The following is a 57671-nucleotide window of genomic DNA, read 5'->3' as shown; positions in this document are numbered from 1 at the left end:
CGGCAATGCGCTGCACCGTCACCGGGCCGGCCCAGCCCGGCTGGGTGTGCGATTCGGTGTCCAGATTGGCGGTGGCCTCGTAAGCCAGCAGCGTGCCCAGTTCGGTGACCAGTTCGCGGAAGCCCTTGGTGCTCAACGCGGCATCGCGCAGCAGGCCGATCTTGTGCTGGACGAGGGGGTGGCGGACTTCGACGATTTTCATGGGCAGCGGCAGGCGGGAGAGGGGCACAGTGTGCCGCAGCCGCGCGGTGTGTCGCCACACTTCGGGTGTGATCGCTGATGCATATGTCATGTCAGTGAAACGTCGTAGACATAGTGTGCCCACCCATTCTTAACCGATTGGGGAAGCACCCGTGTTGAACAAGACTCCGCTCTGCCTGGCGATCACGCTGACGTTGGCTGCGGCCACGTGGAGTCCGCTGGCGCACGCGGCCCAGGGTGCGGCCACGGGCGGCGCTGCCAGCGCTGCGGCAATCGACCTGGAGCGGCTGGAGGTGCGCCCGCAGCTGGAAGCGCAGGAGCGCGCGGTTGATCTCAAACGCGCCTCCGATGCCATCCAGGACGCCGTCGCCTCCGATGCGATGGGACGTTACCCGGACAAGAATGTTGCAGAATCCTTGCAGCGCCTGCCCGGCGTCAGCGTGACGCGCGACCAGGGCGAAGGCCGCTTTGTGGTCATCCGCGGCCTGGATTCGTCGCTCAACAGCGTCACCATCGACGGCATGACCATGGGCACGCCGGAAGACGGCACGCGTTCGGCACCGCTGGACGTGATTCCTTCCGATTCCACCGAGCGCCTGAAGGTGGTCAAGTCGCCGACCCCGGACATGCCGGGCGATTCCATCGGCGGCGCGATCCAGGTGGAATCCACCTCCGCCTTCGATCGTGACGGACGCACCTTGCGCGGCTCCATCGAAGCCAGCCACCAGTCGCTGTCGGGCAAGACCAGCCCGAAGGGCGCCTTCAACTACAGCGACATCTTCAATGGCACCTTCGGGGTGGCCGTGGGCGTGAACTATCAGGACCGCGAGTTCGAATCGGACAATACCGAAGTGGCCTACGACACCTTTGACGGTGGCGCGGACGACGATCTGTTCGCCGGTGAAGTGCAACGCCGCAAATACTTCATCGAACGCACCCGCATGGGCGCGAACCTCAATCTGGACTGGCGCCCGGACGCGGATAATCGCTACTACCTGCGCACGCTCTACAGCCGTTTCGACGATGCCGAAACGCGTCAGCGCACCATCTTCGAGTTGAGCGATGGCGAGGTCAGTGCCAATGGCGACGGCACCTATCGCGTGGACGACCTGCCGGCCGACAGCATTTCCAAGCGCGTGCGCTACCGCACCAAGAAGGAAGACACCATGGCGTTGAGCGTGGGTGGCGAAAACCGCCTGAGCGCCGCCACCGTGGATTACAAGCTGGGCTACACCAAGACCCGCGAGCGCGTGAACGATGAAAAGGAAGCGCGCTTCAATTACGACGGCGACGATCTGGCGGCCACGGTGGATCAGCGCAGTGGCATTCCGAAGCTGGGCTTCTCCGACAACGGCTGGCAGAGCAACGATGATTTCGTGTTCGATCGCTTCGTGATTGCGCCCACGCAGGTGGACGACAGCGAGCGCAGCGCACAGATCAATGTGCGCTTTGACGGCGAGCATTCCAGCCTGAAGATGGGCGTGCTCGGCCGCTGGCGCGAGCGCGGGGTGAACGTGGACGAAAACGAGCTGCGTCGTGGGCCGGCCATCGACCTGAGCGACTGGACCACTGCCGCGCCCGAGCACCGTGGCGGCACCTTGGGCCAGAGCATCGGCTCGGACGGCATGCGCCGCTACTGGAACACCTCCGGCGATCTGTACAGTGCACGTCCGCAAGATGTGGGCGGCAATCTGCAGACCTCGCTGCAGGACGATTACACGGCCACCGAAGATGTCTTCGCGACCTATGCGATGGGCACCTGGGACATCGGCGCACTGCGCATGATCGCCGGCGTGCGCGTGGAAAATATCCAGTTCGATGCCACCGGCAACCAGGTGGACGTGGCAGCCAATGGCCGCACCGCCACGGTGACGCCACGCGAGGCTTCCAGCAGCTACACCAACGTGCTGCCCGGCCTGCATCTGCGTTACGACAGTGGCAACGATTGGGTGCTGCGCTTTGCGGCCAACAAGACCTTGTCGCGCCCGGCATTCGGCGATGTGTCGCCACGCGTGAGCATCAACCGTGGCGATAACGAGGTGAGTCTGGGCAACCCCGATCTCGATCCGTACCGTTCGCAGAACCTGGACCTGTCGTTCGAAAAATACCTCGGCAGTACCGGCGTGATCTCGCTGGGCGTGTTCCACAAGTCGATCGACGACTACATCGTGCAGACCATCAACACCAACGATGCGGAATTTCCGGGTCTGCAGGTCACACGCTCGATCAATGGCGACACCGCAAAGGTGCGCGGTGCGGAATTCAATTGGCAGCAGACCCTGGACTTCCTGCCCGAGGGCTGGAATGGTTTTCTGGTTGGTGCCAGCGCCACGGTGCTGGACAGCGATTTCAATCCGGGTCTGGAAAATCGTGCCGGCGACGACTTCACCCTGCCGCGTTCGTCCAAGCGCATCTACAGCGGCCACCTGGGCTACGAAAAATACGGGTTCAGTGCGCGCGTGGCGGCGGTGTATCGCAGCCAATATCTGGACACCATCGGGCAGAGCCGTGCGTACGATATCTACGTTGCCCCACACACGCAGCTGGATTTCAGCATGAACTATCAATTCAACAGCCACGTCAGCCTGTATCTGGAAGCGCAGAACCTGTTGGACGAGCCGTTGGAGCTGTATCAGGGCATCCGCTCGCGCACCCTGCAAAATGAAGAGTACGGCCGCACCTACGCGCTTGGCCTGAAGGTGGCGCTGTGATCGCACCACGCACCTTCGTGCAGATCACGCTGCTGTCCGCTGCCGCCGCATTGGTCGGTTGCGCCAGTGCCCCGGCCGGCCGCGAAGCCGACGAAGCGCTGCTGAAGGATCCCTTGCTCAGCAAGGCCAACGTAGCGCACGAAGTGGTGCCGGAAGCCTTCATTACCGCGCTGACGCCAGCGGACAACCTGGATTCGCCGGCCAGCTGGATGGCGCCGGATGGTCGCCGTTGGGTGATCGCCACGGCCAAGGACACGCATGCGCTGGTGGTGTTCGACGGCGACAGCGGCAAGCGGCTGCGCGTGGTCGGCGGCAAGGGCAAGGCCCTGGGCAAGCTCGACCGCCCCAACGGCATTTCGGTGGTCGATGACCTGGTGTTCGTGGTGGAGCGCGACAACCGGCGCGTGCAGGTCTTCTCCTTGCCCGATCTGACGCCGGTGACGGCGTTTGGCCAGAACCAATTGCGCGAGCCCTACGGCCTGTGGGTGCGCAAGCACGAGGGCGGCTACGAGGTGGTGGTCAGCGACAACTACATGTCGCCGGCCAACAAGGATCTGCCGCCGCCGCTGGCCGAGCTTGGCCAGCGCTTTCGGCGTTATCAGCTCGATGCTGCAGGGCAGGGCTGGCAGGCACGACTGACGCAGAGTTTTGGCGACACCAGCGAAGCGGGCGCGGTACGGATTGCCGAATCGGTGTTCGGCGATGAAGCCAATGCGCGGCTGATGATTGCCGAAGAAGACGTGGCCGTGGGCACGCAGTTGCGCGACTACGGCATGGACGGGCGGTATCGCGGCCGCAACGTCGGCGCCGGGCTGTTCAAGGCGCAGGCCGAGGGCATCAGCTTGTTCGCATGCAGCGACGGGAGCGGCTACTGGATCGCCACCGATCAGTTCAAGGACCGCAGCGTGTTCCAGGTCTTCGATCGCAAGACGCTGGCGCATGTCGGCGCCTTTGCCGGCCGTGTGACCGCCAACACCGATGGCGTGTGGCTGGATCAACGCAGCAATACGCGCTTTCCGGGTGGCGTGTTCTATGCGTTGCATGACGACCAGGCAGTGGCCGCGTTCGATTGGCGCGATATCGCGCGGACATTGCGCCTGAAAGAGTGCACGCCATGATGGCCGCGCGCAGATCGATCTCTGCGTTGCTTGCGGCGATCGCAACCATAAGCGTTTCAGCCTCGGCTGCCGACCGTGCTGCCGAACCCAATACGCAGGTGCCGGCGGGTTCGACGCATTATGTTGCCGATGGCTTCCCGGACCGCATCGTCGCCACGCCGGCGCAGGACGCGGCCACAGGGTTTGCGGTGGCCTGGCGCACCGATGCCAGCGTCGACAGACCGTGGCTGGAACTGGTGGTCGCCGGCGATTCGCCGGATGTAGGCACGCCACGACGCATTCGGGCGAGCACGCTGACGCTTGCCAGCGAAAACGGCAGTTCGCATCACCATCGCGCCGATGTCGACGGGCTGCAGCCGGACACGATGTACGCGTACCGCGTGCAGGGGCAGGGGACCTGGGGCGCGTGGAATCACTTCCGCACGGCTGCCACAGCCACCACGCCGCTGACCTTGCTGTATTTCGGCGATACCCAGAACAAGAATCTCAGTCTGGTCTCGCGGGTGATCCGTCAGGCCTGGCGCTCGGCGCCGGACGCGCGGCTGGCCTTGTTCGCCGGCGACCTGGTCAGCGGCAAGGACGGCCAGGACGACAACGAATGGGCCGAGTGGTTCGAGGCCGGGCGCTGGCTGCTGGAAGGCACTGCAGTGGCGCCGGCGCCGGGCAATCACGAATATCACGAAGAGGGCGAAGACACGCCGCAGGCAACCCGCGTGCTCGGCAGTCATTGGCCGGTGACCTTTGCGTTGCCGCGTAACGGGCCTTCGGCCACCGCGCGCACCAGCTATTGGTTCGACTACCAGGGCGTGCGCATTGCCGTGCTCGACGGCACCTCGGCGCTGGACCTGGGGACCGGCCCCGCGCAGGCGCAGTGGCTGGACAAGGTGCTGGCCGACAACCCGCATCCCTGGTCGATCGTGCTGATCCACCAGCCATTCTTCTCGCCGCGTGCCGATCGCGAAAACGAAAAGTTGGTCGCACAGGTGCTGCCGGTGATCCGACGCCACAAGGTGGATCTGGTGTTGCAGGGCCACGACCACACCTACGGCCGACGCGGCGATGCGGCCGGGCAGGCGACGCCGGTCTTCGTGGTCTCGGTCGCCGGGCCCAAGCAGTACCGCCTGTCGGACATGGCGCGCACCACCATGCGCCCGGTGGGCGAAGACACCCAGCTCTATCAGGTGCTGCGTCTGGACAGCCAGCATCTGGTGTACGAATCGCGCACGGCCACCGGACGTCTCTACGACGCGTTCGAACTGCAACGCGACAGCGACGGCAGCAAACGTTTGATCGAACGCGAGGCGGGACGCATCGCGCCACGCAATTGCCCGCGCAGTGCAACGCTCAAAGGGCGTGCGGATCGATGCTGGGAATGAGCGAGGGCAGGCAACAGCCTGCCCAAGCAATACCGTGCTACTGGTGGCTGGGCAGCAGTGCGCAGACGGTCTGCAAGCTGCACGTGGTTGCGTGTCCGCTGCCAGCTTCTTCGAGGTGCCCGACCGCCGCCTTGAATATGACAGGGCAGCACGCGGTTTAATCCGGATTTCGACTGTATTTATGCGTTGTTTCAAAACTTCGCATCTGCATAGATTGTTTCTATGAGCTTGCAGTTGATCATCATGTACTGCGATTTATGTCACGTCGATAGTGCGACTACGGTTGGTACGGCCGGGCCAGCGACCAGGTAGCCGAATCGATGCGGCACTGCGGTGGCGGCTCGGTTCCCCCACCGCCCGAGTCGCCCCCATGATTCCCCAATTGATTCACCTGACCGCACCCACCAAGCAGCTGCTGTGGGAAGAGCGCAGGATCTGCGATCGCCTGCAGCGCCTGTTGCCTGGATGGACCTGTTACGTCTGGGACGATGCCGATAACGCAGAACTGATGCGGCGTGCGTTCCCCGAGTTTGCCCAGCGCTACGAGCAGATCCGCTTCGGCGTGATGAAAGCCGACATCGCCCGGTGCGCGTACATGCACGCACATGGCGGCTTCTACTTCGACACCGACTACAAACTGCTACGACCGCTCGATGCGCAGGTGCTGTCGCAGCATTGCGTGTTGCCCGTCGAGGAAGGTGCGCCGGGCCAGGAAGACTTCAAGATCGGCAATGCCGTGTTTGGCTCCGAGCCCGGGCATCCGTTCTGGCGCGCTTTCATCGAGCACATCTTTACCGCGCATGCCCCGGAAACGCTGCAGGATCACCGCGAGATCCCGATGATTTCGGGCCCGCGTGGGCTGACGCGCTTCTACAACGCGCATGGTGGGCAGTTCGCCGACATCCTGTTCCCGCCACGCGATGCCTTTCATCCGGACCGCACCTGGTTCGGGCTTGGCCATCGTGGCGGCAAGATCGCGGTCGGCTCGCACCTGTGCTGGGCATCGTGGCGCGGCAAGTCGCCGCGGCGTGCGCTCACCAACTACCTGCGCCGCAAGTTGAATGCGGTGCCGATCTGAGTGGCAGCGTGCACGGTGACGGCAATCGACCTGGGGCAGGGCCGCTCAGGTCGAATCTGGGTGAGGTCATCGCCCTGCATGCTGCAGGCGATTTATGCAAGCGCAAGCTTGCATGTTCTCGTGGCTTCGCATCGTGTGTTGCAGGTATTGCGCAGATTCAGACCAGGCAACGCAGTCGGGACAATGGCTAATGACCCAGCCTGGATCGGCTGGACGCAACCGAAGACTTGCGCCACTGTCGCCGGCGCCGATCACGGTTCCAGGGCGCCGCGCAGAGCGCCGGTGGAAGACCTGTCAGCCATCTGCCGCACGCCGACGACATGCGCGCCGGCGTGCCGCGTGGAGCAAATCAGGCCGCTGCGGCCTGCACCTGACGCGGGCCTTCCTTGAGCGCACGCGCGATCAGGCCGACCAGCAGATCGAGTTCGTCTTCATCCATCGCAAAGTGCGGGGTGAAACGCAGCGAATTCTCGCCGCCGTGGATCACGTTGACGCCGCGGTGGCGCAACCACTCCTCGGTGGAACCGGCGCCGTAGCACTTGAATTGCGGTGCCAGTTCGCAGGAGAACAACAGGCCGGTGCCTTGCACCTTGGTGATCAAGCCGCCGAGTTCGGCCTGCAGCGCCTCCAGCTTGGCAATCGCCTGCGCACCGCGGATGCGGATGTTGTCCCGCACCTGCGGGGTGAACAACGCCAGGGTGGCGCAGGCCACATCGAGCGCGCGCGGGTTGGTGGTCATGGTGTTGCCGTAGGTGCCCTTGCGATACACCTGCGCGGCGTGCTCGGTCACTGCCAGCACCGACAGCGGGTATTGGGCCGCGTTGAGTGCCTTGGAATAGGTTTCCAGGTCCGGCGGGTCGAGCTGCTCGAATCCCGGGTAGTCCACCACCGACAGCACGCCATGCGCGCGCAGCCCGGCCTGGATGGAATCGACCAGCAACAGGCTGCCATGTGTACGGGTCAGCGCGCGCGCGGCGGCGTAGAACTCGGCCGGCAACGCACGCCCCGGGTCGCCTTCGCCCATCACCGGCTCCAGGAACACCGCCTCGATAAACCAGTGATTGCGCGCGGCCTCATCGAAGGCGCGTTGCAACGCGGCCACGTCGTACGGGGCGATCGCGATGACCGAATCCTCGTCGCGATAGCTGGCCAGGTATTTGGTGTAGGTCTTGCGGCTGGAATCCGAATACAGGCCCGGGCGATCGGTGCGGCCATGGAAGCTGCCCTTGACCACCAGGCGTTTGATGGTGGCACCGGCGTGCCGCGCGCCGGGGTCGGTGTGCAGCTTGGCGTTGGTATCGACGATGCGGGCGGCCAGGCCCACCGCTTCGGAGCCGGAATTGAGACACATGAAGCGTGCAAACGGGCAGCCGCCGCGGCTGTGGCCGATCTCGGCACGCAGGGCGCGATCGAGCCGGCGCTGCGCCAGGCTGGGCGTCATCACGTTCGCCATCACCTGCGGGCGCGCCATGGCCTCGAGCACCGCGGCCGGCGTATGGCCGAAGCCGAGCATGCCGTAGCCGCCGGCGTCGTAGAGCACTGCGCCCTTGAGCGTGACCACCCATGGCCCGCGTGCGGCCAGTGCCACGTAAGGCGTCACTGCGTCGTCGGCATAGAAATTGATGAAACCTTCCTGCACCGCGCCGATCTGGGCCTCTTCGTCCAGGTCCAGCAGGTCGGCGGCGTCATCGCGCACCAGCGCGTACTCGGCTGCTGCCGCATGGATGGCCTGCTGCAGGTCAGGGTGGCTGCCGGCCAGGCGCGCGATGGTCGCATCGTCCAGGCCTTCGGTCAGGCGGCGGCCGGCATGGGCACGCAGCGGGGCGAGCGGGGCAAGGACGGACATGGCGCATCTCCTTCAAAGGTGGCGTTCCCTTCCTATTATCGGCAGAAGATCGGCGTTTGGCAGCGTGAATCTGGGCAGGAAGTACGGTATTTTCGTCGATTCGCCGAAACGAATGCGCAATAGTGAAGATCACCCCCTCCGACGAACGCCTGTTGTCGCTGCTGCGCGAGGACGCGCGCGCGTCCACCGCCCAGATCGCGCGGCGACTCGGGCTCTCGCGCACCACCGTGCAGAGCCGCATCGAAAAGCTCGAGCGCGACGGCGTGATCAGCGGCTACACCGTGCGCACGCATGACGACTACGAGCAGGGCCGCATCCGTGCGCACATCCTGATCACCGTGTTGCCCAAGAAGATGCCGGCCGTGGTGAAGGCGCTGCGCGATATCCCGGAAGTGCGCCTGCTGCATTCGGTCAGCGGTGCCTACGACCTGGTCGCCCTGGGCGTGGTCGGCGGCGTCAACGAGATGGACGTGCTCACCGACGCCATCGGCGCCATCGACGGCGTGGAGCGCACGACCAGCGCGATCATCCTGTCGACCAAGTTCGAGCGGTGAATGAGCCGGGATTGGGCATTCGGGATTGGGGATTAGTAAAAGCTGGCCAGCCCACGTAGTAAAGCTGCCGGCCGCTTGGCCTGGATGTTACGAATCCCCAATCCCCAATCTCAATTCCCGGCCGCAGTTACACTATGCGGCTACTCCGCCAACGATCCTGCGGCCTTGAAGAAGTCCGATTTCCATTACGAGCTGCCCGAAGCACTGATCGCCCAGGCGCCGCTGGCCGAACGTGCCGCCAGCCGCCTGCTGGTGGTGCCGCCGGCGCCAGCGGCCTTCGGCGACCGCCAGGTGCGCGATCTGCCCGAACTGCTGCAGCCCGGCGATCTGCTGATCTTCAACGACACCCGGGTCATTCCGGCGCGCTTGTTCGGGCAGAAGGCCAGCGGCGGGCGAGTGGAGATCCTGATCGAGCGCCTGCTTGGCGAGCGCGAGGCGCGCGTACAGATCGGCGCCAGCAAGTCGCCCAAGGCCGGCAGCGTGATCGCGCTCGATGCCGGCGGCCAGGCCGAGGTGCTGGGCCGCGATGGCGAGTTCTATCTGCTGCGTTTCCAGATCCCGACCCCGCTGGAGCACTGGCTGCTGGAGGCTGGCCGCCTGCCGCTGCCGCCCTATATCCGTCGCGAGCCGGGTGTCGAAGACCGCGAGCGCTATCAGACCGTGTTCGCGCGCGAAGTCGGCGCGGTCGCCGCGCCCACCGCCGGGCTGCACTTCGACGAGCCGCTGCTGGCGCGCCTGCGCGAGCGCGGGGTGGAGTTCGGCCACGTCACCTTGCATGTGGGTGCCGGCACCTTCCAGCCGGTACGGGTGGACAAGCTCGACCAGCACGTCATGCACAAGGAGTGGCTCAACGTGGGTGCGGCGCTGGTGGAACAGGTGCGGCGCGCCCGCGCCCGCGGTGGCCGCATCATCGCGGTGGGCACGACGGTGGTGCGCTCGCTGGAAAGCGCCTGGCGCACCACCGAGGCCGCGCCCGAAGGCGAATTGCAGCCATTCGCTGGCGAAACCCAGATCTTCATCCTGCCCGGCTACCGCATCCGCAGCGTCGATGCGATGGTCACCAACTTCCATCTGCCCGAAAGCACCTTGATGATGATGGTCTGCGCCTTCGCCGGCCGCGAGCGCATCTTCGCCGCCTACCACCACGCCATCGCGCAGCGCTATCGCTTCTTTTCGTACGGCGATGCGATGTTGTTATGGGGCGGGGAATCGGGAGTCGGGAATGGGGAATCGTAAGGCGGGACCCGCCGAACGATCAGCCACCTGCCAACCGCTCTTCCCATTCCCGATTCCCGACTCCCCATTCCCGGCCCCTCAATGTCCCGACTCCAGTTCCAGCTCCAAGCCACCGACGGGCATGCCCGGCGTGGGCGCCTGACCTTTCCGCGTGGCACGGTCGAAACCCCTGCGTTCATGCCGGTCGGCACCTATGGCTCGGTCAAGGGCATCCTGCCCGAGCAGATCCGCGCGCTGGGTGCGGAGATCATCCTGGGCAACACCTTCCACCTGTATCTGCGCCCGGGCCTGGAGGTCATCGGCGATCACGGCGGGCTGCACGGATTTGCGCGCTGGGATGGGCCCATCCTCACCGATTCCGGCGGGTTCCAGGTGTTTTCGCTGGCGCATCGCCGCAAGATCACCGAGCAGGGCGTGACCTTTTCCTCGCCGACCGATGGCGCGCGGGTGTTCCTGGGCCCCGAAGAGAGCATGGAAATTCAAAAGGTGCTCGATTCGGACATCGTGATGATCTTCGACGAGTGCACGCCGTACCCGGCCACCGAGGACGTCGCGCGACGCTCGATGGAGCTGAGCCTGCGCTGGGCGCAGCGCTCGCGCGACGCGCACGACGGGCTGGGCAACGATGCGGCGCTGTTCGGCATCGTGCAGGGTGGGGTGCATCCGGACCTGCGCAGCCGCTCGCTGGATGGCCTGCAAGGCATCGGTTTCGACGGGTATGCGATCGGCGGGCTGGCAGTGGGCGAGCCCGAGCACGAGCGCAACGCCATGCTCGAACACCTGCATCCGCGCCTGCCGGCCGAGCGCCCGCGTTACCTGATGGGCGTGGGCCGCCCGGAAGACCTGGTCGAAGGCGTGGCACGCGGGGTGGACATGTTCGATTGCGTCATGCCCACCCGCAATGCGCGCAACGGCCACTATTTCACCTCCTTCGGCACCGTGCGCATCCGCAACGCAAAGTACGAACGCGACCTGGACACCATCGAGCCGGGCTGCGGCTGCCATGCCTGCAGCAGCGGCTATACGCGCGCCTACCTGCGCCATCTGGACCGCTGCAACGAAATGCTGGCGCCGATGCTGGGCACCCTGCATAACCTCTGGTATTACGAAAAACTGATGGCCGACATGCGTGCGGCGATCGCTTCGGGAACCTTTGTGGAGTTCCGGCGGTCCTTCTATGCGGCACGCGGCGCCACCACGCCGCCGTTGCCGGGGGAAACCAGCTGAGACCTACCGTCCGCGCCCCGGCGCGGACGGCGTGGAACCTGCGTGGCATAATTCCCGGCTGTTCCGCCCCGGCGGTACCTGAATAGCGAGCGGGCCCATGGGCCCGCTGGCACCAAACTAGGATGCACTGAATGAATCTGCTCGATTTCCTGATCCCCGCTGCCCAGGCGCAGGCCGCTGGCGGCGCGCCGGCACCCGGCCCGATGGGAGGCCTGTCCACCTTCGCGCTGCCGATCATCCTGATCGCCGTGATGTACTTCCTGATGATCCGCCCGCAGATGAAGCGTCAGAAAGAACACAAGGCGCTGCTGGACAAGCTGGCGCGCGGCGATGAAGTGATCACCTCCGGCGGTGTTGCGGGCGTGATCACCGACATCGGCGACAACTTCATCAGCGTGGAAGTGGCCGACAACGTGCGTATCCGCGTGCAGAAGAGCGCCGTGGGCCATGTGCTGCCGAAGGGCACGCTGAAGTCGGCGAGCTAAACGCGTCTTGCAACGGCTGCGCCGCTGTCAGGCAGGCGCAGTCGCCAGGTGGAACCGGAGGTTGTGACCCACCGGTTCCGCCGTACCGCCCGTATCCATCTGAAGACCATTGGCGACGTTGTACCGGTCGCTTGAAGTCGTTCTCACTGCTAGGCGCGGCGCCGGGATGGTGCCACGCGGGACTGTCGCAATGCTCGAATTTCCTCGCTGGAAGTACTTCCTGATCCTGCTGGTACTGGCCGTCAGCGCGCTGTATGCGTTGCCCAACGTGTACCAGAAGGACCCGTCCGTGCAGATCACCGCCAGCCGCGGTGCGCAGCTCGACGACGCATTGCGCAGCCGCATCGACGGTGAGCTCAAGAGCGCCGGCATCACCCCAAAGGCGATCACAAAAGAAGGCGACAGCCTGATGGTGCGGTTGCCTTCGCTGCAGGCGCAGACACGCGCCAACGACGTGTTGCGTCAGCAGCTGGGCGAGAACTACACCGTGGCGCTGAACCTGGCCTCCACCGTGCCGGACTGGCTGGCCAAGCTGGGCGGCCGGCCGATGGTGCTGGGTCTGGACCTGGTGGGCGGCGTGCACTTCGCCATGCAGGTCGATCAGAAGGCCGCGCTGGAAAAGCGCCTGGACGGGTTTGCCGAAGACATCCGCACCACCTTGCGCGATGCGCGTATCCCGTATCGCTCTGTGGAACGTCGCGCCGACAACAGTATCCAGGTCAACCTGGGCGAGGGCGCCAATGCCGACGCCGCGCGCGTGACGCTGGCCAAGGCGCAGCCGACCCTGACCTACGACGTCAGCGGCCAGAACATCGCCGTGAAGGTGCCGGAGGCCGAGCTCAAGCAGATCGCCAGCGGTGCGATCGAGCAGAACCTCACCACCTTGCGCAACCGCGTCAACGCACTGGGCGTGTCCGAGCCGACCATCCAGCGCCAGGGCGAGGACCGCATCGTGGTTGAACTGCCCGGTCTGCAGGACACCGCCGAAGCCAAGCGCCTGATCGGTGCCACCGCCTCGCTGGAATTCCGCGCCGTGGTCGACGGTAATGCCGACGATGCCGTGCGCAGCGGCAACATTCCGCCGGAGGCCAAGGTCTATCGCCTGCGCGACAGCAACGCGCCGGTGTTGTTGAACAAGCGCGCGCTGGTGACCGGCGACCAGATGGTCAGCGCATCGGTCAGCACCGACCAGAACGGCATGCCGGCAGTGGCGGTGACGCTCAACAACGTCGCCGGCCAGCGCATGTTCGACTACACCAGCGCCAACGTCGGCAAGCTGATGTCGGTGGTCTACATCGAGCGCATTCCCACCGTGACCATGGTCGACGGCAAGGAAGTGCGCAGCGTACGGGTCAAGGAAGAAGCCTTGTCGCCGACCCGCATTGCCGGCGTGTTCGGCAAGAACTTCCAGACCACCGGTCTGGAAAAGACCGAAGCCGAGAACCTGGCCAAGCTGCTGAAATCGGGCTCGCTGGCCGCGCCCATGGACTTCGTCGAGGAATACGTCATCGGACCGAGCCTGGGTGCGGAGAACGTGGAGCGCGGCGTCACGGCGGTGGTCTACTCGTTCCTGTTCACCCTGGTGTTTTTCACCATCTACTACCGCGTGTTCGGCGCGATCACCTCGGTGGCGCTGCTGTTCAACCTGCTGATCGTAGTGGCGGTGATGTCGCTGTTCGGTGCCACCATGACGTTGCCGGGCTTTGCTGGCCTGGCGCTGTCGGTCGGTCTGTCGGTGGACGCCAACGTGCTGATCAACGAGCGTATCCGCGAAGAGTTGCGCCTGGGCGTACCGGCCAAGTCGGCGATCGCGGCCGGTTACGAAAAGGCCGGCGGCACCATCCTCGACGCCAACCTTACCGGCCTGATCGTGGCGGTGGCGTTGTATGCGTTCGGTACCGGCCCGCTGAAGGGCTTCGCGCTGACCATGATGATCGGTATTTTCGCCTCGATGTTCACCGCGATCACGGTCTCGCGTGCGCTGGCGGTGTTGATCTACGGCAGCCGCAAGAAGCTGAAGTCTGTCGCTATTTAATGCGAGTCTCTCGCAAGAGCCCGTCTGTAATGCGAGTCCCTCGCGAGAGCCCGCACATCCATGTGCGGACTGCTTAGGAAGATCTTTCAATGAAAATTTTTCCGCTTCATCTGATTCCGAACGACACCAAGATCGATTTCATGAGCTGGCGCAAGCCGGTGCTGATTTTGATGCTGGTGCTGGCAGTCGCCTCGGTCGGCATCATCGTCGGCAAGGGTTTCAACTACGCGCTGGAATTCACCGGCGGCACGCTGGTACAGACCTCGTTCCAGAAGACCGTGGACGTGGACCAGGTGCGCGAAAGGCTGTCCAAGGCCGGCTTCGAAAACGCCCAGGTGCAGAACGCCCGCGGCGGCAATGAAGTCATGATTCGCCTGCAGCCGCATGGCCAGAACAATAATCGCGACGACGCCGCGCGCACCGTTGCCGAAGATGTGCGCAAGGCGGTGACCAGCGATGAGAATCCGGCCACCGTGCAGCCTGGCGAATTCGTCGGCCCGCAGGTCGGCAAGGATCTGGCCTTGAACGGCGTGTATGCCACGGTGTTCATGCTGGTGGGCTTTTTGATCTACATCGCGTTCCGCTTCGAGTGGAAGTTCGCGGTGGTCGCCAGCCTGACTGCGTTGTTCGATCTGCTGGTCACCGTGGCCTTCGTGTCGCTGACCGGCCGCGAGTTCGACCTGACCGTGCTGGCCGGCCTGCTGTCGGTGATGGGCTTTGCGATCAACGACATCATCGTGGTGTTCGACCGCGTTCGCGAAAACTTCCGCGCCCTGCGCGTGGAGCCGCTGGAAGTGCTTAACCGCTCGATCAACCAGACGCTCTCGCGCACGGTGATCACCGCGGTGATGTTCTTCCTGTCGGCACTGGCGCTGTACATCTACGGTGGCGAATCGATGGAAGGCCTGGCCGAGACGCACATGATTGGCGCGGTGATCGTGGTGATCTCCTCGGTGATCGTAGCCGTGCCGATGCTGAGCATCGGGCCGTTCGCGGTGACCAAGCAGGACCTGCTGCCCAAGGCCAAGGACGTGGAGGCGCTGGCGCGCCGTCCTTGATGGGTTGGCAAAGGTGTGACGAGAAAACCGCGCATCGCGCGGTTTTTTCGTTTCTGGCGGTGGACGTCGTGACTGCATGGTTGTGCACCATGACGTCACTACCCAAGATTGTGACAACTCGGGATTTCGTCGGGCACGTCATGCCGATCGATACGCAGTACTTCGCGGTAGAAAAACAACAGCACAGCCAAACGCCTGGTTCTGCGTGCCGCAGACACCTGCGCATCGTCGCCAAGCGGGTGAGGAACGCCTCGACGCGCGCCTGGCCCATCTGCACAAACAACACCGGCTCGGATAGGCCTGCTCGGCGCTGTCCTGCTCGCAGGCGGTTGCGCACTTGACCGAGTAACTGCGTTGGCGGACGTGCTGTTACGCCATTGTTTTTGGTGGCGTATTTCATACGCCTGTGTCCTTGCTGGATAACACTCCAAGCGTCTGCATGGTCGGGGTCGATCTCATCGTGCTATCCCGTGATCGCGGCCAGGATTTCCACCATTCACAAAGCGCCAGCGATCGCAGATACTCCATGCAACACCGCATTTCGGCGGTTGATACGCCCAGGGTTACGTAGACACTCAAGACCCTCATTGCGCGTAGCGCCGTTCGAACTCTACAGGCGATAGGTCGCCAGTTGAACCGTGGCGGCGTTTTGGGTTGTAGAACATCTCGATATAGTCGAATACCTCGGCGCGTGCGGCGTCCTTTGTGGGATAGGCCCGTCGCCTGATACGCTCGCGTTTGAGCAGACCGAAGAAGCTCTCCACGGGTGCGTTGTCGTGGCAGTTGCCACGCCGACTCATGCTGCACACCAACCCATGGGACGCCAGGAAACTGCGCCAGTCATCGCTGGTGTAGACAGACCCTTGGTCCGAGTGAACCAAGCAACCAGCATTGGGTTTGCGCCGCCACACCGCAGACAACAAGGCCTGCACGACCAACTCGGTATCGGCCCGGTCGCGCATTGCCCAGCCGACGACCTGCCTGGAAAACAGATCGATCACCACAGCTAGATACATCCAGCCTTCATGCGTGCGGATGAAGGTGAAATCGCTCGCCCAGGCTGTATCCGGCTCCGTCACGTCGAACTGCCGATCGAGCAGGTTGGCCGCCACCACGCACTGTGTCCCGCCATGGAAACGTGGCTTGCGCCTATAGCCCACCTGGGCACGTAGCCCCTCGGCGCGCATCAGCCGATGCACCCTATGGCGACTGCAACGCTCACCCAACTCGCGCAGATCCTTGGCAATCTTGCGATGCCCATAGACACTGCCGCTGGCCAACCAGTGCTGCTTGATCAGTCCAAGCAAGCGCTCATCTTCCTTGGCGCGCTCACTGTTGGGCGCGCGCAACCACGCGTAGTAACCCGCCCGGTTGACGCGCAATACTCGGCACATCGCGCACAACCGGAATTCCCTGCGATGGTCTTGCATGAAGGCGTACTTTGCCTTTATCCCTTGGCAAAGTACGCGGCGGCCTTTTTTAGGATGTCGCGCTCCTCGGTGACCCGGCGCAACTCGGCCTTCAGGCGCCGAACCTCGGCACTCTGGTCCACCTCGGCGCGCTGCACCACACCAGGCTTGCCGAACTTGCGCAGCCAGGCGTACAGGCTGTGCGTGGTGACACCTAGTCGCTCGGCGACCTCTGCCACCTTGAAGCCACGATCGATCACTTGCCGGACCGCTTCGATCTTGAACTCATCCGTATACCGCTTGCTGCTCATGGACACCTCCGGATCTGCCATTTTCCATGGCCTTGAGATGTCTACGTAACCCTGGGCGTATCAGGTCCAATAGTAGTTAGGGCTCATGTCAGAGGCTGTCGTAATCCAAATCACAGCAGACCGAGACAGCGTTTGTGCTGGAGATGACCGACGTCCCCCCAATTTTGAGTAGCACCTCAGTTTGGAGTCCAATTCCCTACCCCAAGGAGATTGGACGTGAAGAAGCGTTTTTCTGAAGAACAGATCATCGGCTTCCTGCGCGAAGCTGATGCCGGTGTGGCGATCAAGGATCTGTGCCGGCGGCATGGCTTCAGCGAGGCCTCGTATTACCTGTGGCGCAGCAAGTTCGGCGGAATGAGCGTGCCCGACGCCAAGCGGCTCAAGGATCTTGAGGCCGAGAACGCGCGGCTAAAGAAGTTGCTGGCCGAGCAGTTGTTCGAGAACGACCTGATCAAGGATGCGTTGCGAAAAAAGTGGTGAGCGCACCGGCGCGTCGTGCGCTGGTGCGCGAGTGGATCGGGCGTGGTGCCAGCGAGCGTCGCGCCTTGGCGGCGATCGGCATGAGCGCCAGCGCGCTGCGCTATTGCCCACGCCAAGACCGCAATGGCGAACTGCGCGAGCGCATTCTTGCGTTGGCGCATCGCCATCGCCGCTACGGCGTGGGGATGATCTATCTCAAGCTGCGACAGGAAGGACGCCTGGTGAACTACAAGCGCGTGGAGCGGTTGTATCGCGAGCAGCAGCTACAAGTGCGGCGCCGCAAGCGCAAGAAGGTGCCGGTTGGCGAGCGTCAGCCGCTGCTGCGGCCAGCGCAGGCCAACCAGGTGTGGTCGATGGACTTCGTGTTCGACCGCTCCGCCGACGGCCGAGTGATCAAGTGTCTGGTGATCGTGGACGACGCAACGCACGAAGCGGTCGCCATCGAGGTGGAACGCGCGATCTCCGGGCACGGCGTTGCGCGCGTGCTGGATCGGTTGGCACACAGTCGCGGTTTACCGAAGGTGATCCGCACCGACAACGGCAAGGAGTTTTGCGGCAAAGCGATGGTCGTCTGGGCACATGCCCGTGGTGTGCAACTACGGCTAATCCAACCCGGCAAGCCAAATCAAAACGCCTATGTTGAATCGTTCAACGGCCGACTACGCGACGAATGCCTCAACGAGCACTGGTTCCCGACGTTGCTGCACGCGCGCACCGAGATCGAACGCTGGCGACGCGAATACAACGAGGACCGACCGAAGAAAGCAATTGGCGGCATGACGCCGTCCGCTTATGCCCAACATCTGGCAAACACCGATATCATCAACCCCGGACTCTAAACCCGACCGCTACTCAGGGCGGGGGGACGTCGCCACACGGCAGAACTCCGGATCGATCCGCATGGTTATCCGTATGGCGGGATTGGAGCATTCATTGCGCTGACTGAGGCTCATGGGATGCACGTCCTTGGCACCAACGAATACGGAAAGTATGAGCCCCGTGATGTTTTGGAGTTGGTGCAAGGCTCGTCGGCAAAGAAGTGGTGGCAGTTCTGGAGGTGACAGCTTCTTTTAGCAATTCATTCAAGCCGAACCCGCTTTGCGGCTGGGCTTAACTCGGGCGTTAGGCAGTGGTGGGTCATTACAGCGACCGGCTTGCGCGCGACCCGATCGGCCGATAACGCTTCATTGCATACGGTTGCGCGCCTAAGCGGCTCATCGAACTCATTGGCCAAATCCGGCAAATGCCCAGGCCAACCGAGTCGACGCAATGCGTTGCACTGCAGTAAATGCAACGCACCCGCCGCTCACTTCAGGCAGTGATGCCCACCAAGCATGCGCGCAACGCGCGCAGCTCTCTTCGGGTCACAGATTCCAGTCGATCCGCATGCCCGCAATCAATGCGTTCTTCAGATCGTTGGTGCGGGTCGGTTCGTTGAACTGGTCGGGGTTGATCACGTAGTGCAGGTTCGGGGCGATGCGCAGGCGCTTGGTGACCTGGATGCCGTAGCTGAGCTCCATCATGATCTGGTTGTCGGCTGGGGTGCCGGTGCCGCCGGCGGAGGCGCGGGCCAGGCGCAGGTTTTCGATCGCTTCGTCGCTGTATTTCTGCTGGGTGATCACGAAAGCGATGTTGTCCTGCGGGCGGCTGGCGAAGGTACCTTTCTGCACCAGGCCGAGCTGGATGAAATGGTCTTCGATGGCTTGGCCGCCGGTGCTCTTGAGCATGGCGCCGAAGACGGTGAGGCCGCGCGTACCCGACGGGTCGGGGTTGGTCACCTGCTGTTCGAAGCGGGCGAACATGCCCGAGCGGCCTTGCTTGTTTTCATAGCCCAAGCCGCTCAGTACGGCCGGGTTGCCATTGCGGTCGCGCAGCGGGTCGGTGTAGTCGGAGTTGTCCTGCCAGCCGCCCAGTTCGTACATGGCGGCCATGCTGCCGTCGCCACCCTTGTTCTTGTAGCCGACGGCATAGGGCACGACCACGCCGGTGGTGTCGTTGGTGCTCCAGTTCAGGCCGTGCTGGCCGTCCTGTGCCTGGATGGGGTTGACCTCGTAGGCGCCGACATGCAGATAGACCTTCGGTGTGACCCAGGCGGTGGCATGCGCGGCCCAGCTGGAGACCGGCCAGTAAGTGAAGTTGCTGGTGCGGAACACGAAGGTGGGGTTGCCGCAGGCCGAGTTGCCCTGGAAGTACTGGCACAGGTCCGAGCCCAGGAAGTGGATGTTGGCCACGCTGCGGCCGGCTTCCAGTTCCAGACGGTCGTTGAAAAGTTTCTGCAGCAGGGTGAAGTTGGCCAGGCGCGTGCCCTGGCCGCCGTAGATTTCCTGCACCGAGGTGCTGTTGCCGATGCTGCTGTTGGCCAGGTTGGTGCCGTGGCGGTTGCTGACGTACAACTTCACCGTGGCGCCGTTCCAGCCGAACAGGCGGTCCATGTCGACATCGGTGCCGACCATCAACTGGCCGGCGTAGGCGTCGCCGCTTTTGCGGCCGCCGTCGATCATCGAGGCCGCTTCGCCGGTGTAGCCGAGCTTGAGCTTGAAGGCATCGGCGGCATCCTGCGCGTGGGCGAGCGGGGTCAGTGCCAAGGTCAGCGACAGGCACAGCAGGCGGGGGCGGGCACGGCGGGGGGCGAGAGCGGTCATGGCAGGACTCCGGACAAAAGGGCGTGGCCGTGGTGGCGAACGCGACAACATGTGGGTGGGCATGCCGCTGGCAGCGCACCTGGGTGCGCGCAGCGGTGAAGCAGGTCAGGGGCGCGCGGGAAAACGCGGGCGCGTCAGGTGCGGCGGCAGGTCCGTGCCGCCGGAGGTGCCTCAGGCAACGACGTCGGTCACCGGCTTCTTGAGCAGGCGCAGCGCGATGGCCGTGACCACCACACCGACAACCAGGGCCAGCACGTAGTTGAGCAGGTGGGTGACGGCGTTGGGGATCAGCAGCACGAAGATGCCGCCGTGGGGTGCCTTCAATTCGGCACCGGCGGTCATCGAGATGGCGCCGGCCACGGCCGAGCCGATCACCAGCGCCGGGATGGTGCGCAACGGGTCGCGCGCAGCGTACGGGATAGCGCCCTCGGTCACGAAGGCCAGCCCGAGCACGCCGGCGGCAGTGGCCGAGCCGCGCTCTTCCACGGTGAAGCGGTTGCGGAACACCCAGGTCGCCAGCGCGATGCCCAGCGGCGGGGTCATGCCGGCCACCATGGCAGCGGCCATCGGGGTGTAGACCTGGCTAGCGATCAGGCCGGTGGAGAACGCATAGGCCGCCTTGTTGACCGGTCCGCCCATGTCGAAAGCCATCATGCCGCCGAGCAACAGGCCCAGCAGCAAGGCGCTGCTGCCCTGCATGCCGCGCAGCCAGGCGGTGAGCCAGGCCAGCAGGTCGGCCACCGGCTGGCCGAACACGTACATCATCGCCAGCCCGACCAGCAGGGTGCCCAGCACCGGCAGGATCAGCACCGGCTTGAGGCCTTCCAGGTTGCGCGGCAGCTTGATATAGCGGTTGAGCGCCGCCACGCCGTAGCCGGCGATGAAGCCGGCAATGATCCCGCCGAGGAAACCGGCGTTGAGATTGGCCGCGACCAGGCCCCCGATCATGCCGGGCGCGATGCCCGGGCGATCGGCGATGGAGTAGGCGATATAGCCGGCCAGGGCCGGCACCATCAGGGTGAAGCCGGCCTTGGCGCCGATCTGGAACAGCGACCAGGCCAGCGTGCCCTGGTGCGCATCGTCGCCGGCGTAGATGCCGCCGAGGGCAAATGCCAAAGCAATCAGCAGGCCGCCGGCAGTGACGAACGGCAGCATGAACGAGACGCCGGTCATCAGGTGCTTGTAGGCGCCGGTGCGGCCGGTGCCCTTGTTCGCGGTGCCGCTGGCAGCGGTGCCGGTGGCAGGAGTCGCGCCGCCCTGCACGCTGGCGTCGGCCAGCGCCTTGTTGATCAGCGCCGGGCCATCGTTGATCGCCGGCTTGGTGCCGCTCTTGAACACGCGCTTGCCGCCGAAGCGGGCCAGGTCCACTTCGCGATCGGCGGCAATGATGACGACGTCTGCTGCGCGGATTTCTTCGTCGGTGAGTGCGTCCTGCGCACCCACCGAGCCCTGGGTTTCCACCCGCATCTGGTAGCCGAGTTTCTTGGCGGCCTGCTGCAGGCCTTCGGCGGCCATGAAGGTATGCGCGATGCCGGTAGGGCAGGAGGTGATGGCCACGATGCGCTTGTTGCCGCTAGCGGTGCCACCGGGATTGCCGGCGACGGCCGGGTCGGCGTGTGCGGCCAGCTTGCCGATCGCAGCGGCCGGGTCGTCCAGCACCGCGCCCAGGCTCAGGCGCACCAGTTGCGCATCGCCAAAGCGGGTGGTGTCGGCATCGGCCTCGCCGACCACCAGGACCTGGGCGGCACTGCTGGCGAGTTCGCCCGGCAAGGCGCCGAGCACGCCCTGGTCGCTGCGGATTTCGATCGTCACGCGACGGCCGGCGGCAGTGGCCGCGCGGCGCAGCGCTTCGGCCGCCAGGACGGCTTCGGTACTGCGTTCGCCAGCGGCGATGACCACGATGGAAGAGGACATGGCAAAACTCCTGCTGTGTTGCGGTCGCCGGTGTTGTCGGCGGGGGGAATTTCAAGCGTTATGCGTGGCGGTGACGCGCGCGATCTGCCGCGGTCTGCAACTGCCGGCCCGACGCCGCCTGGGTGCATGCATCGGCAGTGGCCAATGGCGGCTCATGACAGCATTTCGATCACGACCTCGGTTGCGGCGCGGCGCACGCCCTCTGGCGTAATCCGGCGCGCGTCGCCGCTTTCCAGCCGGCACATCGAAAACGCCGTGGCCAGCCGTGCGCACTGCTCCAGCGTGGTCGCGGCATCGAGCGAGGCGGCGGCCAGGCCGGCCACCATCGCATCGCCTGCGCCCACGCTGCTGCCGTGCGCCAGGCGTGGCGGGCGGGCGATCAGCCGCTGGTCGCGTTGCACGAACAGGGCGCCTTCGGTGCCCATCGAAATGACCACCAGCTGGATGCCGCGGGCGATCAGTTCGTGCGCGGCGGCGCTGAGTGCGCCGCGATCGTTCAACGGGCGGCCGGTCCAGGCTGCGAGTTCGTCGCGATTGGGCTTGACCGCGTACGGCAGCGCCTGGCGCGCGGCTTCCAGCGCTCTCACCAGCGGCATGCCGCTGGTGTCCAGCAGCACGCGCGCACCGGCCGCGCTGGCCTGGGCCTGCAGTTGCGCCCAGCTGCCGTCCGGCAGCCCGGCCGGCAGGCTGCCCGACAGCACCACCGGCAGGCCGGGGCGCAGCAGCGGGGCAAGATGGTCGGCCACGCCTTGCAGGTGCGCAGGCCCCAAGCGCAGGCCGGGCAGGTTGATGTCGGTGGTGTCGTTGCTGCGCGCGTCGACCAGCTTGAGATTGGTGCGGGTTTCGCCGGCCACGCGCTGGCAGTGATCGGCGATGCCGCGTTCGCGGAACAGCGCTTCGAACACGCCGGCGTTGCCGACCCCGAGCACGCCCAGCGCGGCAACCTGGCTGCCCCAGTCGGCCAGGCACGCGGCCACATTGATGCCCTTGCCGCCGGCATCGTTGCGCACGCTGCTGGCGCGGTGCACGGCGCCCGGCTGCAGGTGTTCGAGCTGGATGGTCTGGTCGATCGCCGGGTTCAGCGTGACGGTGATGGCCTGCAGGCTCATGCCTTGTCCTCGCGCTTGGCTTCCAATGCGCGCACCTGTTCGGCGGTTTCGCAGGCCAGCGCCTGTTCGGCGAGGTGTTGCAGCTGGCTCAACGCGGCGCCGCGCAGGCGTGCCTTGACCGCCGGGATGTCGTTGGGCGTCATCGACAATTCCTGCACGCCCAGGCCGGCCAGCAGGCTGGCGCCGAACGCATCGCCGGCCAGGCCGCCGCAGACGCCGACCCAGCGATCGTGCTTGCGCGCACCGTCAATGGTGCTGCGGATCATGCGCAGCACCGCCGGGTGCAGGCTGTCGGCTTCGGCGGCCAGTTCCGGATTCTGGCGGTCGATCGCCAGCACGTACTGGGTGAGGTCGTTGGTGCCGATCGAGAAGAAGTCTGCGTGGCGCGCCAGCACGTCGGCCTGCGCGGCGGCGGCCGGCACTTCGATCATGATGCCGATCGGCACCTCCGGTGCGTCGAGGTCGGCGCGGAGGCGTGCGCAGATGGCGCGCAGCGCCACCAGTTCCGGCACCGAGGTGATCATGGGGAACATGATCGACAGCCGCGCCCCGTCCTTGGCGGCGCGATACAGCGCACGCAGTTGCGGCTCCAGCAGGTCGGGGCGACGCAGCAGCAGGCGCGCGCCGCGCACGCCCAGGAACGGGTTTTCTTCGTGCGGCAATTCCAGATGCGCCACTTGCTTGTCGCCGCCGATATCCAGCGCACGCACGATCAGCGGGCGGCCATCCAGCGCCTGCGCCATCGCCAGGTAGGTGGCATGTTGTTCGTCTTCGCTGGGCGTGCGGCCGCTTTCCAGGAACAGGAATTCGGTGCGCATCAGGCCAACGCCTTCGGCGCCCTGGGTCAGCGCCATCGCGACCTGGTCGGGCAGGTTGACGTTGGCGCCGATGTCGATGTGGTGGCCGTCGGTGGTTTCGGCCGGCAACGCGCGCTGCGCGGCTTCGCGCTCGCGGATGGCCTGCTGCTCGGCGATATGGGTGCGGGCCGCATCCAGATCCTGCTCGGACGGGTCGATGTACAGGCGCCCGCTGCTGCCGTCGATGATGGCGGTGACGCCGTCTTCGATCTCCAGCAGCTGGCCGCCGGCCGCGACCAGTGCCGGCAGGCCGAGCGTGCGCGACAGGATGGCGGTGTGCGAGGTCGGCCCGCCCTGCGCGGTGGCCAGGCCGAGCACGCGCGCGGTGTCCAGGTTGGCGGTGTCCGAAGGCGACAGGTCGCTGGCGAGCAGGATGCACGGTTGGTTGGGTAGGTCGGTGAGTCCGGCGCCGGCGGCGGCCGGGTCGAGCTGGGCCAGCACGCGGCGGCCGACATCGCGCAGATCGGCCGCGCGGCCGGCCAGTACCGGGTTGCCGAGGGCGGCCAGGCCGGAAGCGATCTGTTCCACCGCCTGGTGCCACGACCACGCCACGCCGTGACCTTCGACCATCAGCTGGCAGGTGCGGGTGATCAGGTCGGTGTCGTTGAGCAGTTCGGCCTGGGCCTTGAAGATGGCCGCGTCCGAGGCGCCGAGCCGGCGCTGGGTGTCGTCCTGGATTGCCGCCAGTTGCTGGCGGGTGCGGGTCAGTGCGTCGTGCAGCTGCGCGCCGCCATCGCCCAGGCCGACCGGTTGATCGGCGACCTCGGTCTGCGCGGCGCGCAGGCGGTGCACGATGCCGATCGCCACGCCCGGGCTGGCGCCGATGCCGACGATGGCCGGCTGCGCCTGCGGCGGCGTCCAGCCGGCCACCGGGGCGGCGAGGCGTTGCGCGGCACGCTCGGCATCGGCTTTTTCCTGCGCGGTGAGGCTGTCCATGACGGCGCGCAGGCGCTTGAGCAGTTCCGCTGCGTCGCTGCCTTCGGCCGACACGGTGATGCTGTCGCCGGCACGCAGGCCCAACTGCAGCAAGCCGACCAGGCTCTTGGCATCGGCGGCCTGGTCGCCGGCGCGCACCTGCGCACGGGCCGAGAAGCCGCGCGCGGTTTCGGCCCAGCGGGTGGCCGGGCGCGCGTGCAGGCCGCTGGGGTAGGCGATGGTCCACTCGAATGTTTCGGCCAGATCGGTGGCCGGCGCGGCATTGGTCTCGGGCGCGCGGTCGCCGGTGAGCGCGGCGACGATCACGCCGGGGTCGTCGGTGCTGAACAGCGTTTCGAGCTGGGCCGGGTCCTGGATCAACCGGGTCAGCCGGCGCAGCAGGGTGATGTGGGTATCGGACTGCGCGGCGATGCCGACCACCAGCCGGGTGATCTGGCCGGGGTTCCATTCCACGCCATCGGTGAGCTGCAGCACCGCGATGCCGTCGCGGCGCACCAGGTGGCGGTCTTCGCCGACGCCGTGCGGGATCGCGAGGCCGTGGCCCAGGAAGGTATTGGCCAGGCCTTCGCGCCGCCGCATGCTGGCGTCGTAGCCCGGCGCGACGCAGCCGGCCGCGACCAGCAACTGGGCGGCCTGGGCGATGGCGTCGTCCTTGTCGCGGGCAGAGGCGCGCAGGCGCACAAGGTCGGGGGTGACGGGGGCGGGCGACGGAGAGGACAAGGCGGGCTCCGGATGAGGTCGGGCTGGGAAGTATAGTGGGAACGTTCCCACGATCCAGGTCAATGTGCGGTGCACAAAAACGCTGTAGTGCTTTCGGGTTAGCATCAAGAACGACACCGCGCCTGGGTCAGGGTGCGCAAAATGGAGCGGGAACGGTCCCAGTGAGTATCAGCATCAATGACGTGGCCCGCGTGGCCGGAGTTTCCAAGTCCACGGTGTCGCGCGCGCTGGGCAGCGGCCCGGTCAGCGAGGAAGTGCGTGCCAAGGTGGAAGCGGCGGTGCGCCAGACCGGCTATCGGCCCAACCTGATGGCGCGGCGATTGCGATCCCAGCAATCCGGCATCCTGGGGGTGATCGTGGCCGACATCCGCAACCCGTACTTCACGGCGCTGATCCGTGCGGTGGAAGAGGTCGCCTACAGGGCCGGTATGCGCGTGACGCTGTGCAATACCGATGAAGATCCCGAGCGAGAGGCGCTATACCTGGAGTTGATGCAGGAAGAACGCATCACCGGGCTGATTTTTGCGCCGACCCGGGTCACGGTGGGGCGCATGCACGAGCTGGCGCTGGATTACCCCACCGTGCTGGTGGATCGCGCCGGCCCCGGCAGCCGCTACGACAGTGTGGTGCTGGATAACGGCGCGGCCATGGCCGAGCTGGTGGCGCATCTGCAGACACAGGGCTACCGGCGCATCGGCGGGCTGTTCGGCAGCACCAGCACCACGGCGGCCGAGCGCCGCGATGGTTACCTGGCCGCGATGCGCGCGCAGGGGCTGCAGCCGGATTACCGCGAAGTGGCGCCCACCGCCGAGGCGGCGATCGCCGAGTTGGGTGCATGGCTGGCCAACGACCAGCGGCCCGAGGCCATCGTGACCAGTAACAGCCTGCTGCTGATGGGCGCACTGAAGGCTGCACGCACCGCCGGCCTGCGCCTGCCACAGGATCTGGCCCTGGCCGGGTTCGACAACGAGCGCTGGACCGATCTGGTCGAGCCGGGCATCACTGTGGTCGAGCAGCCGGTGGAAGACATGGGCCGGGCGGCGATGTCGCTGCTGCTGGAACGGTTAAGCAATCGGCAATTGCCGATCCGCCGCTTGGTCATGACTGGACGTTGCGTGGTGCGTGGGTCGACTGCTGCGCGTATGCCGGGCGTGGTGTAGAGCGGCGGCGAGGGTCTGTTGGGTGCGGTGGGTTTGACGGGAATGCGTTCGCGCCCGAGTGCGCTCCTACAAAGAGGGCCGTCTGCCGTGGATTGCGGACCTGCGCGATGCCGGCGAACCGGAGGTGTCACTTGCCGTGATTGTTCAGGCCCCTTGCGCCGATCATTGCAACCTGCCGACATCGCCGCCTCGTAGGAGCGCACCTGGGCGCGACGGGCGTTTTCGGTAGTGCGTTCGCGCTCCGGTGCGCTCCTACAAGGGGCGGATTCGCAATGGTTTCCACCGATGCTGCACAAAAAAGCCCCGGCATTGCCGGGGCTTTTTGTTTGCAACGACTGCCTGACTCAGCGATCCGGGCGGTGGGTTCCGCCATCGTTCTGCACGGCCAGATATTCCTTGGACTGCTCGTCCAGCTTGTCGCCCAGCATGCGGCGCACCACCACGAAGAACAGCGGGATGAAGATCACGCCGAGCACGGTGGCGAACACCATGCCGCCGATCACGCCGGTACCGATGGAGTGACGCGAGTTGGCGCCGGCACCGGTGGAGATGGCCAGCGGCAACACGCCCAGGATGAAGGCGAACGAAGTCATCAGGATCGGGCGGAAGCGCAGGTGCGCCGCTTCCAGGGTGGCCTCGCGCAGGGTCTTGCCCGCCGCACGCTGCTCAACTGCAAATTCCACGATCAAGATCGCGTTCTTGGCCGCCAGACCAATCACCGTGATCATGCCGATCTTGAAGTACAGATCGTTCGGCAACCCGCGCAACATCGAGAAGGTGATCGCGCCCAGCACGCCGATCGGCACCACCAGCAGCACCGCCACCGGAATCGACCAGCTCTCGTAAAGCGCGGCCAGGCACAGGAACACCACCACCACCGACAGCGCCAGCAGCAGCGTGGCCGCATTACCGGCGATGATTTCCTGGTAGGACATGCCGCTCCAGTCGAAACCGAAGCCCGGCGGCAGATCGTTGTTGACGATATCTTCCATCGCGCTCATCGCCTGGCCGGAACTGCCGCCCGGAGCCGGGTTGCCGACAATGTTCACGGCCGAATAGCCGTTGTAGCGGTTCAGGGCCGGCGAGGCGTAGTTCCACTCGGCCTTGACCACGTTGCTCAGCGGGATCATGGCCGGCTGACCGTCGGCACCGGTGGCCGTGGCGCTGGGGGTAAAGAAGTTGCGCAGCGACTCGGGACCGGCGCGGAACTGATCGTCGGCACGCATGTTGACGCGCTTGATGCGGCCCTCGGCGAAGTAGTCGTTGACGTACACCGGCGCCAGCATCAGCTGGATCGAGCTATAGATATCGCTGACATCCAGGCCCATCGATTGCGCCTGCACGCGGTCCACGTGCAACTGCAGCTGCGGCGAGTTTTCCAGGCCGTTCGGACGCACGCCGACCAGGGTGTCCTGCTTCTCCGCCGCCTTGCCGAGCACGATGTTGCGCGCATTGATCAGCGCTTCCTGGCCGGCACCGGAACGGTCCTGCAGCCACATGTCGAAGCCGCCGAACTGCCCCAGGCCCTGCACGGTGGGCAGGTTGACCACGAAGATCTGCGCGCCCTTGATGCCGTAGAAGGCGCCATTGAGTTGCTGGATCAACTGCTCGGCAGTGACGTCGCGTTCTTCCCACGGCTTGAGCCGGATGAAGCCCATACCGACGTTTTCGCCCGAGCCCAGGAAGCTGAAGCCGGCGATCTGCAGCATGCCTTCCACGGCCGGCTGCTTCTCCAGCACCGCACGCATCTGCGCGAACGCCTCGTTGGTGCGGATCTTGGTCGCGCCCGGCGGCAGCTGCACGATGGCCACGGCAAAGCCCTGGTCTTCTTCCGGCAGGAAGCTGCCCGGCATGCGCGTGAACAGGAAGCCGCACAGCACCACCAGCGCCACGAACGCGATCATCCATGGCGGCGAGCGCTTGAGGGTATGGCCCACCACGCCGACATAGCGATGCGCCAGCTTGTCGTAGTACTTGTCGAAGGTGCGGTAGACCCAGTTCTTCTTGGTCGAGTGGGTCGACTTGAGGAACGCGCCGCACAGCGCCGGGGTGAAGCTCAACGCCAGGAATGCAGAGAACCCCATCGACATGGCGATGGTCAACGCGAACTGCTTGTAGATCGCACCCGAGGCGCCGGGCTGCAGCGAGGAGGGGATGAACACCGCTGCCAGCACCACGGTGATGGCCACCACCGCGCCGGTGATCTGGGTCATCGCCTTCTGGGTGGCCGCCTTGGGCTCCAGGTGCTCCTCGCTCATGATGCGTTCGACGTTCTCGATCACCACGATCGCATCGTCCACCACGATGCCGATCGCCAGCACCATCGCAAACAGCGTCAGCTGGTTGATGGTGAAGCCGATCATGTACATGCCGAAGAACGTGCCCAGCAGCGCGACCGGAATCACCAGCGTGGGAATCACGGTGGCGCGGAAGTTCTGCAGGAACAGCAGCATCACCAGGAACACCAGCACGATGGCTTCCACCAGCGTGTGGATCACTTCCTCGATGGAGATGCGCACGAAGGTGGTCGATTCGTACGGCGCAAACCAGGTCACGCCTTGCGGGAAGGTCGGCTGCAGTTCGTCGAGCTTGGCGCCGACCGCCTCGGACACGTTCAATGCATTGGCGCCCGGCAACAGCTGGATACCGAAGGCACCGGTGGGCTTGCCGTTGTACTGGGTGTCGAAGCCGTAATTGCTCGGCCCCACGGTCACGCGCGCGACGTCCTTCAGGCGCACGGTGGCGCCGTTGTTGTCGGTGCGCAGGATGATGTTCTCGAACTGCTCGGGCGAGCTGAAGCGGCCTTCCGCCGACACCGTGGCGGTGAAGCTGATGCCTTCCGGGGTCGGGTCGGCGCCCACCGAACCGGCAGCGAACTGCACGTTCTGGTTACGCACTGCGGTCAGCACCTGGGTCGCCGACAGGTTGTAGCCCTGCAGTTTCTCCGGGTTCAACCAGATGTTCATCGCGTACTCGGCGCCGAACTGGTTGGTGCTGCCCACGCCGGGCACGCGCGAGATCTGCTCGAGCACGCGCGAACCGACGATGTCGTTGAGCGCGTCGCGGTCGATCGAGGGATTGTCCGAGCGTAGTGCGGCCACCATCAGGAAGCCGGCGTTGGCCTTGGCCACCACCACACCTTGCTGGGTCACTTCCGAGGGCAGCCGCGGCGTGGCCAGCGACACCTTGTTCTGCACCTGCACCTGCGCGATATCCGCGTCGGTGCCGGTTTCGAAGGTCAGGGTGATGGTCACGCGGCCGTTGGCGGCCGAGGACGAGTTGAAGTACAGCAGGTGGTCGATGCCGGTGAGCTGCTGTTCGATGACCTGGGTCACCGCCTTTTCGGCGGTGTCGGCGCTGGCGCCGGGGAAGTTGGCGGTGACGGTGACCTGCGGCGGGGCGATCGTCGGGTACGACTCGATACCCAGATTCAGGATCGAGATCACGCCCGCAAGCGAGATCAGGATCGCCACCACCCACGCAAAGACCGGGTGTTCGATAAAAAACTTAGGCATGTCCGGGTTCCGTCACTGCTGCTTGGACTGGGAGTCGGCCGGCTGCGCGGCCGCATCCTGCGTGGGCTGTTGCTGGGCGGCCGGCGCCGCTGCATCGGCCTTGTCGGCGGACGGTGCGGCTTTCGCGTCGCCGCCCTGTGCCGCGCCGGGCGCCGCGCCCGCTGCACCGGGCTGGCTGCCTTGTGCCGGCTTGTTCGGATCCCACGGCACGCCCTTGGCCGGCTGCCCTTCCTTGGCCTTCTGCACGCCATCGACGATGACCTGATCGCCCGGGCTCATGCCGCCGGTGACGATCCACTGGCCCTTCTGCTGGCCGTCGACGGTCAGGTTCTTGCGGACCACCTTGCCGTCCTTGCCCAGCACCAGGGCGTAGGGTCCGGTGGCATCGCGCTGCACCGCCTGCTGCGGCAGCAGGTAGGCATTGTTGCGCTGGCCCAGGCTGGCCTTGAAGGTCACGAACGCGCCTGGCAGCAGCGATTGTTCAGGGTTGGGCAGGGTGGCGCGCAGCGACACCGCACCGGTGCTCGGGTCCACCGTCACCGCAGACACGTCCAGCGTGCCGGGGTGCTGGTACTGCGTGCCGTTGCCCAGCTCCACATTGATGGACGACTTGCCGTCGCCGCTCAGCTGCACGTTGCCGCTGCTCTGCGCCTGACGTAGGGCGGCCAGTTCTTCGCTGCTCATGGCGAAGTTCACGTACAGCGGGTCGATCTGGTCCACGGTGGTGAGCAGGGTGGCTTCACCGGCACCGACCAGTGCGCCTTCGGTCACGCGCTGAATGCCGGCGCGGCCGGTAATCGGCGAGGTCACGGTGGCGAAGCCGAGCTGGATGCGCGCAGCTTCGACCGCGCCGCGCGCCTGCTGCACGTTGGCCCCGGACGAACGCTCGTTGGCTTCGGCGGTGTCGATGTCGGCGCGCGAGACGTACTGCTGCGGCGCCAGGCTGCGTGCACGCGTCGCGGCGATCTTGGCGTTGGTATAGGTCGCTTCGGCGGCGGCCAGCTGGCCCTGCGCCTGCAGCAGCGTGGCCTTCAGCTGCGAGGGGTCGATCTGGAACAGCGGCTGGCCCTCTTTGATGTTGGCGCCTTCGGTGTACAGGCGCTTGAGCACCACGCCGTCCACGCGCGCGCGCACGTCCGCCGAACGGTACGCCGACAGGCGGCCGACCAGGTCGCGTTCCAGCGGCAGTGTCTGCGGCTTCATCTCCAGCACCGAGACTTCCGGCGGCGGCGGTGCCTGCTGTTGTTCGGGCTTGCTGCAGGCAGCCAGCGCCACGGTGATGGCACAGGCCAGGCCGAATGTGCGGAGCGGGGCAATCATCAGGGGGAACTCCGTTAGGGTCTTGAAGTGAGAAGCGAAGGTGGTGGCGACGTCGGCGCGGCAGGAGCCGGAGCAAACGCACGCAGGAAGGTGTCCACGGCGAACTGCGCCCATTGCTGCCTGGCGTGAAGGCCGGCGCGATGGGGGACTTGAAACCGTTGGCGGTCGAAATCCAGCCCGACGATCATGCTCAGCAGCAGTTCGGCCATGAAGTGCGGATCGTCATGCCGCAGTTGGCCGGCGTCGATCGCCTGTTCGAAGCGATGCGCCAGGCGCTGCTGCATGCCGACCACGCCGTCGTGGAAGATCTGCTGCGACTGGTCGGGAAACCGGTGCGACTCGGCCTCCACCAGACGGCAGGTCTGTAGCACATCGGGGTTGTTCAAACGGTCAAGATGGGCCAGCGCGAAGGCCAGCAGATCTGCGCGGAGATCGCCCGAGACCGTGCCCAGCGGCCCGGCCGCCAGGTGCACGTGGTCCTGCAGCACATCGCGCAGCAGGTTTTCCTTGCAGCCGTAGTAGCTGTACAGGGTCTGCTTGGAACAGCCGGCCCGCTCGGCCACCTCGTCCATGCTCAGCCGCATGCCACGCTCGGCAAGCAGCGCATGCACGGCCGCATGGATGCGGCGGTCGCAGTCCGAACGCCGGGCAGCACGGTGGGAACGAGGGATCATGGCGGTAGACTATACCGTCCAGTTTAGTTTTTAAACAGGCTTGACGGCCGCAGCGTTGTCTGCACAACGCCTTGTGTGCCAAGCCTTTGGCCGGACTTTGCCGGTTGTGGCGGTCCAGCCCCGCCTTCCCGCCGCTGCGTTCTCGTCGCTACATGGATGTCGTGCTCTGCATGCCGCCTAGGGCGATCGTGGGCCGCACATTTGCGCTATGCAGCAAGGCGTCGTCACCGCGCACCGGTACAATTCAGGTTTTCCACCGAGCATTCCAGCTCTACTCATGACAGCCAAGAAAGCCGCTTCGAAATCGTCCACGACGTCGGTCAAACCGGTCGCCGAACGTGCCGTCCCCGTGCTTGCCACCGAACCGCAGGCGGTTACCCTCGAGCCGGTGTTTGCCGCGTTGCGCAAGCGCTACCCGGCCGCCCGTCAGGCCGAAGTCCAGGCGTTCGCCGCCGACTTCTACCGGCGCATGGAGGAAGACGAATTCCCGAACCATCCGCCGGAGCAGTGGGCGGCGCTGGCATCGGACATGCTGGAGTTCGCGCGCGCGCGCAAGGCCGGCACGGTCAACGTGCGGGTGTTCAACCCGACCTTGAAGAGCCACGGCTACGAGTCGCCGCATACCCTGCTGCAGATCGTCAACGACGATATGCCGTTTCTGGTGGATTCGGTCAGCATGACCCTGGCCGACCTGGGCATCGGCGTGCACGTGCTGGGCCACCCGGTACTGCGCATCGCACGCGACAAGTCCGGCAAGCTCACCGCAGTGGGCGAGGGCAAGGGCGAATCGTTGATGGTGCTGGAGATCGACCGCCAGCCGCCGGAAGAAATGCCCAAGCTGGAAGCGGCCGTGCGCAAGGTGCTGGCCGAGGTGCGCGCCATCGTGCAGGACTGGTCGGCGATGCGCGAGCGCATGGTCATGCTGGCCGACGATCTGGCGACCCGCCGCCTGCCGATCGACGACATCAACCGGCACGAGGCGCAGGAGTTCCTGCGCTGGGCCGCGGCCGACCACTTCACCTTCTTCGGCTACCGCGAGTATCGGGTGGAGAAGCAGGGTGGCCAGGATGTGCTGGCACCGCTGGAAGAGACCGGCCTGGGCCTGCTGCGCGGTCGCGACACCTCGCCGGCGCGTCCGGTGACCACGCTGGCCGCGCATGGCCTGAATGCCTCGTCCAAGCTCAAGGATGCGTTGATCCTGACCAAGACCAATGCACGCTCGCGCGTGCATCGGGTCGGTTACATGGATTACATCGGCATCCTGGAATTCGACGCCAAGGGCCGCATCGTCGGCGAGCAGCGCTTCCTGGGCCTGTTCACGTCCAGCGCCTACAACCGCCGCCCCTGGGAAATTCCGCTGGTGCGTCAGCGCCACGAATACGTGATGAGCAAATCGGGGCTGACCCCGAGCAGCCATAGCGGCAAGGCCTTGCGCCACATCCTGGAAACGCTGCCGCGCGAGGAGCTGTTCCAGTCCAACGAAGAAGAGCTGTACCGCACCGCGATGGGTATTCTCGGGCTGCAAGAGCGTGTGCGTAGCCGCCTGTTCCTGCGCCGCGACAAGTACGGGCGTTTCATCTCGGCGCTGGTGTACATCCCGCGCGAACGCTTCAACACCGATGTGCGCCTGCGCATCGAAGCCTTGTTGAAGGATGCGCTGCACGGCGAATACATCGACTCCAGCGTGGTGCTGGGCGAATCGCCGCTGGCGCAGCTGCACCTGATCGTGCGCCCCAAGAGCGGCGAGGCGCTGGAGTTCAACACCACCGAACTCGAATCGCGGCTGGCGCACCTGCTGCGCAACTGGCGCGATGCCCTGCGCGAGGCGTTGGTTGCGCGGCATGGCGAGGCCAACGGCCTGCGCATGGCGGCCAACTTCGGTCGCGCACTGCCGGCCGGCTATATCGAAGATTCCTCGATCGAATCGGCGGTGTCCGACGTCGAGCATCTCGCCTCGCTGGATGGCCCGGACGACCTGCATCTGAGCCTGCAGGAAATCCGTCGCGACGACGGCATGCGTCTGGACGCGGGCGAAGGCCTGCGCCTGAAGCTGTACCGCCAGCTCGACGACATTCCGCTGTCCGATGCGATGCCGATGATGGAAAACATGGGCCTGCGCGTGATTTCCGAGCGGCCATATCGGTTGCAGGTCGGCGAAACGCCGGTCTATATCCAGGATTTCGAGGTCGAATCGACGTCCGGCAAGATCAATGCCGCACACGCCGATGCCAGCTTCGGCGAGGCATTCGAGCGCATCTGGAACGGCGATGCCGAAAACGACGGCTTCAATCGCCTGATCCTGGCGGCCGGCCTGCACTGGCGCCAGGTGGCCTTGCTGCGCGGCTACTGCAAATACCTGCTGCAGACGGCGGTGCCGTTCTCGCAAGCCTACGTCGAAGCCACCTTCACCCGCTATCCGCTGCTGGCGCGCCTGCTGGTGGAACTGTTCGAAGCGCGCTTCGATCCGTCCACCGGCAGCGAGACCAAGGCGCAGATCTTCGCCGGCCAGGAGCGCCTGCGCGAAGAACTGTCTGCGTTGGCAGGCGGCGACGAGGCCACGCTGAAGGCGCTGGACGCCGTGCTGGAAGCACGTGGCGGCGATCGCAACGCGCAGCAGGACGCCACCCGCGCCACCTTGCTGAAGCTGATGGACCGCGTCTCCAGCCTGGACGAGGACCGCATCCTGCGCAGCTTCATCGATGTGATCGATGCGACCTTGCGCACCAATTACTACCAGACCGACAAGAACGGCAAGCACCCCCACTGCATCAGCTTCAAGCTGGATTCGGCGCGCGTGCCGGACCTGCCCAAGCCGCGTCCGTATCGCGAAATTTTCGTCTACGGCCCGCGCGTGGAAGGCGTGCACCTGCGCTTTGGCGCAGTGGCGCGTGGCGGCCTGCGCTGGTCGGACCGCCGCGAGGATTTCCGCACCGAAGTGCTGGGCCTGGTCAAGGCGCAGATGGTCAAGAACACTGTCATCGTGCCGGTCGGCGCCAAGGGCGGTTTCTACGTCAAGCGTTCGCCGGTCGGCGGTGATCGCGATGCCATCCAGGCAGAAGGCATCGCCTGCTACAAGCTGTTCATCCAGGGCCTGCTCGACATCACCGACAACATCGTCGGCGGCAAGATCGTGCCGCCGCCGCAGGTGGTGCGTCACGATCAGGACGACCCGTACCTGGTGGTCGCGGCCGACAAGGGCACCGCCACGTTCTCCGACATCGCCAATGGTCTGGCGCTAGACCACGGCTTCTGGCTGGGCGACGCGTTCGCCTCCGGTGGCTCGGTCGGCTACGACCACAAGGGCATGGGCATCACCGCACGCGGCGCGTGGGAATCGGTCAAGCGCCACTTCCGCGCCATGGGCCGCGATTGCCAGAGCCAGGACTTCAGCGTGGTCGGTATCGGCGACATGTCCGGCGACGTGTTCGGCAACGGCATGCTGCTTTCAAGGCATATCCGCCTGCTGGCCGCGTTCGATCACCGCCACATCTTCCTGGACCCGAACCCGGATGCGGCGGTTTCCTTTGCCGAGCGCGATCGCCTGTTCAAGTTGCCGCGTTCCAGCTGGGCCGATTACGACGCCAAGCTGATCAGCGCCGGTGGCGGCATCTATCCGCGTACGCTCAAATCCATCGACATCAGTGCGCCGGTGCGCGAAGCGCTGGGCCTGGACGCCAACGTCAAGCAGCTCTCGCCCAACGAGCTGATGAACGCCATCCTCAAGGCGCCGGTGGACCTGTTCTGGAACGGCGGCATCGGCACCTACGTCAAGGCGGCCAGCGAATCGCACGCCGATGTGGGCGACCGCGCCAACAACGGCCTGCGCGTCAACGGTGGCGAGTTGCGCTGCAAGGTGGTGGGCGAGGGCGGCAACCTGGGCCTGACCCAGCTGGGTCGTATCGAAGCGGCGCAGACCGGCGTGCTGCTCAACACCGACTTCATCGACAACTCGGCCGGCGTGGACACCTCCGATCACGAGGTCAACATCAAGATCCTGCTCAACGACATGGTGCAGGCCAAGAAGCTGACCTATGACGCGCGCAACAAGCTGCTGGCGTCGATGACCGATGAAGTGGCCGATCTGGTGCTGTGGGACAACTACCGGCAGAACCAGGCCATCAGCCTGATGGAGCGCATGAGCGTTAAGCGGCTCGGCTCCAAGCAGCATTTCATCCGCACGCTGGAACTGCAGGGCCTGCTGGACCGGCAGATCGAGTTCCTGCCCTCCGATGCCGAGCTGTCGGCACGCAAGGCGCGTGGTCAGGGCCTGACCCGGCCGGAGCTGTCGGTGTTGTTGTCGTACTCCAAGCTGGTGGCGTTCCAGCAGCTGCTGGAATCGGACATTCCCGAAGACCCGTACCTGTCCAAGGAATTGCAGCGCTACTTCCCGCAGCCGCTGCAGAAGAAGTACGCCGATGCGATGGAGCGTCACCGCCTCAAGCGCGAGATCATCGCCACCGCGGTCACCAACACCACCATCAATCGCATGGGCGCCACCTTCCTGATGCGCATGCAGGAAGACACCGGCCGCAGCATCGGCGAGGTTGCCAAGGCCTACACCATCAGCCGCGAAACGCTGGATGCGCGCGCGCTGTGGACGCAGATCGATGCGCTGGACGGCAAGGTGCCCGAGTCGGTGCAGATCGACGCGCTGGAAGTGATCTGGCGCCTGCAACGCTCGTTCGTGCGCTGGTTGCTGCTGCGCCCCGGCCAGATGCCCGGCATCACCGCCGCGGTGGAGCGTTACCACGGCCCGTTCAACGACATCCGCGTGGCGTCGGGCGTGCTGTCGGACGCACAGCGCCCGCAGTACGAAGCCAGCGTGCAGGAGTGGCAGGACAAGGGCCTGACCCCGGCGCTTGCGCAGCAGTTGTCCGAGCTGCGGTATCTGGAACCGGCCTTCGACATCATCGAAACCGCACGCACCCGCAAGCTCAAGCCGGTGGACGTTTCCAAGGTGCATTTCCGCCTGGGCGAAGCGCTGCGGCTGCCGTGGCTGTTCGAACAGATCGACGCTCTGGAGGTCAACGGCCGCTGGCATGCCGTGGCACGTGGCGTGTTGCGCGACGAGCTGGCCGCGCATCAGCGTGCGCTGGTGGGCCAGGTGCTGACCATGTCCGGCAGCAGTGCCGAGGACAAGGTCGCCAACTGGATGGCGCGCGACGATTCCAGCCTGCGCTTCACCCTGGCCATGCTCGCCGACGTCGCCGAGCAGAAGACCCTGGACTACCCGACCGTGTCGGTGGCAGTGCAGCGGTTGGGCCAACTGGCTGCGCACGGGGTGTAAGTGGCCTAGTGCCGCGGTGGCGGAGCGAACGCTTCGCTATCGTGGTGGTCGCGACAGCGCCGTGATTGAGTCGATGCAGAGGCCGCCTCCGGGCGGCCTCTTGCGTGCAGGGCATGGTGCACGGCGTACGCCCACGTGTCCTGAGTGCGGCGCCCGCTGGATGTCCAGGCGCTATGTTGTGCGGCTCAAGTACAGGGCCAACACAGGCCGCCCTGCAGGCGGGCCCGGCTTACGCCCGATGCCCGCTCATTTCCTGCCCGGCATGCTTGTCGAAGCGTACGTGCCACCAGGTGGCGCTGAGCGAAATCAGGCTGACGATGCAAAAGGCCAGCGAGAAATCGCTCTGATGCGGCGTTGCGTGGCCGCCGGCCAGCATCGCCAGGTTGAGGATCATCGCGCCGGCACACACACCAACCGAGAGCATCAGTTGCTGCAAGGTCGTATACAGGCTGCTGGCGCGGCTCATGCGCGCGGCCGGCACGTTCTCGTAGGCGATGGTGTTGTAGGCGGCAAATTGAAACGACATGAAGGCGCCGCAGCACAGCAGCAGGCCGAACATCAATGCCGGCGGCCAATCGGGGCGGAAGAACGCGCACACCATATAGCCCAGGCTGGCGAGTACGCCGTTGCCGATCAGGCTGTTGCGATAGCCGAAACGACGTAGCAATTGCGGGGTGATGCTGCGCATTAGCAGTGCGCCGAGCGCGGTGGCCAGGATCAACCGGCCGCTATGCGCGGCGCTCATGCCGAAGCCGATCTGGAACAGCAGCGGCAACAGAAACGGCTGCGCGCCCTGGGTGATGCGCATTAGCGCGCCGCCGATCACCGACAACCGGAACGAGGCGATGCGCAACAAGCTCAGGTCCAGCAGCGGAGCGGGGTGGTGACGTGCGTGCCAGAGATAGCCCAACCCAGCGCTGCCGCCGATCGCCAGCAGCCAGCTGGCTTCGCCGATGCCGTTTTGCTGGCTGACCATTTCCAGGCCGAACAGCAGGCAGCCCAGTGCGGTACCGCACAGCACGAAGCCGCGCAGATCGAAACGCGCCGGCGTCGATTCGGTGGGAATCTCCGGAATGAAACGCCGCACCAGCAGGAAACCGGCAATACCGATCGGCACGTTGATGTAGAAGATCCAGCGCCAGTCCAGGTACGAGACGAAAAAACCGCCCAGCGGGGGGCCGAGCATCGGGCCGATGAAGGCCGGCACCAGTGTCCAGGCCATGGCCGACACCAGGTGGCGTCGTTCCACCGTGCGCAGGAGGATCAGCCGGCCCAGCGGGGCCATCATGGCGCCGCCCGCACCTTGCAACACACGTGCGGCGACCATGGTGGGCAAGCTGTCGGCCAGCGAACACAGGATCGAGCCACCGACGAATACCCAGATGGAGGCGCCGAACACGCGGCGCAGGCCGAAGCGGTCGGGGATGGCGCCACTGGCCGGGATCAGCACCGCCAGCGCCAGCAGGTAGCTGGTCATCGCGATGCTCATGGCTGGTGCCGCTACGCCGAAATCGCGCGCCAGGGTCGGCAGCGCGGTGGCCAGCACGGTGGCATCCATCTGCTCCATGAAGATGGCGCACGCCAGGATCAGCGAGATGATGCGGTAATCGGGATAACGCGGCGGCGTAGCGCCTGCCTCGGACACGCTGGAGGACATCGGACTCTTGGTTGCGGGGCCGCGCCGCCTGCGCGGCAGACGACAGCAGGAGCGGCCCGCGTCGCACGGTGTTGTGCGGCGCAACATAGGTATTGTCTGCTGGTGTGGGGCGGGGTTCAAGCGCACGTGGGTAACAGTGCGTGCTTGTGGATGCAGACGCGGCGTCTTGGTGGCGGGTGTTGGCGTGATGCAAAACGTGGCGGCTAACGCGGCTGGCGCTGACGTGAGCGCGCGATGGCGATGTGGGATGCGCGAAGTGATACATCGTGGGGTGGTTGTCCCCGAGCTGCCCGCACCCCCATCCGGCGCGACGCGCCACCTTCTCCCAGAGGGAGAAGAATCAAGATGCGGCACGCGGACAGTGATCGCGGCTGGGGAACGCCCCTCTCCTGCGGGAGAGGGGTTGGGGTGAGGGTAAGGCGAAAGACAGCCCACCTGACATCGCGAATGGGCGGTTGCCTGACCTGCCCGAATCAGCGCTAGGCCGCAGGGCTGTCCCAAGCGTCCTTGATCTGCAGAATCTGCGGCAACGCGTCGTGGAAATGCTGCACCAGGCGCGGTTCCAGTTGCTTGCCTGCCATGCTGTCGAGCTTGCGCAGGGCGTCTTCCACCGTCCAGGGCGCCTTGTAGGCGCGTCGTCCGCAGAGCGCATCGAAGACGTCGGCCACCGCCACGATGCGTGCCGATTCGGGAATCGCCTCGCCCGACAAGCCTTGCGGATACCCGCTGCCGTCCCAGCATTCGTGATGATGCAGCGCGATTTCCGCTGCCAACTGAAACACCGGACCGCGGCCGTGGCGCAACAGGTCATGGCCGGCTTGCGGGTGCTGGCGCACCACCGAGCGTTCGTGTTCGTCCAGCGAATCGGGCTTTTGCAGGATGCTGCCTGGCACTGCGATCTTGCCGGCGTCGTGCAACGGGGCGGCGTCCTGCAGGGTCTGCGCCTGCTGCGGCGACCAGCCCACCGCCTCGGCCAGGACACGCGCATACACCGCCATGCGCCAGATATGCGCGCCGGTGTCGGCGTCCTGGCCCTGGCCGGCGGTGCCGAGCAGATGGATCGCCTCGCGGTATTGCTGGGCAAGGCGTGCGTTTTCGGCCAGCTTCAACTGGGTACCGATGCGTGCCTTGAGCAGCGCAGGCGAGTAGGGCTTGCTGACGTAATCGGCCGCGCCCGCTTCCAGCCCGAGGCGTTCGTCGTGTTCGCTGTTGCGCGAGGTCACGAACAGGATGGGGATGGCGTTGCTGGACGGCTGCTGCTTGAGCGCGCGCGCCACCGCATAGCCGTCCATGTCGGGCAATTCGACATCCAGCAGGATCAGCTTTGGGGCGTGGCGGCTGACCGCATCCAGGGCTTCGCCGCCGGATTTGGCGAATACCAGCGCGAAGTCATCGCGCAGCAGCTGGCGCAGGGTGGCCAGGTTGCTGGACTCGTCGTCGACACAGAGCAGGGGGCGGGACGGCATGGTGATCCTTGCCAGACGCTCGGGGAGCGATCAGTGCGGGTGGGTGGCCTGCCACTCGCGCAACGTGGCTTCGGCGCGGCGGAAGTCGAAATCTTCGACCGCGCGTTGCAGGGCTTCCTGCAGCGCGCGCGGCAAGCGTGGCGCACAGATCAACAGCGCATGGTCGATCTGGTCGGCATCGTCGCTGGCAAAGGCCGATGTCAGGATCTGCACGCTGTCTGCATCCAACGCAACGCCCTCCTCGTCGGCGGCAACGTCGCTGTCGCCATGCTGCAAGAATGCCCGGATCGCGTCGGCGGTGCGCTGCATGACGTCCTTCAACGCAATCAGCGATGCGGTGATGTCGTGTCCTTCCTCGATACGCGTCTCCAGATCGCCGGCTGCACCGGCCAGGGCCGGCAGCGCGAGCGAGCCGGCCGCGCCGCGCAGCTTGTGCGCCATCGCGCCGATGGCCGGCAGTTCGTTGCGACGCAGATGCTCGGCGGCTACCTCAGCCGGGTCCGGGTTGTCGCGCAGCAGCTTGATCAGATAGCGCGCATAGGGTTCGCGCTCGCGCCACAGGCTGCGCGCGCGTGCGGCGTCCAGCAGTTCCGGGTCGCTGTATTCCCATTCGGGACCGGCGTGCGCCTGCGCCTCGTGCGGAAGCGATGGAATGCGCCGTGTGCCCGGCTGCAGGAAATGACGAATGGCAGTGACCAGTTCTTCGACGTTGAATGGCTTGGCGATAAAGCCGTTCATGCCTGCTTCCAGCGCTTTTTCCTGCTGCGGGCGGAACGCGCCGGCGGTCAGCGCGATCACCGGCAGGCTGGCCAGGGCCGGGATCTGGCGCAACCGGCGCGTGGCCTCGTAACCGTCCACCACCGGCATCTGCACATCCATCAGCACCAGGTGGAACAGGTTGGGCGCGCGTTTGAGCGTACTCACTGCCTGTTCGCCATCGTGGGCGACGGTGACCATGGCGCCTTCGCCCTCCAGAATGCGCTGGGCGACTTCGCAATTGATGTCGCTGTCGTCGACCAGCAGCAGGTGGGCGCCCTCCAGGCGTCGCGCAACGAATGTCGGCGTGGCAGGGCGGGTACCCGGGCGTTGCTCGAGCAGCTGTTCCACCAGCCGGTGCAGGGCCGCGCCGGTCACCGGCTTGGTCATCACCGCATCCAGATCCTGCTGCTCGGGATGCTGCTCCAGCAGGCGGCGCTCGTAGGCGGTGACCATCACGATGACCGGATGCGGGCCGGGCGTGGCGCGTGCACGAATCTCGCGCGCGATGGCCACCCCGTCGATATCGGGCATGCGCCAGTCGAGCAGGAAAATATCGTAGGGCTCTGCAGCGTGTTCGATGGCCTGCAGTGCGGCCTGTCCGCTGGCCACCGCATCCACGCGCCAGCCAAGTTCGGTGGCGATGCGCACCAGGTTGTTGAGCGCTGCATCGTGGTCGTCGGCGATCAGCACGCGCGGCATCGCTTCCGGCGGCAAGGCCGGCAATTCGCGCTGTGCCTGCGGTGGCGCGGATTTTTCCAGCGTCACCACAAAATAGAATTCGCTGCCGCGGCCGGGCACGCTTTCCACTTCCAGTTCGCCGCCCATCAATTCGACCAGGCGCCGGCTAATGGTCAAACCCAGGCCGCTGCCGCCGTAACGCCGACTGGTGGACGTGTCGGCCTGCAGGAACGGCGAGAAGATCACGCTCTGCTTTTCCTTGGAAATACCGATGCCCGTGTCGCGGACCGAAAACAGCAGCTTGAACTTGTTGGGGTCGCCGCTGGGGAAGCGGCGTACCGACAGCACCACTTCGCCCTGTTCGGTGAACTTGATCGCATTGCCGACTAGGTTGACCAACACTTGGTTGATGCGCAGCGCATCGCCCAGCAGCCAACGGCTGTCGCGTGGCAGGGGTTCGACGATCATTTCCACCGGTTTGGCGCTGAGCGAGGAGCGCATCAGGTCGGCGATGTTATCGAACAGCTGGTTCAGATCGAACGGCGCGCATTCCAGGTCGATACGCCCGGCCTCGATCTTGGAAAAGTCCAGGATGTCGTTGATGATCTCCAGCAACGTGCGCGCGGAACGATCGATCTTGGCGACCATGTCCTGCGCGGCGCCGGGCAGTTCGCTGCGCTGAAGCAGGTACAGCATGCCCAGGATGGCGTTCATCGGCGTGCGGATTTCGTGGCTCATGTTGGCCAGAAAATCGGATTTGGACTGGTTGGCGCTCTTGGCCGCATCCATCGCCAGGCGCAGCTGTTTTTCGTGCAGCTTCTGCTCGGTGAGATCCACCGCCACGCCGAGATAGCCGATCACCTGGTCGTGGTCGTCGCGCAGGGTGCTCAAGGTCAGCAGCACCGGCAGGCGGCGCCCGTCATGGCTCACGTAGGTCCACTCGCTGGTGTCGCTGCGACCCAGGCTGGTGAGTGCGGCGATCGCCTCCAGCGTATGCGCCACCGGCGTACCGGTCTGTTCGGCCAGCATGTGCGCGCGCTCCTGCAGTTCCTCGGGCTCGACGAACTGGCTGGCCTTGCGTCGTCCGATCACTTCTGCCGCGCTGTAGCCCAACAGTTTTTCGGCGGCCGGATTGAACAGCGTGACGAAGCCGCTGGAATCGATGGCGATGATGGCGTAGCCGGCGTGTGCCAGGATCGCGCGTTGCAGCACCGAGAACTTCACCAGCTCGCTGGTGCGTTCGGCGACCTGGTGTTCGAGCGAGGCATTGAGGTCGATGATGCGTTGATGCGAGCGCACGCGGTCGGAGATGTCGCGGAAGAAATGCGAATGGCCGCTGAGCGTGCCTTCGCTTTCGATGATCGGCGCCTTGCTGGCCAGCACATGCACCTGATGCCCGTCGCGATGGCGCATGGTCTGCGCCGCCGATGCGTTGCCCGCCAGTGCCGCGTCGGCATGGTCGACCTCAGGCATCGCATACGGCTGCGGCGACAGCAGCATGGTCAGGTCCTGATCGATCGCCTCGTCGGCCGTGTAACCGAACATCGCCTCGGCGGCCGGATTCCAGTGCGTGATACGGCCATCCGGGGTTTCGGCAACGATGGCTTCGCTGGAATGGCTGACCAGCGCGGCCAGTTCCATCTGCTTGCGCAGCACTTCCTCGCGGCGCAGCCCATTGCTGAAATACAGCACCAGCAGGGCGGCCAACAGGACCGCGGCGGCCATCACCAGCCCGCCGATCAACCAGGGCGAACTCTGGTTGAGCGATGCGACGAAGCCGGCGGTGGGGTGGGCGGTGATGACCCAGGTGCGGCCGTAGATCGGCAACAGCCGCACCACCGGCGGACGCAGCGCACTGTCGCTGGCTGGCGTGCCGCTGCGATAGAAATTGTGGGTGGGCTCATTGCGGTCGGACAGATCCAGCGCCACGTCGTCGCGCTCACCCAATGCGCTTCGCACCATCTGCTCGACGCTGAAAGGCGCATACACCCAGCCGCTGGTGGCGAGCATGCGCTGTTGCGGGGTCTGCAACGGCATGCCTTCCCGATAGACCGCCAGCAGCACCAGAAAGCCGCTTTCGCTGGGAACGCGGTAACCGGAGAGCGAGATCGGCGAGGTCATGACCGGCTCGCCGCTGCGTGCGGCCTGCAGGGCGGCGGCACGCCGGCGCGGCTCGGAGGCGATATCGATGCCGAGCGGGCGGTTGCCCGAGGATTCCGGCTCGAAATACAGCACCATGTAACGCTCGCCATCCCATGGCGCCAACGGCCGGCGATGGATGTCCGGCGCACCGTCGGCACGCGCGGCCTGCAGAAACGCGGCTTCGTCGGCCGGGGCGACCCGATGGATGTAGCCGTAACCCAGCACCCCGGGAAACTCGCGCGGATAATCCCGCGAGCGGCTATACAAGGTGAAGCGTTCTCGACTGATGATGTCGCTGCCCGCGCCGATCACCGCACCGCGTGCGCCGCGCAAGCCATGCTCGAAGGTGGACATGCGCTCGCTGATGTTGCGCGCCAGCGTACGCACTACGTAGTCGAAGCGTTGCTGGCGCTCGAGCTCGTTCTGCCGTTGCAGCCACACGCCGGTGACGATGGCGGCAACCAGGCCGGCGCTCAGAATCAGCAGTGCACCAAAGAATGCGCGACGCCCGTATGTCCTGCGCAAATCCCAGCGGCCCTTCGGCATGTTCGTTCCTTCGCCTTGCCTGTTACGTGTCCAGAGTGCTGGCCGACCTGCGTCGACCTCGTGGTGCCGCCCGATATCCGGCGGCTGTGTGCAGTCCCCCAAGCCTGCACGTCATTTTCGGATGGGCGATCGACGTTCCCGCATCAAAACGACAGCCAGATCGACAACGCGTGAAGAATCAGTCCGATCAGTCCACCGACCAACGTTCCATTGAACCGAATGTATTGCAGATCGCGTCCCACCCCCAATTCCAATTGTTCGACGAGGTGACGTTCGTCCCAACTTTTCATCGTCGACGCAATATGGTCGGTGACCGATGTGCGCAAGCGCGCGGTGAGTTTGTCGGCGGCCTGCAACATATGTTGATTGAGCGCTTCACGCAGCGAGGGATCCTGCGACAAGGCCCGGCCGAGCGATTGCATGGAACGCTCCACATGCGCGGCCATCGACGATTGTTCGCGCGCCAGGTCATTGCGCAGTGCGTCGCGAATTTCGCCCCATAACCCTTGCACGTAGTCCTGCAGTGCCGGGTGTTCGATGGCGCGTTGCTTGAGTTCTTCCACGCGCACGGCCATCTCCGGCTCGTCGCGCAAGCGCGTGATGTAGCCCTGCAGCCACGCTTCGTAGTCGAGCCTGATTGGATGCTCGGGCGTTTTGAGGATGTCCTGCAGTTCTTCGATCGCCGCACGCGCCATGCGGTCGGCCAGGCTGTCGCCGATCTCTTCGATCGGCTTGACCCAATTCACGGTGCCGACCAGCTTGGGCCATTCGCGGCGCGCGTAACGCACGATCAATGCAGACGCGCGCGTCTTGACCTGCTCCTGGTCCAGCCATTCGCCCAGCCGCAGCAGCACTTCATCCAGCAGCTTCTGGTGGCGGCCGTCGGTGGTGAGCAGGGCCATCACATCGCCGATGGTGGCGGCGGCGTTCCATTTGCGCAGGCGGTCGACCACGAAGCCTTGAATCGCGCGGCGGACGGCTGCCTCGTCGAGCAGTTCCAGCGCCTGCAGCATCCAGCCGCGCGTCATCTGCGCCAGCATGCGTGCCTGCTCTGGTTTGGCCAGCCAATCGCCCAGCCGGCTGGCGGGATCGAATACCCGCAGTTTTTCCATCAACGCATCCGGGGCGAGGAACTGGTCGCGCACGAACACTGCCAACCCGTCGGCCAGCCGTTCCTTGCCGCGCGGCAGGATGGCGGTGTGCGGGATCGGCAGGCCCATCGGGTGGCGGAACAGCGCCACCACCGCGAACCAGTCGGCCAATGCGCCCACCGTGGCCGCTTCGCAGAAGGCCGACACCCAGGCCCAGATGCCGTGTTCGCCCATCAGGTGGCTGACGACGAAGCCGGCGAACATTGCCAGCAACAAGGCCACCGCCAGCAGCTTCATGCGCTGCAACTGGGCACGACGAGGATCGATCGGACGGGGAGTGCTGAGACTGGGTTCCATCGGTGAAGTGTACCCAGTCGTTTGACCAGGGCATGTCCACGGCAGGTGGCGCCATCGCGTGTGCAGGTTGTGGCCGCGTCTTGCGTGCCTTGTGCTCCAGCTGCGCCTGGGTTGGGGCGACCCAGCGGCTGTTGCTGTCGCGGGAGCGCACCTGGGCGCGACGGGCTTTATCGGGAATGCCTGTCGCACACAGGTGCGCTCCTACGTGCTGCTGTCGACTGTCGGGTGCACTCAGCCGCGCAGGCGTTCCAGCTGCGCCTGCAGTGCGGTCACCTTCGATTGCAGCGCGGCATTCTCGTTTTCCAGCTCGGTGACGCGGCGCTGCAGGGCCTTGATGTCGCGGCGTTCGGCTTCGCCACCTTCGGCCTCGTCGGCCTTGGGTTTGCGCTTGGCATCGCGTACACGCTTGGCGGCCTGTTTGAGCTCGGCCTTGCCGGCCTGCGCGGCGGCGCGTTGTTCGTCCTCCGACAGCGTGGCCACCGCAGCGGCGGCGCTGATCGAAATCTCGCCCGCCTTGACCGCCTGCACCACTTCCGGCGCGGCCTGCTTGTGGATGCGTTCGATCATCACCACCTGGTTGCTGCTCAGACGCGCTTCGCGGGCCAGCTCGGCACGGCTGACCGGGGTAGAGGTTTCGTCCCACGGCGGGCTGTCGGTGTCGTCGGCGGTGTGCGTGCTGCTCTGCTCCAGGCCAGTGTCCGGCTGGTCGCCGGCCACCGCCGGCGCTTCGGCTTCGGCGTCGCGCTGGCTGCGTTGGCGTGCGGCCAGGATCTCGCGCTTGCGCAACGCCAGTACGCCACGCTGGAAGTCGGACACGCTGCGCCGGCCCAGGTGCTGTTCGATCATCCACAGGTGCACGTCCTGCATGGACTGGAAGCGCGGGTTCTGCACCGTCTGGAACGGCAGCCCGTGTTTCTGGCAGATACCGTAGCGGTTGTGGCCGTCCACCAGCACATCGCCCCACAGCACCAAGGCATCGCGGCAGCCTTCGGCCAGCAGGCTGCGTTCCAGCGCCTCGTGCTCGTCGGGCGTCAGCGGGTCGATATAGGCCTTGAGTTCTTCTTTGACAACGATGTTCATACGGCAACTGCTGGAAGACGGGGCGGGCATTGTAGTGAGCCGGCCCCGGCTTTGCGCGCTTGACGGCTGCCTGCATGCGTGACACGCGGGCGCCCGTCGCCGACGTTGCGGTCGTTGCCTATGGCCAGCCGAGCCTAGTCCACCTGGCGAAGCATCTTGCCCAGCGTCTCCACCATCTGCCCGATCTGCTCCGGGGTGACGATCAGCGGCGGTGACAGTGCGATGACATCGCCGGTGACGCGCACCAGCAGGCCGCCCTCGTGGAAACAGCGCTCGAAGACCTCGTAACCGCGCGCGCCCGGGGCGCCGTCGCGTGGTGCCAGCTCGATCGCGCCGATCAGGCCGATGTTGCGGATGTCGATCACATGCGGCGAGCCGCGCAGGCCGTGCAGTGCGTCTTCCCACTGCGGGCCCAGCGTGATCGCGCGCGTGAACAGCTCTTCCTCGGCATAGGTGTCCAGCGTGGCAATCGCCGCTGCACAGGCCAGCGGGTGGCCGGAATAGGTATAGCCGTGAAAGAGCTCGATCGCGTTTTGCGGCCCGTGCATGAAGGCATCAAAGATCGCATCGGCCACCAGCACCGCGCCCATCGGCACGGTGCCGCTGGTCAGGCCCTTGGCGGCGGTGATGATGTCCGGGGTGACGCCGAAGCGCTGCGCGGCGAATGCGTCGCCCACGCGGCCGAAACCGGTGATCACCTCGTCGAACACCAGCACGATGCCGTGGCGGTCGCAAATGGCGCGCAACCGCTGCAGGTAACCTTCCGGCGGCAGGATCACGCCGGCCGAACCGGACACCGGTTCGACGAACACTGCGGCGATGGTGGATGCATCGTGCAGGGTGATCAGCCGTTCCAGATCGTCGGCCAGCTCCGCGCCGTGTGCGGGCAATCCACGCGCATAGGCGTTGCGCTGCAGATCCAGCGTGTGCCGCAGATGATCGGTACCGGCCAGCAGCGGACCGAACCACTTGCGGTTGTTGGGCAGCCCGCCGATCGACATGCCGCCGAAGCCGACCCCGTGGTAAGCCTTTTCGCGGCCGATAAAACGGGTGCGCTGGCCTTCGCCGCGCAACCGGTGGTAGGCCAGCACGATCTTCATCGCGCTATCCACCGCCTCCGAGCCGGAGTTGGTGAAGAACACATGGCCCAAGCCGGGCGGGGCGATTGCGGCCAGCCGCTGCGCCAGTACGAAGGGCAGCGGCGAGCCCATCTGGAAGTTCGGCGCGAAATCCAGCGTGCCGGCCTGTTCGCGAATGGCGGCCACGATGCGCTCGCGGCCATGTCCTGCATTGCAGCACCACAGGCCTGCCGTGCCGTCCAGAATCTGGCGGCCGTGGACATCGCGGTAATGCATGCCCTGCGCCGAGGCCAGCAGGCGAGGCCGTGACTTGAACTGGCGATTGGCGGTGAACGGCATCCAGAAGGCATCCAGCTGCGTCGGTGCCTGCAGCGCATCGGCGGCGTCGCTGGGAAGGTGGTGGGGCATGGCAGGCTCCATCGTGCAGGATCGCCCGACTGTACGCAGCTGGCGCCTCGGCCGTCACCTAAGATGCCGGTACGCGCACGGGAATGGCCGGCGCGTTAGTGCGTACTCCGGTAGGACGGTGCCGGGAGCGGATGATGCCGGCACCTGCCGCAGCGCTGCGCGTGCAGCCGGCGCGGGGACGGGTTTCGCGACGCGGTTGGCGAAGTGCAGACAGACTAGTCAATTAGTCGCAGCTGCGGCCGCTAACACCAAGGCACGCTTACGTGACATGGGTATGGGCGGCGCTTTGCAACACTGCAGGGCGCTGGCAAGCATTGCAAACAGGCAGGGATCGCCGATGATGCGCCAGACGACCGCCAGTTGGGCCTGGTCGGTGTCGCTGCCCATATCGCAACGCGTTATTTGATTGCAGCTATCAATCGTATTCGGAACGGCCGACAGGACGTCGCCATCGCCCGCCAGGCGTTGGTGGTAGTCCTGTCAGCCGTGTTTTCGCAGTTCATCGTTGGTTTTTTGGGGGAAATGAGAATGACGCAAGGGTCCACCGTGGCGACAGCCAGCGGCGCAGACGCCGGTTTACTGTCCAAGGAGCGCATCATTGCGCGGCCGGGGTTCAATCGTTGGTTGGTACCGCCGGCAGCACTGGCGATCCACCTGTGCATCGGCATGGCCTACGGCTTCAGCGTGTTCTGGCTGCCGTTGTCCAAGGCGCTGGGCATCACCGAGTCGATCGCATGCCCGGCCGATATGGGCCTGTTCGCACGCATGGTGGCCACCACCTGCGACTGGAAGATCAGCGAGCTGCAGTGGATGTACACGCTGTTCTTCGTGCTGCTGGGGTGCTCGGCAGCGATCTGGGGCGGCTGGCTGGAACGGGCCGGCCCGCGCAAGGCCGGCGTGGTCTCGGCGCTGTGCTGGTGCGGCGGGCTGGTGATCTCGGCAGTCGGCATCCACTTCCATCAGATCTGGATGCTGTGGCTGGGCTCGGGCGTGATCGGCGGCATCGGCCTGGGGTTGGGCTACATCTCGCCGGTGTCGACGCTGATCAAGTGGTTCCCGGACCGACGCGGTATGGCGACGGGCATGGCGATCATGGGCTTTGGCGGCGGCGCGATGATCGGCAGCCCCTTGGCCGATGCGCTGATGCGCCATTTCGCGACCCCCACCTCGGTGGGCGTGATGGAAACCTTCCTGGTGATGGCGGCGCTGTACTTCGTCTTCATGATGGCCGGCGCGTTCGGTTACCGCGTGCCGCCGAGCGGCTGGACCCCGGCCGGCTGGACCGCGCCGGTGGCCAGCAGCAACGCCATGATCACCGCCAACCACGTGCATGTGAAAAAGGTCTGGGGCATCCCGCAGTTCTGGTTGCTGTGGGGCGTGCTGTGCCTGAACGTCTCGGCCGGCATCGGCGTGATCGGCATGTCCTCGCCGATGTTGCAGGAAGTGTTCGGCGGCCGTCTGATCGGCGTGGATGTGGGCTTCGCCAGCCTGGATCCGACCCAGCTGGCCAGCATCGCGGCCATCGCGGCCGGCTTTACCGGTCTGCTCAGCCTGTTCAACATCGGCGGCCGGTTCTTCTGGGCCAGCATGTCCGACAAGCTCGGCCGCAAGAACACCTACACGCTGTTCTTCGTGCTGGGCATCTGCCTGTATGCAGCGGCGCCGTCGGCTGGCGGTATTGGCGGCATCGCGCTGTTTGCGGGCATCTTCTGCATCATCCTGTCGATGTACGGCGGCGGTTTCGCCACCATTCCGGCGTATCTGGCCGACCTGTTCGGTACCCAGATGGTCGGCGCCATCCACGGCCGGCTGCTGACTGCCTGGGCAACCGCCGGCATCCTGGGTCCGGTGGTGGTGGGTTACATGCGCGAGTACCAGCTGGCGCACGGCAGCCCGCCGTCACAGGTCTACAACACCACCATGTACATCCTTGCCGGCATGCTCGTGCTCGGCCTGATCTGCAATCTGTTGGTGCGCCCGGTGGCCGCACGTCACTTCATGACGCCCGACGAACTGGCACGCGAAAAGCAGCTGGCGCACGAAAAGGTCGACCGCACCGGGCACGGCATGATTCCACCGGAACAAATGGCGCGCATCGGTCATGGCGGCAACCCCGCGCTGGTCGCGTTTGCCTGGCTGGCGGTGGGTATCCCGATGCTGTTCGGTATCTGGGTCACGCTGCAAAAAGCCTTCGTGCTGTTCCATTGAGGTGAGATGACCAGTCCGTCTTCCCGCTCCGTGCGTCCGGGCAGTGTGGTACGCACGGTCCGTCGCCATCGCGGCGGCCGCAGCGCCACGGTGCAGGACATGGTGGCAGCCGAAATGCCGGTCGCCTTCATCTACAACGGCGTGCCGTTCGCGGTGATGATGGCCACGCCGGAGGACCTGGAGGATTTCGCACTGGGGTTCTCGTTGAGCGAAGGCATCGTCGATCACGCGCAGGACTTGCGCGTGATCGCGGTGGAGACGTTTCTGGAAGGCGCTTCGCTGCAAATAGAAATCCCGCCCGAGCGCGCAGCCGCGTTGGACCAACGGCGCCGCAATCTGGACGGGCGCAGCGGTTGCGGGGTGTGCGGCAACGAGTCCATCGAAGCGGTGCTGCGTGTGCCGCCGGTGCTGCACTCGTCGCTGCAGATCGACGTGGATGCCTTGGCGCATGCGCTGGATGCGCTGCATGCACGGCAGCCCATCGCCGCGCAGACCGGCGCCGTGCACGCGGCTGCCTGGGCCGATGCGCAGGGCAATGTGCAGCTGGTCCGCGAAGACGTGGGCCGGCATAACGCGTTGGATAAATTGATCGGTGCATTGGCGCGCGCGCGCATCGATGCATCGCACGGGTTCGCGGTGGTCACCAGCCGCGCCAGTTACGAAATGGCCATGAAAGCCGCGCAGGCCCGAATTCCGCTGCTCGCAGCGATTTCGGCGCCAACTGCGCTGGCGATCAGCCTGGCCGAGAGTGCGGGACTGACCCTGATCGGGTTTGCCCGCGATCACGATTGTGTCGTTTACAGCCATCCGCAGCGCCTGGATCTGGGCATTGCGGTGGGAGAGCCCGCATGAGCAAGAAAACCATCAAGCAATACGACAATCCCGCGGGCGGCTGGGGCGCATTGCGCTCGGTGGCCAAGCACCTGATGGAACAGGACATCGCCGTGCAGGGCGCCAAGACGCTGCTGCACGCCAACCAGCCGGACGGTTTCGACTGCCCCGGTTGTGCCTGGCCGGATCGCGACCACACGTCCACGTTCGAATTCTGCGAAAACGGCGCCAAGGCCGTGGCGGCCGAGTCCACCGCACGTCGCGCCGGGCCGGAGCTGTTCGCTTCGCACACCGTCAGCCTGCTGTCGCAATACAGCGATTACTGGTTGGAAGGGCAGGGTCGCCTGACCCACCCGATGCGCTACGACGCTGCGACCGACCACTACGTGCCGGTGAGCTGGGACGATGCCTTTGCGCAGATCGCGCGGCATCTCAATGGCCTGGCAACGCCGGATGAGGCGATCTTCTACACCTCCGGGCGCACCAGCAACGAGGCAGCGTTCCTGTATCAGTTGTTCGTGCGCGAGTTCGGCACCAACAATTTCCCCGATTGCTCCAACATGTGCCATGAGCCCTCCGGCACCGCGCTGCGGTCGCAGATCGGCGTGGGCAAGGGCACGGTGTCGCTGCACGATTTCGAGCTGGCCGACGCCATCTTCATCTTCGGGCAGAACCCGGGCACCAATCATCCGCGCATGCTGGGCGAGTTGCGTCAGGCCTCCAAGCGCGGTGCGGCGATTGCGGCGTTCAACCCGCTGCGCGAGCGCGGGCTGGAAAAGTTCGCCGACCCGCAGGACAAGCTGGAGATGTTGCACAACGGCTCCACGCGCATCGCTTCGGATTATTTCCAGCTCAAGATCGGCGGCGACCTGGCTGCGGTGAAGGGCATCATCAAGCACGTGCTGGAGCGCGATGCGCAGGCGCAGCGCGATGGCACGCCGCGCTTGCTGGACCTGGAGTTCATCCAGGCGCACACCGCCAATTTCGAGGCGTTCGCTGCCGACGTGCACGCGGAGCGCTGGGACACTATCGTCGAAGAATCCGGGCTGGACGAAGCCGCGCTGCGCAAGGCCGGCGAGATCTATCTCAATGCCGAGCGCGTGATTGCCTGCTGGGGCATGGGCATCACCCAGCACAAGCATTCGGTGGCGACCATCCACATGATCACCAACCTGCTGCTGCTGCGCGGCAACCTGGGCCGGCCCGGCGCGGGTGTCTGCCCGGTGCGCGGGCACAGCAACGTGCAGGGCGACCGCACGATGATGATCTATGAAAAGCCGCCGGCCGCGTTCCTGGACAAGCTGCAATCGGTGTTCGGTTTCGCGCCCCCGCGCGCAGACGGGTTCGATACCGTGGGTGCGATCGAGGCGATGCTGGATGGGCGGGGCAAGGTGTTCTTCGCGATGGGCGGCAATTTTGCTGCCGCTACGCCGGATACCGATGCCACGCACCGCGCGTTGCGCAACTGCGAATTGACCGTGCATGTCACCACCAAGCTCAATCGCAGCCACCTGGTGCATGGGCGCGATGCGTTGATCCTGCCGTGTCTGGGGCGCACCGAGATCGACATCCAGGATGCCGGCGCACAAGGCGTGACGGTGGAGGATTCGATGAGCATGGTGCACCTGTCGGCCGGCATCAATCCGCCGGCCTCGCCGGACCTGCTGTCGGAACCGGCGATCGTGGCGCGCATGGCCGAAGCCACGCTGGGCGCACGCAGCGCGATCCGCTGGCGCTGGCTGGTGGGCGATTACGACCGCGTGCGCGATCTCATCGCGCAGGTGTTTCCGGACTTTGCCGGGTTCAACGAACGCGTGCGTACGCCGGGTGGGTTCCGTTTGTCCAACACCGCCCGCGATCGCCAATGGGTGACGCCGGAACAACGTGCCGTGTTCAAGTCGCATGCGGTGCCCACCGACAATCCCATCCACCGCGCGCGCCGCAGCCACGCCGAGCAGATGGTGTTTACGCTGGCCACCACGCGTTCGCACGATCAGTACAACACCACCATCTATGGGTTGGACGACCGCTATCGCGGTGTGTTCGGCGAGCGCCGCGTGCTGTTCATCAATGGGGCGGATATCGCGGCGTTGAACATGAAGGCGGGCGATTGGGTGGACCTGGAAAGCCTGTGCGAGGACGGCGTGCGCCGCGAGGCGCGGCGTTTCCTGTTGGTGGACTACAACATCCCGCGTGGCTGCCTGGCCGCGTACTACCCGGAAACCAATGCGCTGGTGCCGTTGTCCAGTTTCGCCGACGAGGCGCGTACGCCGACCTCCAAGTCGATTCCGGTCATCGTGCTGCCGCACCGCGCCGAAACCGCCGATGCGGCGCCGCGCGATATCGGAGCAGTGCTTGTCCGCTGATCCACAGCTCACCTCACAGCTGTTGCATGCGCTTGCCGACGCGCCCGATGGCGTGTCGCTGGCCCGGCTATGCAAGCACCTGGGCGTGCGCATGAGCGTGCTGCTGCGCACGCTCGCCTGGTTGGGGACGGCGAACCTGGACGGCCAGCCGGGTCCGGATTGGGTGCGCGTGGAAGATCGCGGCGAGCGGCAGTTTGCAGTACTGACGCCGGTTGGTTTGGCCGAGCATGCGCAGCGATCAGCTGCGCAAACGTTGCAGGGCGGTTGAGCGAGCTTCCCGCTGCTTGATTGAAAGCTCTGCAGACCGACCAACTCAACTGGTCCTTGCCGGCCCATCGTCGCGGGACCCTTGGCGGCATGGGTGCCCGCCACGGAGCCTACAAGTGCGTACCTGCGGCGTGTCCTGCGATGGTGGGCGCGCAAGGGCCTGCAGCAAACGCCAAGACCTCGCACCTTGCAGGCTGAGCAGTTGACGATCTCCGGCTACGCGTTGCCGGACACCTCTCCTCTGCGAACGCGTCTGCTCCAAGACGAGTCGGGCGCGATCCACAGCACCGTCGGTCACGCCTGCAACTTTTTGCTCCCGCCTGGCCTGCGCAAAGCAGTGCCGCGATCTGCCAGAATCGGCCGTCTTGCTTCCCGGATGCCGATCAACCATGACTGCCGCTGCGCCGCTTGCCGCACCCACCAATTCACCTGCGCGCGTGCTATTCGCCAGCCTGATCGGCACCACCATCGAGTTCTTCGATTTCTATATCTACGCCACCGCCGCAGTGCTGGTGTTTCCCACGCTGTTCTTTCCCGCCGGCGATGGCAGTGCGGCGATGCTGCAGTCGTTGGCGACCTTTGCGGTCGCGTTTGTTGCGCGGCCGGTGGGCTCGGCGGTGTTCGGTCACTTCGGCGACCGGGTAGGGCGCAAGGCCACGCTGGTGGCAGCGCTGCTGACGATGGGTTTGTCCACCGTGGCCATCGGCCTGCTGCCCAGTTACGCGCAGATCGGCGTGTTTGCGCCTGCGTTGCTGGCGTTATGCCGCTTCGGCCAGGGGTTGGGCCTGGGCGGCGAGTGGGGCGGGGCGGTGCTGCTGGCCACCGAGAACGCGCCGCCGGGCAAGCGGGTGTGGTACGGCATGTTTCCGCAACTGGGCGCGCCGCTGGGGTTCTTGTTGTCCACCGGCACCTTTCTGGGCATGGGCGCAGTGCTGGACGATGCGCAGTTCATGCAGTGGGGATGGCGCGTGCCGTTTCTGGCCAGTGCATTGCTGGTCCTGACGGGGCTGTGGGTGCGCCTGAGCATCACCGAGACGCCCGATTTCCAGAAGACGCTGGACCGCAAGACGCGTGTCCGGCTGCCGCTGGGCACCGTGGTCGCGCAGCATTGGCCGGCGCTGATTGTCGGCACGCTGGGCGCGTTCGCCACCTTCGTGCTGTTTTATCTGATGACGGTGTTCGCGCTCGGCTATGGCACCAAGACGCTGGGCTACGACAAGGAACAATTCCTGTTGTTGCAGATGGCCGGCATCGTATTTTTTGCGCTCGGCATTCCGCTGTCGGCCAAGTTTGGCGACCGGCACGGCGCGCCGCTGGCGATGATGCTGGCCAGCATCGCCATCGTGGCATTCGGCCTGGCGTTTGCGCCGCTGTTTCAGGCCAGTCACCCGTTGCAGGTGCTGGCGTTCCTGTCGCTGGGATTTTTCTTCATGGGCCTGACCTATGGTCCCTGCGGCACGTTGCTGGCCGAGCTGTATCCCACCGAGGTGCGCTACACCGGCGCATCGCTGTCGTTCAATCTGGCCAGCATCCTGGGCGCGGCGCCGGCGCCCTACGTGGCCACGCAACTGGCGGCCAGTTACGGCGTGCAATCGGTAGGGTATTACCTGGGCGGGGCGGCCGTGCTGAGCCTGATGGCGCTGGTCGTGGCGCGGCGCTGGCGTCGCTGAGCGGCAGATCGCAACGGTTGATGGAGTCTGCGATCGTGCAGCAACGCGGCGGCCCACGATGACGCGATGGCGTGCGCGCTTCGGTGCGCTGCTGCAGAGCCGAGGCGTTGATCTGGCTGCTAGCCGAAGATCCGCTTGAGCGTGCGGCCCAGCCAGCCACCATGCTGATGTGTGCGCGAAAACCGGTCCAGGTGTGCGATCACCTGTGGTGCGTAGGCCTGATCGTCACCGCGAATATGGTTGAACAGCCAGCGTGAGAGCATGTTGCGCAGTTCGTCGCTGACGTCTTCGCCGGCCTGGAAGCGCAGGCGGTATTCGCCGACACGCTTGCCGAACACCGCATGCACGCGCTGGTGCGCCTGGCTGAAGGGATAGCCGGCTTTCTGCATCAGTTCTTCTTCGAAGGCGAAGTGCGAGAGCGTGTAATCGATCAGTTCGTCGATCACCTCCGCCACTGCCAGTTGCTGCAGACTGGTCTGCGCAACATGCAGCTGATTGATCATGTCCACAATGCGCCGGTGTTGATGATCGATGACCTCGATCCCGGTGTTGAGGTCGTCCTGCCAGACCAGCAGTGCCATCGAAGTACCTTGCCCAATGCGATGGGCATACGGTAAGCCGCGCGCGCCGGCAGTGCGTTGATCTGGATCAAGGCATGTCGGCAGGCGCGTCATCCGCACGCGTCGCTTGGGCCTGCAGGCGACGCTGGATCAGCTTGCCAGACGCACCTGGTTACGGCCGCCGGCCTTGGCCAGATACAGGTGCTTGTCCGCTTCGTTCAGCAGGTAATGCAGCGATTGGTCGCTTTCGCTGGCGATGCATACGCCGATGCTCACCGTCATGCTCAACGTCTCGTCTCCCACGCGCACGCGCAAGGCGCTGATGCGTTCGCGCAGGGTTTCGAAATAGCTGGTGGCATTGGCCGCATCCAGCCCGGGCACCAGCAGGCAGAACTCTTCGCCGCCGAAGCGTGCGACCAGGTCTTGCGGCCGCGCATGCCCGGACACCGAAGCGGCCACCGCACGCAACGCCTGGTCGCCGGCTTCGTGGCCCCAGGTGTCGTTGATGTGCTTGAAATGGTCGATATCCACCATCGCCGCGGTCACCGTCTGGTCCTGCAACAGCAGCTTGGGAATGACGCGCTGGCTCTGTTCCAGAAAGTAGCGCCGGTTGGGCAGGCCGGTGAGGAAGTCGCGGGTGGCCAGATCCTGCAGCGTGCCGATCAGTTCCAACTGGTCCACGTTTTGCGATACGCGGCAGAAGAATTCTTCGCGCGAGAAGGGTTTGCGCAGGAAGTCGTTGGCGCCGTTCTTCAGGAAACGCGGAATCAGCGACGAATCGCTATTGCCGGAAATGCCGATCACCGCCACCTTGTCACGCGAGCGGATCGCGCGCAGCCGGCGGGTGAATTCCACGCCATCCATCCCAGGCATTTCCTGGTCGACGATGGTCAGGCGGATGCCGGGGTCGCGTTCGATGGCGTCCAGTCCGGCAGCGCCGTCGGCCGCCAGCACCACGCGGTAGCCGTACATGGACAGCAGCGCGCCGGCATAGGTGCGTGCCGACAGCGAGTCGTCCACCACCAGGGCGGCGATCCGGCGATTGCGCTCCAGGCGCTGCACCAGCCATGCCAGGTATTCGATGCTGCCCGGTGCATTTTTCAGCACGTAATCGATGATCTGCTGCTGCAGCACGCGCTGGCGCAGGTCTTCGTCGTACACGCCGCTGACCACCACGGTGGGCAGTTTGCGCGAGAGAAAGAATTCCACAACCTTGTCGCGGTCGCCGTCCACCAGTACCAGGCCGG

General features: G+C 65.5%; 36 protein-coding genes (2 of these 36 only partly in view). 18 read left to right on the top strand and 18 right to left on the bottom strand.

What is annotated here, in order from left to right:
• A protein-coding gene (gene upp / locus ACCQ15_RS12930) for a uracil phosphoribosyltransferase (protein WP_057681976.1) crosses the window boundary here: on the bottom strand, window positions 1–202 show its 5' portion. It extends 431 nt beyond the left edge of the window; 202 of the gene's 633 nt are visible here — the first part of the coding sequence; it begins with the start codon at window positions 200–202; the stop codon falls past the left edge of the window.
• A 151-nt stretch (window positions 203–353) separates the two neighbouring features.
• Here upp and ACCQ15_RS12925 point away from each other — a divergent pair, with 151 nt between their 5' ends.
• The 4 genes from ACCQ15_RS12925 to ACCQ15_RS12910 all read left to right on the top strand — a co-directional run bounded on the left by ACCQ15_RS12925 (window position 354) and on the right by ACCQ15_RS12910 (window position 6484).
• Complete coding sequence (locus ACCQ15_RS12925; protein ID WP_372380635.1) at window positions 354–2912, top strand: TonB-dependent receptor; 2559 nt, start codon at window positions 354–356, stop codon at window positions 2910–2912.
• The gene (locus ACCQ15_RS12920) at window positions 2909–4030 is read left to right on the top strand and encodes a phytase (protein ID WP_372356253.1); all 1122 of its coding nucleotides are present in this window, start codon (window positions 2909–2911) and stop codon (window positions 4028–4030) included. Before ACCQ15_RS12925 ends, ACCQ15_RS12920 begins: the two co-directional genes overlap by 4 nt.
• Window positions 4027–5406 (top strand): purple acid phosphatase family protein, encoded by a 1380-nt coding sequence (locus ACCQ15_RS12915; RefSeq protein WP_057681973.1) that lies wholly within the window; start codon window positions 4027–4029, stop codon window positions 5404–5406. Before ACCQ15_RS12920 ends, ACCQ15_RS12915 begins: the two co-directional genes overlap by 4 nt.
• A 370-nt stretch (window positions 5407–5776) precedes the next feature.
• Window positions 5777–6484, top strand: coding sequence for a glycosyltransferase family 32 protein (locus ACCQ15_RS12910; protein ID WP_008574407.1), 708 nt, complete (start codon window positions 5777–5779; stop codon window positions 6482–6484).
• Window positions 6485–6833: 349 nt separating this feature from the next.
• On the opposite strand, the gene ACCQ15_RS12905 is transcribed toward ACCQ15_RS12910, so the two are convergent.
• On the bottom strand, window positions 6834–8330 hold the full coding sequence (locus tag ACCQ15_RS12905) for an aminotransferase class III-fold pyridoxal phosphate-dependent enzyme (protein ID WP_127167001.1): 1497 nt from the start codon (window positions 8328–8330) through the stop codon (window positions 6834–6836).
• A 122-nt stretch (window positions 8331–8452) separates the two neighbouring features.
• Here ACCQ15_RS12905 and ACCQ15_RS12900 point away from each other — a divergent pair, with 122 nt between their 5' ends.
• From ACCQ15_RS12900 to secF, 6 genes are all read left to right on the top strand, one after another.
• Complete coding sequence (locus ACCQ15_RS12900) at window positions 8453–8884, top strand: Lrp/AsnC family transcriptional regulator (RefSeq protein WP_008574410.1); 432 nt, start codon at window positions 8453–8455, stop codon at window positions 8882–8884.
• Between the two features lie 165 nt (window positions 8885–9049).
• Window positions 9050–10120, top strand: coding sequence for a tRNA preQ1(34) S-adenosylmethionine ribosyltransferase-isomerase QueA (gene queA, locus ACCQ15_RS12895; protein WP_372380634.1), 1071 nt, complete (start codon window positions 9050–9052; stop codon window positions 10118–10120).
• 81 nt (window positions 10121–10201) lie between these two features.
• Window positions 10202–11347: a tRNA guanosine(34) transglycosylase Tgt gene (gene tgt, locus ACCQ15_RS12890; protein ID WP_008574416.1), complete on the top strand. Its 1146-nt coding sequence runs from the start codon at window positions 10202–10204 to the stop codon at window positions 11345–11347.
• A 131-nt stretch (window positions 11348–11478) separates the two neighbouring features.
• Window positions 11479–11832, top strand: coding sequence for a preprotein translocase subunit YajC (yajC, locus tag ACCQ15_RS12885; RefSeq protein ID WP_003489768.1), 354 nt, complete (start codon window positions 11479–11481; stop codon window positions 11830–11832).
• A gap of 190 nt (window positions 11833–12022) precedes the next feature.
• Complete coding sequence (gene secD, locus ACCQ15_RS12880) at window positions 12023–13867, top strand: protein translocase subunit SecD (protein ID WP_014090428.1); 1845 nt, start codon at window positions 12023–12025, stop codon at window positions 13865–13867.
• A gap of 89 nt (window positions 13868–13956) precedes the next feature.
• On the top strand, window positions 13957–14925 hold the full coding sequence (secF, locus tag ACCQ15_RS12875; RefSeq protein ID WP_008571687.1) for a protein translocase subunit SecF: 969 nt from the start codon (window positions 13957–13959) through the stop codon (window positions 14923–14925).
• 584 nt (window positions 14926–15509) lie between these two features.
• Here the strand turns inward: secF and ACCQ15_RS12870 are convergent.
• Window positions 15510–16645 (bottom strand): IS3 family transposase gene (locus ACCQ15_RS12870; protein WP_127170426.1). Its coding sequence is split into 2 segments (ribosomal slippage): window positions 15510–16408 and window positions 16408–16645, totalling 1137 coding nucleotides; the frame shifts between segments, so codons are not numbered across the junction.
• Between the two features lie 216 nt (window positions 16646–16861).
• On the opposite strand from ACCQ15_RS12870, the gene ACCQ15_RS12865 reads away from it, so the two are divergent.
• Window positions 16862–17964 (top strand): IS3 family transposase gene (locus ACCQ15_RS12865; protein WP_372166127.1). Its coding sequence is split into 2 segments (ribosomal slippage): window positions 16862–17120 and window positions 17120–17964, totalling 1104 coding nucleotides; the frame shifts between segments, so codons are not numbered across the junction.
• Between the two features lie 525 nt (window positions 17965–18489).
• Here the strand turns inward: ACCQ15_RS12865 and ACCQ15_RS12860 are convergent.
• The 4 genes from ACCQ15_RS12860 to ptsP all read right to left on the bottom strand — a co-directional run bounded on the left by ACCQ15_RS12860 (window position 18490) and on the right by ptsP (window position 25303).
• Entirely contained in the window at window positions 18490–19767 is a 1278-nt protein-coding gene (locus ACCQ15_RS12860; protein WP_014090422.1) for a carbohydrate porin, read from the bottom strand.
• Window positions 19768–19938: 171 nt separating this feature from the next.
• Window positions 19939–21681, bottom strand: coding sequence for a PTS fructose transporter subunit IIC (locus tag ACCQ15_RS12855; RefSeq protein ID WP_372380633.1), 1743 nt, complete (start codon window positions 21679–21681; stop codon window positions 19939–19941).
• Window positions 21682–21833: 152 nt separating this feature from the next.
• Window positions 21834–22790: a 1-phosphofructokinase gene (pfkB, locus tag ACCQ15_RS12850; RefSeq protein WP_122273022.1), complete on the bottom strand. Its 957-nt coding sequence runs from the start codon at window positions 22788–22790 to the stop codon at window positions 21834–21836.
• On the bottom strand, window positions 22787–25303 hold the full coding sequence (ptsP, locus tag ACCQ15_RS12845) for a phosphoenolpyruvate--protein phosphotransferase (RefSeq protein ID WP_372380632.1): 2517 nt from the start codon (window positions 25301–25303) through the stop codon (window positions 22787–22789). Before ptsP ends, pfkB begins: the two co-directional genes overlap by 4 nt.
• A gap of 161 nt (window positions 25304–25464) precedes the next feature.
• Here ptsP and ACCQ15_RS12840 point away from each other — a divergent pair, with 161 nt between their 5' ends.
• On the top strand, window positions 25465–26463 hold the full coding sequence (locus ACCQ15_RS12840; protein WP_218540131.1) for a LacI family DNA-binding transcriptional regulator: 999 nt from the start codon (window positions 25465–25467) through the stop codon (window positions 26461–26463).
• Window positions 26464–26807: 344 nt separating this feature from the next.
• Here ACCQ15_RS12840 and ACCQ15_RS12835 read toward each other — a convergent pair whose 3' ends face one another.
• The 3 genes from ACCQ15_RS12835 to ACCQ15_RS12825 are packed head-to-tail and all read right to left on the bottom strand — an operon-like array spanning window position 26808 to window position 31972.
• Window positions 26808–29978, bottom strand: a complete 3171-nt coding sequence (locus ACCQ15_RS12835; protein ID WP_011347809.1) for a multidrug efflux RND transporter permease subunit — start codon at window positions 29976–29978, stop codon at window positions 26808–26810.
• 12 nt (window positions 29979–29990) lie between these two features.
• Window positions 29991–31298 (bottom strand): efflux RND transporter periplasmic adaptor subunit, encoded by a 1308-nt coding sequence (locus ACCQ15_RS12830; protein ID WP_372380631.1) that lies wholly within the window; start codon window positions 31296–31298, stop codon window positions 29991–29993.
• A 14-nt stretch (window positions 31299–31312) separates the two neighbouring features.
• The gene (locus ACCQ15_RS12825; RefSeq protein ID WP_372380630.1) at window positions 31313–31972 is read right to left on the bottom strand and encodes a TetR/AcrR family transcriptional regulator; all 660 of its coding nucleotides are present in this window, start codon (window positions 31970–31972) and stop codon (window positions 31313–31315) included.
• Between the two features lie 277 nt (window positions 31973–32249).
• On the opposite strand from ACCQ15_RS12825, the gene ACCQ15_RS12820 reads away from it, so the two are divergent.
• Window positions 32250–37259 carry an NAD-glutamate dehydrogenase gene (locus ACCQ15_RS12820; protein ID WP_014090417.1) on the top strand — a complete coding sequence of 1670 codons (5010 nt, stop codon included), beginning with the start codon at window positions 32250–32252 and terminating at the stop codon, window positions 37257–37259.
• A 229-nt stretch (window positions 37260–37488) separates the two neighbouring features.
• Here ACCQ15_RS12820 and ACCQ15_RS12815 read toward each other — a convergent pair whose 3' ends face one another.
• The 6 genes from ACCQ15_RS12815 to aptA all read right to left on the bottom strand — a co-directional run bounded on the left by ACCQ15_RS12815 (window position 37489) and on the right by aptA (window position 48534).
• Window positions 37489–38916: an MFS transporter gene (locus ACCQ15_RS12815; RefSeq protein ID WP_372380629.1), complete on the bottom strand. Its 1428-nt coding sequence runs from the start codon at window positions 38914–38916 to the stop codon at window positions 37489–37491.
• Between the two features lie 479 nt (window positions 38917–39395).
• The gene (locus tag ACCQ15_RS12810; RefSeq protein ID WP_008571357.1) at window positions 39396–40382 is read right to left on the bottom strand and encodes an HD-GYP domain-containing protein; all 987 of its coding nucleotides are present in this window, start codon (window positions 40380–40382) and stop codon (window positions 39396–39398) included.
• Window positions 40383–40412: 30 nt separating this feature from the next.
• On the bottom strand, window positions 40413–44507 hold the full coding sequence (locus tag ACCQ15_RS12805) for a CHASE domain-containing hybrid sensor histidine kinase/response regulator (protein ID WP_372380628.1): 4095 nt from the start codon (window positions 44505–44507) through the stop codon (window positions 40413–40415).
• 143 nt (window positions 44508–44650) lie between these two features.
• Window positions 44651–45955, bottom strand: a complete 1305-nt coding sequence (locus tag ACCQ15_RS12800; RefSeq protein ID WP_014090415.1) for a DUF445 domain-containing protein — start codon at window positions 45953–45955, stop codon at window positions 44651–44653.
• 231 nt (window positions 45956–46186) lie between these two features.
• Entirely contained in the window at window positions 46187–47035 is an 849-nt protein-coding gene (locus ACCQ15_RS12795; protein WP_008571354.1) for a hypothetical protein, read from the bottom strand.
• A 134-nt stretch (window positions 47036–47169) separates the two neighbouring features.
• Window positions 47170–48534, bottom strand: coding sequence for an omega-aminotransferase AptA (aptA, locus tag ACCQ15_RS12790; RefSeq protein WP_372380627.1), 1365 nt, complete (start codon window positions 48532–48534; stop codon window positions 47170–47172).
• A gap of 516 nt (window positions 48535–49050) precedes the next feature.
• Between aptA and ACCQ15_RS12785 the strand changes: the two genes are divergently transcribed.
• The 5 genes from ACCQ15_RS12785 (at window position 49051) to ACCQ15_RS12765 (ending at window position 55864) form a co-directional block, all read left to right on the top strand.
• Complete coding sequence (locus ACCQ15_RS12785) at window positions 49051–50730, top strand: OFA family MFS transporter (protein ID WP_031423106.1); 1680 nt, start codon at window positions 49051–49053, stop codon at window positions 50728–50730.
• Between the two features lie 6 nt (window positions 50731–50736).
• Entirely contained in the window at window positions 50737–51582 is an 846-nt protein-coding gene (gene fdhD / locus ACCQ15_RS12780) for a formate dehydrogenase accessory sulfurtransferase FdhD (protein ID WP_127168119.1), read from the top strand.
• A complete protein-coding gene (locus ACCQ15_RS12775) occupies window positions 51579–53927 on the top strand; it encodes an FdhF/YdeP family oxidoreductase (protein ID WP_218502012.1) in 2349 nt (782 codons plus the stop codon). The genes fdhD and ACCQ15_RS12775 overlap by 4 nt, the downstream gene beginning before the upstream one ends.
• Window positions 53917–54195, top strand: a complete 279-nt coding sequence (locus tag ACCQ15_RS12770) for a hypothetical protein (protein ID WP_209261624.1) — start codon at window positions 53917–53919, stop codon at window positions 54193–54195. The genes ACCQ15_RS12775 and ACCQ15_RS12770 overlap by 11 nt, the downstream gene beginning before the upstream one ends.
• Before the next feature lie 388 nt (window positions 54196–54583).
• The gene (locus ACCQ15_RS12765) at window positions 54584–55864 is read left to right on the top strand and encodes an MFS transporter (protein WP_029819642.1); all 1281 of its coding nucleotides are present in this window, start codon (window positions 54584–54586) and stop codon (window positions 55862–55864) included.
• 119 nt (window positions 55865–55983) lie between these two features.
• Here the strand turns inward: ACCQ15_RS12765 and ACCQ15_RS12760 are convergent, their stop codons facing one another.
• Window positions 55984–56445 (bottom strand): bacteriohemerythrin, encoded by a 462-nt coding sequence (locus tag ACCQ15_RS12760; protein WP_372380626.1) that lies wholly within the window; start codon window positions 56443–56445, stop codon window positions 55984–55986.
• A 129-nt stretch (window positions 56446–56574) separates the two neighbouring features.
• Window positions 56575–57671, bottom strand: the 3' portion of a protein-coding gene (locus ACCQ15_RS12755; RefSeq protein ID WP_011347797.1) for a diguanylate cyclase. Its footprint extends 202 nt past the window's final position; only the last 1097 of its 1299 coding nucleotides appear in the window; the start codon falls outside the window, past its right edge — the gene reads right to left on this strand; the stop codon is at window positions 56575–56577.

The organism is Xanthomonas sp. NCPPB 1754 (genome assembly GCF_041475725.2).
Lineage (GTDB): Bacteria > Pseudomonadota > Gammaproteobacteria > Xanthomonadales > Xanthomonadaceae > Xanthomonas > Xanthomonas euvesicatoria.
The sequence above is the reverse complement of the archived record's forward strand: the minus strand, read 5'-3'. Positions and strand labels throughout refer to the sequence as shown.

Excerpts from the sequence above, each read along its gene's own strand:
- ACCQ15_RS12915 (WP_057681973.1), top strand. The coding sequence starts at position 4,027 with ATGATGGCCGCGCGCAGATCGATCTCTGCGTTGCTTGCGGCGATCGCA.
- ACCQ15_RS12910 (WP_008574407.1), top strand. The coding sequence starts at position 5,777 with ATGATTCCCCAATTGATTCACCTGACCGCACCCACCAAGCAGCTGCTG.
- ACCQ15_RS12905 (WP_127167001.1), bottom strand. The coding sequence starts at position 8,330 with ATGTCCGTCCTTGCCCCGCTCGCCCCGCTGCGTGCCCATGCCGGCCGC.
- tgt (WP_008574416.1), top strand. The coding sequence starts at position 10,202 with ATGTCCCGACTCCAGTTCCAGCTCCAAGCCACCGACGGGCATGCCCGG.
- yajC (WP_003489768.1), top strand. The coding sequence starts at position 11,479 with ATGAATCTGCTCGATTTCCTGATCCCCGCTGCCCAGGCGCAGGCCGCT.
- secD (WP_014090428.1), top strand. The coding sequence starts at position 12,023 with ATGCTCGAATTTCCTCGCTGGAAGTACTTCCTGATCCTGCTGGTACTG.
- secF (WP_008571687.1), top strand. The coding sequence starts at position 13,957 with ATGAAAATTTTTCCGCTTCATCTGATTCCGAACGACACCAAGATCGAT.
- ACCQ15_RS12860 (WP_014090422.1), bottom strand. The coding sequence starts at position 19,767 with ATGACCGCTCTCGCCCCCCGCCGTGCCCGCCCCCGCCTGCTGTGCCTG.
- ACCQ15_RS12855 (WP_372380633.1), bottom strand. The coding sequence starts at position 21,681 with ATGTCCTCTTCCATCGTGGTCATCGCCGCTGGCGAACGCAGTACCGAA.
- pfkB (WP_122273022.1), bottom strand. The coding sequence starts at position 22,790 with ATGAGCCTGCAGGCCATCACCGTCACGCTGAACCCGGCGATCGACCAG.
- ACCQ15_RS12835 (WP_011347809.1), bottom strand. The coding sequence starts at position 29,978 with ATGCCTAAGTTTTTTATCGAACACCCGGTCTTTGCGTGGGTGGTGGCG.
- ACCQ15_RS12830 (WP_372380631.1), bottom strand. The coding sequence starts at position 31,298 with ATGATTGCCCCGCTCCGCACATTCGGCCTGGCCTGTGCCATCACCGTG.
- ACCQ15_RS12825 (WP_372380630.1), bottom strand. The coding sequence starts at position 31,972 with ATGATCCCTCGTTCCCACCGTGCTGCCCGGCGTTCGGACTGCGACCGC.
- ACCQ15_RS12820 (WP_014090417.1), top strand. The coding sequence starts at position 32,250 with ATGACAGCCAAGAAAGCCGCTTCGAAATCGTCCACGACGTCGGTCAAA.
- ACCQ15_RS12815 (WP_372380629.1), bottom strand. The coding sequence starts at position 38,916 with ATGTCCTCCAGCGTGTCCGAGGCAGGCGCTACGCCGCCGCGTTATCCC.
- ACCQ15_RS12810 (WP_008571357.1), bottom strand. The coding sequence starts at position 40,382 with ATGCCGTCCCGCCCCCTGCTCTGTGTCGACGACGAGTCCAGCAACCTG.
- ACCQ15_RS12805 (WP_372380628.1), bottom strand. The coding sequence starts at position 44,507 with ATGCCGAAGGGCCGCTGGGATTTGCGCAGGACATACGGGCGTCGCGCA.
- ACCQ15_RS12800 (WP_014090415.1), bottom strand. The coding sequence starts at position 45,955 with ATGGAACCCAGTCTCAGCACTCCCCGTCCGATCGATCCTCGTCGTGCC.
- ACCQ15_RS12795 (WP_008571354.1), bottom strand. The coding sequence starts at position 47,035 with ATGAACATCGTTGTCAAAGAAGAACTCAAGGCCTATATCGACCCGCTG.
- aptA (WP_372380627.1), bottom strand. The coding sequence starts at position 48,534 with ATGGAGCCTGCCATGCCCCACCACCTTCCCAGCGACGCCGCCGATGCG.
- ACCQ15_RS12785 (WP_031423106.1), top strand. The coding sequence starts at position 49,051 with ATGACGCAAGGGTCCACCGTGGCGACAGCCAGCGGCGCAGACGCCGGT.
- fdhD (WP_127168119.1), top strand. The coding sequence starts at position 50,737 with ATGACCAGTCCGTCTTCCCGCTCCGTGCGTCCGGGCAGTGTGGTACGC.
- ACCQ15_RS12775 (WP_218502012.1), top strand. The coding sequence starts at position 51,579 with ATGAGCAAGAAAACCATCAAGCAATACGACAATCCCGCGGGCGGCTGG.
- ACCQ15_RS12765 (WP_029819642.1), top strand. The coding sequence starts at position 54,584 with ATGACTGCCGCTGCGCCGCTTGCCGCACCCACCAATTCACCTGCGCGC.
- ACCQ15_RS12760 (WP_372380626.1), bottom strand. The coding sequence starts at position 56,445 with ATGGCACTGCTGGTCTGGCAGGACGACCTCAACACCGGGATCGAGGTC.